This is a genomic window from Luteimonas sp. Soil_C_16, assembly GCF_057657295.1.
The window spans coordinates 169080-226750 of sequence record NZ_JBDGIS010000002.1; the positions used below are offsets into that span (position 1 = coordinate 169080).

At 67.0% G+C, this 57671-nt stretch carries 49 protein-coding genes, 1 other RNA gene, 2 pseudogenes and 1 riboswitch (2 of these 53 cut by a window edge); of the genes and pseudogenes, 17 read left to right on the plus strand and 35 right to left on the minus strand.

The window, feature by feature from the left end; all coding sequences use genetic code 11:
• The 3 genes from AC3A5T_RS04560 to sucC all read right to left on the minus strand — a co-directional run.
• Window positions 1-232, minus strand: the 5' end (the start) of a protein-coding gene (locus tag AC3A5T_RS04560; RefSeq protein ID WP_487627555.1) for an NAD+ synthase. Its footprint begins 1406 nt before the window's first position; the window shows 232 of its 1638 coding nt (coding positions 1-232); its start codon is at window positions 230-232; its stop codon lies off the left edge, out of view.
• Between the two features lie 152 nt (window positions 233-384).
• The gene (gene sucD / locus AC3A5T_RS04565) at window positions 385-1257 is read right to left on the minus strand and encodes a succinate--CoA ligase subunit alpha (protein ID WP_487627556.1); all 873 of its coding nucleotides are present in this window, start codon (window positions 1255-1257) and stop codon (window positions 385-387) included.
• A gap of 133 nt (window positions 1258-1390) precedes the next feature.
• Window positions 1391-2551 carry an ADP-forming succinate--CoA ligase subunit beta gene (sucC, locus tag AC3A5T_RS04570; protein WP_487627557.1) on the minus strand — a complete coding sequence of 387 codons (1161 nt, stop codon included), beginning with the start codon at window positions 2549-2551 and terminating at the stop codon, window positions 1391-1393.
• A gap of 174 nt (window positions 2552-2725) precedes the next feature.
• Here sucC and AC3A5T_RS04575 point away from each other — a divergent pair, with 174 nt between their 5' ends.
• From AC3A5T_RS04575 to coaE, 9 genes and pseudogenes are all read left to right on the plus strand, one after another.
• Window positions 2726-4342, plus strand: coding sequence for a sensor histidine kinase (locus tag AC3A5T_RS04575; RefSeq protein ID WP_487627558.1), 1617 nt, complete (start codon window positions 2726-2728; stop codon window positions 4340-4342).
• Window positions 4343-4837: 495 nt separating this feature from the next.
• Window positions 4838-5980 (plus strand): annotated as a pseudogene (locus AC3A5T_RS04580) (sigma-54-dependent transcriptional regulator); the annotation flags it as partial.
• A 129-nt stretch (window positions 5981-6109) separates the two neighbouring features.
• A pseudogene (locus AC3A5T_RS04585) lies at window positions 6110-6268 on the plus strand (helix-turn-helix domain-containing protein); the annotation flags it as partial.
• A 409-nt stretch (window positions 6269-6677) separates the two neighbouring features.
• Window positions 6678-7094 carry a pilin gene (locus tag AC3A5T_RS04590; RefSeq protein ID WP_487627559.1) on the plus strand — a complete coding sequence of 139 codons (417 nt, stop codon included), beginning with the start codon at window positions 6678-6680 and terminating at the stop codon, window positions 7092-7094.
• Between the two features lie 334 nt (window positions 7095-7428).
• Window positions 7429-9237: a hypothetical protein gene (locus AC3A5T_RS04595; protein ID WP_487627560.1), complete on the plus strand. Its 1809-nt coding sequence runs from the start codon at window positions 7429-7431 to the stop codon at window positions 9235-9237.
• A gap of 176 nt (window positions 9238-9413) precedes the next feature.
• On the plus strand, window positions 9414-11138 hold the full coding sequence (gene pilB, locus AC3A5T_RS04600; protein WP_487627561.1) for a type IV-A pilus assembly ATPase PilB: 1725 nt from the start codon (window positions 9414-9416) through the stop codon (window positions 11136-11138).
• 135 nt (window positions 11139-11273) lie between these two features.
• A complete protein-coding gene (locus AC3A5T_RS04605; protein WP_487627562.1) occupies window positions 11274-12548 on the plus strand; it encodes a type II secretion system F family protein in 1275 nt (424 codons plus the stop codon).
• Window positions 12549-12573: 25 nt separating this feature from the next.
• Window positions 12574-13437 carry a prepilin peptidase gene (locus AC3A5T_RS04610; protein WP_487627563.1) on the plus strand — a complete coding sequence of 288 codons (864 nt, stop codon included), beginning with the start codon at window positions 12574-12576 and terminating at the stop codon, window positions 13435-13437.
• Between the two features lie 13 nt (window positions 13438-13450).
• A complete protein-coding gene (coaE, locus tag AC3A5T_RS04615) occupies window positions 13451-14065 on the plus strand; it encodes a dephospho-CoA kinase (protein ID WP_487627564.1) in 615 nt (204 codons plus the stop codon).
• A 690-nt stretch (window positions 14066-14755) separates the two neighbouring features.
• Here the strand turns inward: coaE and AC3A5T_RS04620 are convergent.
• From AC3A5T_RS04620 to AC3A5T_RS04630, 3 genes are all read right to left on the minus strand, one after another.
• Entirely contained in the window at window positions 14756-15703 is a 948-nt protein-coding gene (locus tag AC3A5T_RS04620) for a Nudix family hydrolase (protein ID WP_487627565.1), read from the minus strand.
• A 237-nt stretch (window positions 15704-15940) separates the two neighbouring features.
• A complete protein-coding gene (gene secA / locus AC3A5T_RS04625; RefSeq protein ID WP_487627566.1) occupies window positions 15941-18694 on the minus strand; it encodes a preprotein translocase subunit SecA in 2754 nt (917 codons plus the stop codon).
• A 394-nt stretch (window positions 18695-19088) separates the two neighbouring features.
• On the minus strand, window positions 19089-20000 hold the full coding sequence (locus AC3A5T_RS04630; protein WP_425497281.1) for a M23 family metallopeptidase: 912 nt from the start codon (window positions 19998-20000) through the stop codon (window positions 19089-19091).
• Window positions 20001-20008: 8 nt separating this feature from the next.
• Between AC3A5T_RS04630 and AC3A5T_RS04635 the strand changes: the two genes are divergently transcribed.
• Window positions 20009-20476, plus strand: a complete 468-nt coding sequence (locus tag AC3A5T_RS04635; RefSeq protein WP_487627567.1) for a DciA family protein — start codon at window positions 20009-20011, stop codon at window positions 20474-20476.
• Window positions 20477-20689: 213 nt separating this feature from the next.
• Here AC3A5T_RS04635 and lpxC read toward each other — a convergent pair whose 3' ends face one another.
• The 17 genes from lpxC to rsmI all read right to left on the minus strand — a co-directional run bounded on the left by lpxC (window position 20690) and on the right by rsmI (window position 39482).
• Window positions 20690-21598, minus strand: a complete 909-nt coding sequence (gene lpxC, locus AC3A5T_RS04640) for a UDP-3-O-acyl-N-acetylglucosamine deacetylase (RefSeq protein WP_487627568.1) — start codon at window positions 21596-21598, stop codon at window positions 20690-20692.
• A 446-nt stretch (window positions 21599-22044) separates the two neighbouring features.
• Window positions 22045-23328, minus strand: a complete 1284-nt coding sequence (gene ftsZ / locus AC3A5T_RS04645; protein WP_487627569.1) for a cell division protein FtsZ — start codon at window positions 23326-23328, stop codon at window positions 22045-22047.
• 136 nt (window positions 23329-23464) lie between these two features.
• The gene (ftsA, locus tag AC3A5T_RS04650; protein ID WP_332079508.1) at window positions 23465-24700 is read right to left on the minus strand and encodes a cell division protein FtsA; all 1236 of its coding nucleotides are present in this window, start codon (window positions 24698-24700) and stop codon (window positions 23465-23467) included.
• Window positions 24697-25524: a cell division protein FtsQ/DivIB gene (locus AC3A5T_RS04655; protein ID WP_487627570.1), complete on the minus strand. Its 828-nt coding sequence runs from the start codon at window positions 25522-25524 to the stop codon at window positions 24697-24699. Before AC3A5T_RS04655 ends, ftsA begins: the two co-directional genes overlap by 4 nt.
• The gene (locus tag AC3A5T_RS04660) at window positions 25521-26495 is read right to left on the minus strand and encodes a D-alanine--D-alanine ligase (protein ID WP_487627571.1); all 975 of its coding nucleotides are present in this window, start codon (window positions 26493-26495) and stop codon (window positions 25521-25523) included. The genes AC3A5T_RS04655 and AC3A5T_RS04660 overlap by 4 nt, the downstream gene beginning before the upstream one ends.
• Entirely contained in the window at window positions 26492-27946 is a 1455-nt protein-coding gene (gene murC, locus AC3A5T_RS04665) for a UDP-N-acetylmuramate--L-alanine ligase (protein ID WP_487627572.1), read from the minus strand. Before murC ends, AC3A5T_RS04660 begins: the two co-directional genes overlap by 4 nt.
• Window positions 27943-29280: a putative lipid II flippase FtsW gene (gene ftsW, locus AC3A5T_RS04670; RefSeq protein WP_487627573.1), complete on the minus strand. Its 1338-nt coding sequence runs from the start codon at window positions 29278-29280 to the stop codon at window positions 27943-27945. The genes murC and ftsW overlap by 4 nt, the downstream gene beginning before the upstream one ends.
• Window positions 29280-30365 (minus strand): phospho-N-acetylmuramoyl-pentapeptide-transferase, encoded by a 1086-nt coding sequence (gene mraY, locus AC3A5T_RS04675; protein ID WP_487627574.1) that lies wholly within the window; start codon window positions 30363-30365, stop codon window positions 29280-29282. Before mraY ends, ftsW begins: the two co-directional genes overlap by 1 nt.
• Entirely contained in the window at window positions 30355-31737 is a 1383-nt protein-coding gene (locus AC3A5T_RS04680; RefSeq protein ID WP_487627575.1) for a UDP-N-acetylmuramoyl-tripeptide--D-alanyl-D-alanine ligase, read from the minus strand. The genes mraY and AC3A5T_RS04680 overlap by 11 nt, the downstream gene beginning before the upstream one ends.
• Window positions 31734-33209, minus strand: coding sequence for a UDP-N-acetylmuramoyl-L-alanyl-D-glutamate--2,6-diaminopimelate ligase (locus AC3A5T_RS04685; protein WP_487627576.1), 1476 nt, complete (start codon window positions 33207-33209; stop codon window positions 31734-31736). Before AC3A5T_RS04685 ends, AC3A5T_RS04680 begins: the two co-directional genes overlap by 4 nt.
• An 8-nt stretch (window positions 33210-33217) precedes the next feature.
• On the minus strand, window positions 33218-35107 hold the full coding sequence (locus AC3A5T_RS04690) for a peptidoglycan D,D-transpeptidase FtsI family protein (RefSeq protein WP_487627577.1): 1890 nt from the start codon (window positions 35105-35107) through the stop codon (window positions 33218-33220).
• Window positions 35104-35373, minus strand: a complete 270-nt coding sequence (ftsL, locus tag AC3A5T_RS04695; RefSeq protein WP_425497280.1) for a cell division protein FtsL — start codon at window positions 35371-35373, stop codon at window positions 35104-35106. Before ftsL ends, AC3A5T_RS04690 begins: the two co-directional genes overlap by 4 nt.
• Window positions 35370-36311: a 16S rRNA (cytosine(1402)-N(4))-methyltransferase RsmH gene (gene rsmH, locus AC3A5T_RS04700; RefSeq protein ID WP_487627578.1), complete on the minus strand. Its 942-nt coding sequence runs from the start codon at window positions 36309-36311 to the stop codon at window positions 35370-35372. The genes ftsL and rsmH overlap by 4 nt, the downstream gene beginning before the upstream one ends.
• Window positions 36312-36331: 20 nt before the next feature.
• Window positions 36332-36781 (minus strand): division/cell wall cluster transcriptional repressor MraZ, encoded by a 450-nt coding sequence (mraZ, locus tag AC3A5T_RS04705; protein WP_487627579.1) that lies wholly within the window; start codon window positions 36779-36781, stop codon window positions 36332-36334.
• 567 nt (window positions 36782-37348) lie between these two features.
• An RNA gene (gene rnpB / locus AC3A5T_RS04710) (RNase P RNA component class A) lies at window positions 37349-37712 on the minus strand.
• A 50-nt stretch (window positions 37713-37762) separates the two neighbouring features.
• Entirely contained in the window at window positions 37763-38596 is an 834-nt protein-coding gene (locus AC3A5T_RS04715) for an alpha/beta hydrolase (protein ID WP_487627580.1), read from the minus strand.
• A 37-nt stretch (window positions 38597-38633) separates the two neighbouring features.
• Window positions 38634-39482, minus strand: coding sequence for a 16S rRNA (cytidine(1402)-2'-O)-methyltransferase (gene rsmI, locus AC3A5T_RS04720; protein WP_487627581.1), 849 nt, complete (start codon window positions 39480-39482; stop codon window positions 38634-38636).
• A gap of 56 nt (window positions 39483-39538) precedes the next feature.
• Between rsmI and AC3A5T_RS04725 the strand changes: the two genes are divergently transcribed.
• The 3 genes from AC3A5T_RS04725 to AC3A5T_RS04735 all read left to right on the plus strand — a co-directional run bounded on the left by AC3A5T_RS04725 (window position 39539) and on the right by AC3A5T_RS04735 (window position 41980).
• On the plus strand, window positions 39539-40780 hold the full coding sequence (locus AC3A5T_RS04725) for a penicillin-binding protein activator (RefSeq protein ID WP_487627582.1): 1242 nt from the start codon (window positions 39539-39541) through the stop codon (window positions 40778-40780).
• Window positions 40777-41157, plus strand: coding sequence for a YraN family protein (locus AC3A5T_RS04730; RefSeq protein ID WP_487627583.1), 381 nt, complete (start codon window positions 40777-40779; stop codon window positions 41155-41157). The genes AC3A5T_RS04725 and AC3A5T_RS04730 overlap by 4 nt, the downstream gene beginning before the upstream one ends.
• Window positions 41158-41422: 265 nt before the next feature.
• Window positions 41423-41980: a TlpA disulfide reductase family protein gene (locus AC3A5T_RS04735; protein ID WP_487627584.1), complete on the plus strand. Its 558-nt coding sequence runs from the start codon at window positions 41423-41425 to the stop codon at window positions 41978-41980.
• Window positions 41981-41984: 4 nt separating this feature from the next.
• On the opposite strand, the gene thiL is transcribed toward AC3A5T_RS04735, so the two are convergent.
• From thiL to AC3A5T_RS04760, 5 genes are read right to left on the minus strand one after another with little or no spacing between them, the layout of a single operon-like run.
• Complete coding sequence (gene thiL, locus AC3A5T_RS04740) at window positions 41985-42938, minus strand: thiamine-phosphate kinase (protein ID WP_487627585.1); 954 nt, start codon at window positions 42936-42938, stop codon at window positions 41985-41987.
• 16 nt (window positions 42939-42954) lie between these two features.
• Complete coding sequence (nusB, locus tag AC3A5T_RS04745) at window positions 42955-43419, minus strand: transcription antitermination factor NusB (protein WP_487627586.1); 465 nt, start codon at window positions 43417-43419, stop codon at window positions 42955-42957.
• The gene (ribH, locus tag AC3A5T_RS04750) at window positions 43416-43883 is read right to left on the minus strand and encodes a 6,7-dimethyl-8-ribityllumazine synthase (protein WP_232134287.1); all 468 of its coding nucleotides are present in this window, start codon (window positions 43881-43883) and stop codon (window positions 43416-43418) included. Before ribH ends, nusB begins: the two co-directional genes overlap by 4 nt.
• A 42-nt stretch (window positions 43884-43925) precedes the next feature.
• The gene (gene ribB / locus AC3A5T_RS04755) at window positions 43926-45026 is read right to left on the minus strand and encodes a 3,4-dihydroxy-2-butanone-4-phosphate synthase (RefSeq protein WP_487627587.1); all 1101 of its coding nucleotides are present in this window, start codon (window positions 45024-45026) and stop codon (window positions 43926-43928) included.
• Complete coding sequence (locus AC3A5T_RS04760; RefSeq protein ID WP_487627588.1) at window positions 45023-45640, minus strand: riboflavin synthase; 618 nt, start codon at window positions 45638-45640, stop codon at window positions 45023-45025. The genes ribB and AC3A5T_RS04760 overlap by 4 nt, the downstream gene beginning before the upstream one ends.
• Before the next feature lie 98 nt (window positions 45641-45738).
• Window positions 45739-45887: riboswitch (FMN riboswitch) on the minus strand.
• A 220-nt stretch (window positions 45888-46107) separates the two neighbouring features.
• On the opposite strand from AC3A5T_RS04760, the gene AC3A5T_RS04765 reads away from it, so the two are divergent.
• A complete protein-coding gene (locus tag AC3A5T_RS04765) occupies window positions 46108-46719 on the plus strand; it encodes an outer membrane beta-barrel protein (RefSeq protein WP_487627589.1) in 612 nt (203 codons plus the stop codon).
• Between the two features lie 107 nt (window positions 46720-46826).
• On the opposite strand, the gene ribD is transcribed toward AC3A5T_RS04765, so the two are convergent.
• From ribD to glyA, 4 genes are all read right to left on the minus strand, one after another.
• Window positions 46827-47927: a bifunctional diaminohydroxyphosphoribosylaminopyrimidine deaminase/5-amino-6-(5-phosphoribosylamino)uracil reductase RibD gene (gene ribD / locus AC3A5T_RS04770; RefSeq protein ID WP_487627590.1), complete on the minus strand. Its 1101-nt coding sequence runs from the start codon at window positions 47925-47927 to the stop codon at window positions 46827-46829.
• A 94-nt stretch (window positions 47928-48021) separates the two neighbouring features.
• Entirely contained in the window at window positions 48022-48546 is a 525-nt protein-coding gene (gene nrdR / locus AC3A5T_RS04775) for a transcriptional regulator NrdR (RefSeq protein ID WP_332079487.1), read from the minus strand.
• Window positions 48547-49131 carry a hypothetical protein gene (locus AC3A5T_RS04780; protein WP_332079486.1) on the minus strand — a complete coding sequence of 195 codons (585 nt, stop codon included), beginning with the start codon at window positions 49129-49131 and terminating at the stop codon, window positions 48547-48549. It lies immediately after the preceding gene.
• Window positions 49132-49135: 4 nt separating this feature from the next.
• Window positions 49136-50404, minus strand: a complete 1269-nt coding sequence (gene glyA, locus AC3A5T_RS04785) for a serine hydroxymethyltransferase (RefSeq protein ID WP_487627591.1) — start codon at window positions 50402-50404, stop codon at window positions 49136-49138.
• 161 nt (window positions 50405-50565) lie between these two features.
• Between glyA and ettA the strand changes: the two genes are divergently transcribed.
• The 3 genes from ettA (at window position 50566) to pyrF (ending at window position 53924) form a co-directional block, all read left to right on the plus strand.
• Window positions 50566-52227 carry an energy-dependent translational throttle protein EttA gene (ettA, locus tag AC3A5T_RS04790; protein ID WP_487627592.1) on the plus strand — a complete coding sequence of 554 codons (1662 nt, stop codon included), beginning with the start codon at window positions 50566-50568 and terminating at the stop codon, window positions 52225-52227.
• Between the two features lie 118 nt (window positions 52228-52345).
• Window positions 52346-53083, plus strand: a complete 738-nt coding sequence (gene map / locus AC3A5T_RS04795) for a type I methionyl aminopeptidase (protein ID WP_332079483.1) — start codon at window positions 52346-52348, stop codon at window positions 53081-53083.
• A gap of 10 nt (window positions 53084-53093) precedes the next feature.
• Window positions 53094-53924, plus strand: coding sequence for an orotidine-5'-phosphate decarboxylase (gene pyrF / locus AC3A5T_RS04800; protein ID WP_487627593.1), 831 nt, complete (start codon window positions 53094-53096; stop codon window positions 53922-53924).
• 201 nt (window positions 53925-54125) lie between these two features.
• Here the strand turns inward: pyrF and AC3A5T_RS04805 are convergent, their stop codons facing one another.
• The 3 genes from AC3A5T_RS04805 to AC3A5T_RS04815 all read right to left on the minus strand — a co-directional run.
• Window positions 54126-55526: a CehA/McbA family metallohydrolase domain-containing protein gene (locus tag AC3A5T_RS04805; RefSeq protein WP_487627594.1), complete on the minus strand. Its 1401-nt coding sequence runs from the start codon at window positions 55524-55526 to the stop codon at window positions 54126-54128.
• A gap of 107 nt (window positions 55527-55633) precedes the next feature.
• A complete protein-coding gene (gene pncB / locus AC3A5T_RS04810) occupies window positions 55634-56821 on the minus strand; it encodes a nicotinate phosphoribosyltransferase (RefSeq protein WP_487627595.1) in 1188 nt (395 codons plus the stop codon).
• Between the two features lie 3 nt (window positions 56822-56824).
• Window positions 56825-57671 carry the 3' portion of a glycosyltransferase family 2 protein gene (locus tag AC3A5T_RS04815; RefSeq protein ID WP_487627596.1) on the minus strand. The gene runs 14 nt beyond the window's last position, so 847 of the gene's 861 nt are visible here — the last part of the coding sequence; its start codon lies beyond the right edge, outside the window — the gene reads right to left on this strand; its stop codon occupies window positions 56825-56827.

Genomic DNA, 57671 nt, shown 5'->3' on the forward strand with positions numbered 1-57671 from the left:
CGTCCTTGGCGATCTGCATCAGCGCCGCTTCGCAGTCGATCAGGAACGCGGGCCGCATCAGCAGGTCTTCGGGCGGATAGCCGCTGATCGCGAGCTCCGGAAACACCACGACGTGCGCGTCGAACTCGTCGCGGGCCGCCGCGATCATCTCTGCGATGCGCTCGGCGTTGCGGCCGACATCGCCGACCGGAAAGTCGAACTGGGCGAGTGCGATACGCAGGGGATCGGTCATGTCGGCAGGCACGCGGTCGGGGGCGTCCATCATAGCGGCCGCGATCACATGGACCGCGGGGCCACGCGCGCACGTGCAGCGCGCAGCGACCGCATCACGCCACAAAAAAGGCCGCCCGAAGGCGGCCTTTTCGAATCACGCGGAAGGCGTGATTACTTCACGAGCGCAGCGATCGCTTCGCCCAGGTCGCCCGGCGAACGGACGGTCTTGACGCCCGCCGCTTCCATCGCCTTGAACTTGCCTTCGGCCGTGCCCGAACCGCCCGAGGCGATTGCACCGGCGTGGCCCATGCGCTTGCCCGGAGGGGCCGACGCGCCGGCGATGAAGCCGACGACCGGCTTCTTGACGTGCGCCTTGATGTACTCGGCGCCGGCTTCCTCGGCGTCACCGCCGATTTCGCCGACCATGATGATGCCCAGCGTCTGCGGATCTTCGTTGAACAGCTTGAGGCAGTCGACGAAGTTCAGGCCGTTGATCGGATCGCCGCCGATACCGATGACGGTCGACTGGCCGAGGCCCGCCGCCGTGGTCTGCTTGACCGCTTCATAGGTTAGCGTGCCCGAACGCGACACGATGCCGATCTTGCCCGGCATGTGGATGTGGCCCGGCATGATGCCGATCTTGCACTCGCCCGGCGTGATCACGCCCGGGCAGTTCGGACCGACCAGGGTCACGTCCGGATGCGACTTCAGCACGTTCTTCACGCGCAGCATGTCGAGCACCGGGATGCCTTCGGTGATGCAGACGATGACCTTGATGCCGGCCGCGGCCGCTTCGAGGATCGCGTCGGCCGCGAACGGCGGCGGCACGTAGATCACCGACGCATCGGCGCCGGTGGCGTCGACCGCTTCGCGCACGGTGTTGAACACCGGCAGGTTGACGTGCGTGGTGCCACCCTTGCCGGGCGTGACGCCGCCGACGACCTGGGTGCCGTATTCCACCATCTGGGTGGCGTGGAAGGTGCCCTGCTGGCCGGTAAAGCCCTGCACGATCACCTTGGTGTTCTTGTTGATCAAAACGCTCATGGAATGGTCCTGTTGAGCCCCTCTCCCCTTGGGAGAGGGGTTGGGGTGAGGGCTGCCTAGATGCAAGCGCCCTCATCCGCCCTTCGGGCACCTTCTCCCGGGGGAGAAGGGAAGGAAATAGATTCGTTCGGAATCAGGCGGCAGCCGCGACGGCCTTCTTGGCACCGTCGTTGATGTCGTCGGCTGCAGTGATCGCCAGGCCCGAGTCGGCCAGCAGCTGCTTGCCCGCTTCGACGTTCGTGCCTTCCAGGCGCACGATCACCGGCACCTTGACGTCCACTTCCTTGACCGCGGCGATGATGCCTTCGGCAATCATGTCGCAGCGGACGATGCCGCCGAAGATGTTGACGAAGATCGCCTTCACCTTGTCGCTCGACAGGATCAGCTTGAACGCTTCGGTCACACGCTCCTTGGTCGCGCCGCCGCCGACGTCGAGGAAGTTCGCCGGCGAACCGCCGTTGAGTGCGATCACGTCCATCGTCGCCATGGCCAGGCCTGCGCCGTTGACCATGCAGCCGATGTTGCCGTCCATGGTCACGTAGTTCAGGTCGTACTGGCTGGCACGCGCCTCGGCCTCGTCTTCCTGCGTGGCGTCACGCATCGCCGCCAGATCCTTGTGACGGAACGCGGCGTTGTCGTCGGAGTCGACCTTGCCGTCCAGGGCGTACAGGTCGCCGTTGTCGAGGATCGCCAGCGGGTTCAGCTCGACCAGCGCCAGGTCCTTCTCGTTGAACAGGGTGTACAGGCCGCCCATGATCTTGGCGAGCTGGTTGGCCTGCTTGGCGGTCAGGCCGATCTTGAAGCCGATGTCACGGCCTTGGTACGGCTGGAAGCCTTCCACGAAGTTGACGTTGAGGCTCTCGATCTTCTCCGGCGTCTCGGCAGCGACCTGCTCGATGTCCACGCCACCCTCGCTCGAGACGATATAGGTGATGGACTGCGTGCCGCGGTCGACCAGCACCGACAGATACAGTTCCTTGGCGATCTCACCGGCTTCGGTGACCAGCACCAGATTGACCGGCAGTTCGACGCCGGCGGTCTGATAGGTCGCCATCTTGGTGCCGAGCATCTTGGCCGCAGCGGCCTTCACGTCGTCGGTGGTCTTGCAGAACTTCACGCCGCCGGCCTTGCCGCGACCGCCCGCATGGATCTGGGCCTTGACCATCCAGGGGCCATTGCCCAGGGAGTTCGCTGCTTCGACTGCTTCGTCGGCGGTGGACGCGACGCGCCCTGCCGGCACGGGGATGCCGTAATCGGCAAACAACTGCTTCGCCTGGTATTCGTGGAAGTTCATGTGGGGTCCGTACGGAGGAGGAAATGACACCGGTCGACGGGCGGCGCTGGGCGCGCGGCGGGCCGACGGGGTCCGCTATTCTCGCCCATGCGGCGGCGGCGGGCAAAACCACCCCACCCGGCCGCCCCGGGCGCCCGCCTATACTCGGCCGTCCGGCTCCGATGGAACGCGCCCGTGCCCCTGCTTGCAGCCTCCACGCTGTCCCCGTCGCTGCTGCAGCGCGAGCTCTCGCTGTTCGCGCTGTACCGGGTGCTGGAAGCCGCCCTGCTGGCGCTGCTGGTGTTCAGCCCCTGGGGCGCGACGCTCGGCGACGTGATCGATACGCCGGTCGCGATTTCGGTCGGCATCGGCTATCTGGTGGCCGCTGTCGGCCTGCTGCTGCACGCCCGGCGCGCCATGGCCGACTTTCCCAGCCATGCGGTCGTGGGCGTGGTCGTCGACATCGTCGTCGCCACGCTGATCACCCATGCGATCCCCGAAGTCGCACCGGGCATCGCGATGCTGCTGCTGTTCAACATCGGCGCCGCCTCGCTGTTCGTGACCCTGCGCACCAGCCTGCTGATCGCCGCCGGCGCCTCGCTGGCGCTACTGATCGAGCGCCTGGTCGGCCTGTTCGGCACCGGCACGTTCGATCGCCCCTTCGCCGAAATGCTGATGTTCGGGCTGGGCTTCTTCGCCGCCGCCTCGATGACCCGTCAGCTGGGCAAGCAGGTCCGTGACTCGCAGGCCCTGGCCGACCGCCGCGGCGCCGAGGCCGCGAACCTGGCCGAGATCAACGAGCTGATCATCCGCCGCATGCAGACCGGCGTGCTGCTGGTCGACGGCACCGGCCACATCCGTTTGACCAACGAAGCGGCGACCCTGCTGATCGGCGACACCGAAACGCCCGGCGAAGACGGCCTGCACGGCCGCACCCTCGGACAGCTCGCCCCGCCGCTGGCGATGCGCTTGGCCGAGTGGCTGCGCAGCGGCAGCGTCGACAGCGCCCCGTTGACCCTGCGCGAACACACCGACGTGATGCCCCGCTTCGTGCGTCTGCTGGCCGAGAGCGACAGCACGCTCGTCTTCCTCGACGACACCTCGCTGGTCTCGCGACGCGCCGAATCGCTGACCCTCGCCACGATGGGCCGCTTCTCCGCGAGCCTCGCGCACGAGATCCGCAATCCGCTCGCCGCGATCAGCTATGCCACCCAGCTGATGGAAGAGTCGAACCAGATCGGCGAGGCCGATCGCCGCCTGCTGCAGATCATCCACCAGCAGTGCGTACGCACGAACGGTATCGTCGAAAGCGTGCTCGGCCTCGCGCGTCGCGAGCGGGCACGACCCGAACACGTCGACCTGGTCGCCGCCGCGCATGCGTTCGTGCAGGACTACCGGATGATCGTCAGCGAGGAGAACGCCGAACTGAAGGTCAGCTGCGACCAGCCCACGCTGCGCGCGATCTTCGACCCGCGTCACCTGCAGCAGGTCCTGACCGCACTGGTCAACAACGCCGTCCGGTATGGCCGCATGCCCGGCGAATCGGCGCGAATCACCTTGCGCCTCGAGCAGGCCGGCGAGTGCCCGACGCTGAGCGTCCTCGACCGCGGCCCCGGCATCCCGGACGCCGTGTCCGCCCAGCTCTTCCGCCCGTTCTTCACCACGTCGGAAAGCGGCACAGGCCTGGGCCTCTACATCGCCCACGAGCTGTGCCGGGCGAACGAAGCGCACCTCGAGTACGTCGCGGTCCCCGGTGGCGGTGCCTGTTTCCGCGTCACACTGGCGGCGCGGCAGACATTGTTGCGGAACTAATCAGGGCATCCCATCACCCGCGACAACGGAATCATCGCCGCCACAGTGACCGTTTCGATTTACTGCCGCTGTAGAGGACACCTCTCCCGTTCGTCATCCCAGCGCACGCTGGGATCCATTTTCGCCGCGACCAAAGAGAAACGCGGCGGCTTGCCAGGGCGGCAGCCTCGCCTTTCACCTCATTCTTTCTAATCGAGAAACGCTTCTGCATTCGTGACCCGGGGCGTCCAACGCCACGCGCGAAATCAGGGTGGACCCCAGCCTGCACGGGGGTGACGGCCTCTCGGCCCGATCCGTTGCATCTAGCGAGCACGCCCCACAGTTATGAGACCTCAGCCTGCTCCGCTGGGGCTCTCCGAACACCCGAATCCCCACCCGAATACCTGCACCCCATCCCTCCACCATCGTGACGCGCGTCACCAGTGTGACCCTCGTCACTTTTGACAGAATCTGTCACTATGCGTCACACCTCAGTTCCGTTTGTGTGGCGAATCGATGAGCGAAACTCGCAGCGTCCTGATCGTCGACGACGAACACGATATTCGTGAACTGCTGGTGCTCACGCTGAGCCGCATGGGGCTGCGCACCGAAACCGCGCCCACCCTCGCCGCCGCCCGCGAACTGCTGGCCTCGGCGGCCTACGATCTCTGCCTGACCGACATGCGTCTGCCGGACGGCTCGGGCCTCGAGCTCGTCAGCGAGATCAGCACCCGCTACCCCGGCATGCCGGTCGCCATGATCACGGCCTACGGCAACGTCGAGGCCGCGGTCGAAGCATTGAAGGTCGGCGCGTTCGATTTCGTCAGCAAGCCGGTCGACATCCACGTGCTGCGTGGCCTCGTCCGCCAGGCGCTGGAACTGGGTGAACGCGCCAAGCGCACCACTGAAGAACAGAGCAGCCGCCTGCTCGGCACCTCCGACGTGATGGTCACGCTGCGCAACACGATCGCCAAGGTCGCTCGCAGCCAGGCCCCTGTCTTCATCCAGGGCGAATCGGGCACGGGCAAGGAACTGGTCGCCCGCACCATCCACGCCCAAGGCGCGCGCGCCAACGGGCCGTTCGTGCCGGTCAACTGCGGCGCCATTCCGACCGAACTGATGGAAAGCGAGTTCTTCGGCCACAAGAAGGGCAGCTTCACCGGCGCGCACAGCGACAAGCCCGGCCTGTTCCAGGCCGCCGACGGCGGCACCCTGTTCCTCGACGAGATCGCCGAGCTGCCGCTGCCGATGCAGGTCAAGCTGCTGCGTGCGATCCAGGAAAAGTCGATCCGCCCCGTCGGCGCCGCCGCCGAGATCCAGGTCGACGTGCGCATCCTCTCGGCCACGCACAAGGACCTGTCGCAACTGGTCAACGACGGCCGCTTCCGTCACGACCTCTACTACCGCATCAACGTCATCGGCCTGAACGTCCCCGCGCTCCGCGAGCGCACCGGCGACCTGCCGCTGCTGTCGGACGCCATCCTGCGCCGCCTTGCCCAGGCCATGCACCGCGCAGCGCCGACGCTGGCGCCGGACGCCGTCGCCGCCCTCGAAACCTACGGCTTCGCCGGCAACGTCCGTGAACTGGAAAACATCCTCGAACGTGCCCTGGCAATGGCGGACGACGATCAGATCACCGCCGCCGACCTGCACCTCCCGGTCGCCCGGAACACCCAGCAGGCCGCGCAGCCCCAGCCCGCCTCGCCCTACGCCACCGGCGTCCACCAGGCACTTCCGCAGAATCACGGCCAGCCTCGCGACCCGCGCACCGTCAGCCCCTACGAGACCGCCGGCACTGCCTTGCCTTCCTTCATCGAAGACATCGAGCGCGCCGCGATCCAGCAGGCTCTGCAGGAAAACCGGTACAACAAAACCAAGACGGCGGCGGCGCTGGGGATCACGTTCCGGGCGCTGCGGTACAAGTTGAAGAAGCTCGGGATCGATTGACCCCCACCTCGACGTGGGTAACGCACAGCGCAACACGCTACCGCGACTCGCCCAGCGCGCTTCAATCGCGCCAACGCAACAGACGCCCCTCTTCCTCCCGTCAGTGCAAGCTGCAAGGGAATCGCGGGAGAGCACCCAGCTCGCATCAGCAGTGAACTCGCTATCGCGCTCGCTGCGCATCGACTGCACCCGGACGCAACACGTCACCAAGTGACGCAACTGGACACCATCCGCTCCCGCACGTGGCTGCACGCGAGAAAACACGTGTATCTCAGCGGCGCTTCGCTTCGAGAATGTTGGCACGCCTCGTGCGTAATCCCCATCGCACGTGCATGTCGCACGGCTGCCCAAGGATCGGTACCAGCCGGCCACGCGGCACGTGAAATCAATCACTCCTAGGGGATACACCATGAAGAAGATGCAGAAGGGCTTCACCCTGATCGAACTGATGATCGTCGTCGCGATCATCGCCATCCTGGCCGCCATCGCGCTGCCGGCGTATCAGGATTACCTGGTCAAGTCGCGCGTGTCGGAGGTGATGCTCGCCGCGTCGTCGGCCCGCACGACCGTCTCGGAAGCAGCAGCGACAGCCACCGGCACCGTCATGCCCACCACCGTCGCAATCGAAACGCAGTCCTCGAAGTACGTGTCGTCGGTTGCCTACTCGAGCGGCACGATCACCGCGACCGGCAAGGACCTTGGCGGCAGCACGCCGACGGGCACGATCATACTGCAGGGCACCAAGCAGGATAACGGCCAGGTCAATTGGATTTGCACCGGCAGCATTGCGGCGAAGTATCGCCCGGCCACCTGCCAAGGCACCTGATCGAGCTTCAGAATATCGTTGTACAAGGGGCTCCGATACTCGGAGCCCTTTTTTTTGACCGGTTCGGCGGCTAGCGCTCAAGTAGGTGATCTTGAAGAACCCAACGCTCCGTTCTCTCATGTGCGGAAGTCGCAACGCCTTTAGCGAGCAAATAGCTGTGCGAAACTCTGACGCAAAGTCCCTCAGCCCGGTCGCATGCCTATTGGCCGCGATGGTCGTCACAGCCTTCATCTATTGGGTAGGATTTCCAGGCCCTTTCTTGATGGACGATGCTCCTGGCCTTCTACCCGTCCGGCACTGGATAGAGGGAAATGCCACCCTGCAAGACGTCCTGATGAGCAACACCGGTTGGCATACTCACAGAGCACTTGCCTATGCGACGCTAGCCTTGAACGCAGAGATCGGCGGGTTTACGCCTTTCAGTTTTAAGTTCGGAAATTTGCTGGTCCACCTTGCCTGTGGTGGCGCAGCGTTTGCTCTTCTGCGGAAGTTTTTGCGCAGAGATGTGCAGCTTGCGCCCAATGCCAGCGTGATCGCTTGCATCATTACTGCGATATGGCTGCTTCATCCATTGAATGTCAGCACTGTTCTGTACCCGATACAGCGGATGGCGCAGGTCGCAATGCTTGTGACACTTGCAGGCCTGCTCTCCTACGCTGTGATCCGCGAGCGAATGATCAATGGTCGACTGGAAGAGCAGCGGGGCATGCGGTTGCTCTGGATCGGCGCCCCGCTTTTCACGTTCCTCGCTGTTCAAGGCAAGCAGAACGCGATTGTCCTGCCCGCTCTCTGCTTGATAGTAGAGCTCTGCTGGTTCCAACAGGTCCAGTGCTGGAGACGCTCTACCAGAATCTTCTATGCCTCGATGGTCGCGCTTCCTGCCAGCGCTGCATTGATCCTTCCATTTTTCATAAGGGATCAGCTGGACACCGCATTCTCCGTTTACGACTTCACTGCTGGGGAGAAAATGCTGTCCGCACCGCGCGTGCTCTGGGACTACATTCGCATGCTGCTCGTTCCCTATTCGCCCTCAATGGGAATCTTCGGCGACGGCTTTGCGCCGTCCCGCAGCCTGACTGCACCCATCAGCACACTGATTGCCTTGGTGGCCTTGGTCGCCGTGACCGCATTGCTTTGGAAAGTTCGCCGATCGGCACCGGCAGCACTCGCGGGGTGGTTGCTCTTTCTCATCGGGCATTCGGTCGAAGCCAGCTACACGCCGATCGAACTGTATTACGAGCATCGTAATTACGCGAATGGAATCTGGCTTTTCTTGAGCGTCTTTTCACTGATCGCGCTTGCACTGTCATATCTGAAAGCGCGGGGTATGCACGTCAGTCGGGTAAGCACACTTCTCGTTGCTGGTGGCCTGCTTGCGTTGAGCGCGCAGACGCTCGGGCGCAATCTCGTATGGCAGGACGTCTACACCCTCACCGCCGCTGCTGCAAAAGGCAACCCGGAATCATTTCGCGCGGTAGTCGCGTTTTCGAGTACATCGGCGAATATGGGCCGGTTCGAAGAGGCCTTCGAAGCCTTCGAACGCTTGGGCCTGTCCGATGATCCGATCAAGAAAACGCAGGCAGCTCTGGGCAGAATCTCCTTGCAGTGCCGCGCATTTCAGTATGCCGACCCTGTTGACTTTCGAGCAGCGGTTGCGAGGATCAGGGACAAGGTCGATCTCGGGACTTTCTACATGTTCCACATCATCAACCAGCAACGCATTCAGTACGGGTGCGGCCCATTGACGGCGGAAGTGTTGGCGGACGGTCTCCGCGAGGCGGCAGACCGAGCGACGTCCCAACCTAACACCACCGAATTCAAAAGCGCCCTGCGCTACCTGGCGTCCCTTTTCTACGCCAACGCCGACCTGCCGAATCAGGCAGCCGACCAAGGAATACTTGCTTGGCAGCCCGGTGCGGATCCAGAAGTAGGTCGGCAATTGGTGGACGCACTCGTCGGTGCAGGTCGACTCGAGGAAGCCCAAATCTATCTGGGGCAGGTTGCGGGCCGGACACGCATCGACCTTCATGCCCGGACCAAGCCCAGTCGGGATGTCTGGGGACTGTGGGATCTTCAACGTACGATCTCCCAGGCCAAGTCGACCCACGACCATTTGGAGGCGGGTTCGGACGCCGCTCACTAGCTGCCCCCTCCGAAAAACGCGACGACGAATGTGCTGCGCGGGACGCCCTGCGCCTGAATCGGTCAATCTCGGATGAGCCGCAACACGCAACCGACAAGCTCCCGGAGCCAAACGCTCCATCTTGCTAGCCGCGCTGGCTGCGGTAGAGTGCCAATCATTCCGCAGGAGTCATCAAGATGAGCGCAGTTCCGACCGTCAATCTAGTCGGCATTACCGGCATCGCGCGCCGTCTTGTCCTGGACGGCGCACTCGATGAGGCGGCCGCGCGGGAGGCTTTGGACAAAGCCACCTCGGCACGTAAGCAGATCGCCGCCTATCTGCGCGAGCAAAAGCTGGTCAGCGCAGCGCAGATGGCCGCTGCCAATTCGGTCGAATTCGGGATGCCGATTTTCGATCCGGCGTCCATGGATGGGCAGGCTAGCGCAGTAAAGCTGGTCAGTGAGGATCTGCTTCAGAAGCACGCGGTTCTGCCGCTGTTCAAGAGAGGAGGTCGGCTTTTTGTTGGCATCGCAGACCCCACCAATACGCATGCGCTTGACGAGATCAAATTCCACACCAACCTCACGGTCGAGCCGCTTCTTGTGGACGAGGAGAGCCTGAAGCGGACGCTGGAGATGTGGCTGCAATCTTCGGACAGCTTCGGCGACGCGCTAGAGAACTCCGAGGGTCTGGAGGGATTGGATGTCGGAACCGACGAAGACCCCGGCAAATTTGAGAACGTGGCCGACGGCAAGGACGACACGCCGATCGTCAAGTTCGTCAACAAGGTGCTTGTTGACGCGATCAAACGCGGCGCATCGGACATCCATTTCGAGCCCTATGAAACAGATTACCGGGTGCGTCTGCGCATCGACGGCATCCTCAAGCAGGTTGCCAAAATGCCGGTCAAGCTCAATGGCCGGATTACTGCGCGTCTCAAGGTCATGGCACAGTTGGACATCGCCGAAAAGCGGGTTCCGCAGGACGGCCGTATCAAGCTGAACCTGTCGAAGACCAAGCAGATCGACTTCCGCGTCAGCACCTTACCCACGCTGTTCGGCGAGAAGGTCGTACTTCGTATTCTGGATGCCAGTGCGGCCAAACTGGGCATCGACAAGCTGGGTTACGAGCCGGAACAGCAAAAGCTGTTCCTCGAAGCGATCCATAAGCCCTACGGCATGGTGCTGGTGACGGGCCCGACGGGCTCGGGCAAGACGGTGTCCCTGTACACCGCGCTGGGCATTCTCAACGATGAGACCCGAAACATCTCGACGGCCGAGGATCCGGTGGAAATCCGCTTACCCGGCGTGAATCAGGTGCAGCAGAACAACAAGCGCGGGATGACCTTCGCTGCGGCATTGCGTTCCTTCCTGCGACAGGACCCGGACATCATCATGGTCGGCGAAATCCGCGACCTTGAAACGGCCGAGATTGCCATCAAGGCGGCGCAGACCGGCCATATGGTGCTGTCCACCCTGCACACCAACGACGCGCCCCAGACCATCGCGCGTCTAATGAACATGGGAATCGCGCCGTACAACATCACCAGTTCAGTTACCTTGGTCATCGCACAGCGGCTGGCGCGGCGCCTGTGCTCACGGTGTAAGAAGAAGGTTGACCTTCCCGACCACGCATTGCTGGCAGAGGGCTACTCCGAAGACCAGGTTCGAGGCGGTATCGAACTCTACGAGGCTGTGGGCTGCGACGAGTGCACCAACGGGTACAAGGGACGGGTGGGTGTCTACCAGGTCATGCCCATGAGCGAGAAGATCCAGGAGATCATTCTTCAAGGCGGAAACGCAATGCAGATTGCAGAGGTCGCTGAGCGGGCAGGCGTCCATGATTTACGCAAGTCCGCATTGGAAAAAGCAAGGCAAGGACTCACGAGCCTCGCGGAGATCAATCGGGTGACGAAGGACTGACCGAACGTAGGCCGTCACTCCATGCATCCTGAATAGAACGGGCGATTCACGGTTCAACTGACACGTCTCGAATGAGCCGCTACCATGCGGCCAACCGTCCGGCTGGGGAAAGCCGGTTTTCTGGGGAACACTTGCATGTCCACCACCCGCACAGCCGCCCGCAAAACCGTTGCGAAGCGACCAGCGCAGCCTGTCCGCCAAGGCGTCACGCTGGACACGTTTGTCTGGGAGGGCCTGGACAAGCGCGGCGTCAAGATGAAGGGCGAGCAGCAGGCGAAGAACGTCAATATGCTTCGCGCAGAGCTTCGCCGCCAAGGAATCCAGCCTGGTGTCATCAAGGCCAAGTCGAAGCCGCTTTTCGGAGCCGCCGGCAAAAAGATTACTGCCAAGGACATCGCTGTTTTTAGCCGACAGTTCGCGACGATGATCAAATCGGGCGTCCCCGTCGTGCAGGCCTTGGAGATCGTGGGAAATGGAAACAAGAATCCTCGGATGGTGAAGATGCTCAACACCATGCGGCTGGATGTCGAAGGCGGCTCCTCTATCACCGAAGCGCTTGCAAAGCACCCTGTGCAATTCGACGAACTGTTCCAGAACCTCGTCAGAGCAGGCGAATCAGCAGGCGTTCTGGAAACCGTGCTCGACACCATTGCGACCTACAAAGAGAACACTGAGAAGCTAAAAGGCAAGATCAAAAAAGCGCTTTTCTATCCGGCGGCGGTCATCGCGGTCGCGATCATCGTCAGCGCAATCTTGTTGATCTTCGTAGTGCCTCAATTCGAGGCTGTGTTCTCCAATTTCGGCGCAGAACTCCCGGCGTTCACACAACTTATCGTCGGGGCGAGTCGTTTCATGGTCTCGTACTGGTGGGTTGCGCTTCTCATCATCGTTGGAAGCATCTGGGGCTTTTTGTTCCTCTACAAGCGGTCGGTTTCCCTGCAGCACGGCATCGACCGAATGCTTCTCAAGATTCCTGTCATCGGCCAGCTTCTTCATAACGCTGCCGTTGCACGCTTCTCTCGAACCCTCGCCACAACGTTCAAGGCAGGCGTTCCGCTGGTGGAAGCTTTGGAAACCGTTGCCGGCGCAACAGGAAACACGGTCTACGAGAAGGCCGTACTGCGCATCCGAGACGATGTGTCCGTGGGTTACCAGGTCAACATGGCAATGAAGCAGGTGAACCTCTTCCCTCATATGGTGGTGCAGATGACCGCAATCGGCGAGGAGGCCGGTGCGCTCGACACCATGTTGTTCAAGGTGGCCGAGTTCTACGAGGAAGAGGTGAACAATGCAGTCGACGCGCTCAGCAGCCTGCTCGAGCCGATGATCATGGTATTCATCGGCACCATCGTCGGTGGCATGGTGGTCGGCATGTATCTGCCGATTTTCAAGCTGGGCGCGGTTGTTTGATGTTCTTTGAAGCGTTGTTTGCGTAATGGCGTTCCTCGACCAGAACCCCGCACTGGGCTTCCCGCTCGCCGCCGGCTTCGGCCTGCTCGTCGGCAGCTTCCTCAATGTCGTGATCCTGCGCCTGCCGCGGCGCATGGAGTGGCAGTGGAAGCGTGATTCTCGGGAAATGCTGGGGGAGCCGGAGCTATACGATCCGCCGCCGCCGGGGATCGTCGTCGAGCGTTCGCACTGCCCGCATTGCGGCCATCAGCTGTCGTGGTACGAGAACATTCCCGTCGTGAGCTGGCTGGCGCTGCGTGGCAAGTGCCGCAGCTGCAAGGCGCCGATTTCGGCGCAGTATCCGGCGGTCGAACTGTTGACGATGCTGCTGTTCGTGGCCTGCGTGTGGCGCTTCGGGTTCGGCTGGCAGGGCTTCGGGGCGCTGGTGCTGACCGGATTCCTGGTCGCGGCGTCCGGTATCGACGTGCGGACGCAGCTGCTGCCCGACTCGCTCACCTTGCCGCTGATGTGGCTGGGACTGATCGCGAGTCTCGACAACCTCTACATGCCCGCGAAACCGGCCCTTCTAGGCGCGGTGGTGGGCTACGCGAGCCTGTGGACGGTCTGGTGGCTGTTCAAGCAGGCCACCGGCAAGGAAGGCATGGGGCACGGCGACTTCAAGTTGCTGGCCGCGCTCGGTGCTTGGTGCGGGTTGAGCGGGCTGCTGCCGATCATCCTGCTGTCGGCCGTGGCCGGCGCGATCATCGGGTCGATCATGCTCGCCGTACAGGGCCGTGATCGGTCGACGCCGATCCCGTTCGGGCCGTATCTGGCCATCGCGGGCTGGGTGACCTTCATGTGGGGTCACGATCTGGTCGACAGCTACAAACAGCTCGCCGGCCTCGGCTGACCGCAGCGTTGCGATGAGTGCGTTGATCATCGGCCTGACCGGCGGGATCGCCTCGGGCAAGACCGCGGCGACCCAGGCGTTCGAGCGACGCGGCATCGTGGTCGCGGATGCGGACCTCGCGGCGCGCGAGGCGGTTGCGCCGGGCAGTCCTGGACTGGCGGCGGTCGTCGATGCGTTCGGGGCGGAGGCGCTCGCAGAGAACGGCAGTCTCGATCGCGCCGCGATGCGGCGCCGGATCTTCGAGAATCCGCAGGCCCGTGTGCGACTGGAAGCCATCATTCATCCGCGTGTGCGCGCTGCGTTGCGGGCCGCTTGCGAGGCGGCGCCAGGGCCCTATGCGGTCGCGGCGATTCCGTTGCTGACCGAGGGCGGCCGCGCGGCGTATCCGTGGTTGCATCGCGTGCTGGTGATCGACGTGCCGCGTGATCTGCAGCTGGCACGACTGCTTGCACGCGACGGGATCGACGAGATTCTGGCTGAGCGGATGGTGGCTGCGCAGGCGTCGCGCGAGGCGCGGCTCGCTATTGCGGATGATGTGATCGTCAATGACGGAACGCTCGCGGTGCTGGATGCAGCGGTTGATCTGCTAGATCGAAAGTATCGCGGGATAACGGCTCCGGGATCGTAAGCCGAAGGGCGATGCGTCTCAGCCCGAACGTTAGTTGCGCCTCAGTTCGAATGTCAGTGTCGCCTCTGCCTGAGCGTCAGTGTCGCCTGCCGACGTTTACAGAATGGGTCGAGCGGAGCGAAACCCATCGTTCGCCGAAAAGCCGCACCTCACACAAAATCGATTGCGCCCTGCTCATTCGCACCGATCGGGGGCACCGGCTAGAGCGTCTCACCGCGGCACGTCGGCAAGCGGACGTCTTTACTGACGTCACTCGATTCCGACGATGGCGTGCCTATGCGATCTGCCTGCGCTCGTGGAAGCAAACCCCTGGTGTCAGGTGCGAGTGCAGCGTCGTTCCGGCCAGGCATTACCGCGAGCATTCGCCTCACCCCAACCCCTCTCCCAGGGGGAGAGGGGCTCTGCATGGCTGCGCTGATTTGTGATGTGCGTCGCTTGCGCGTGGCGCAGCGCGCTTCAATGACTGCCATCGCTAGAAAGCGTTCGCCCGCGCTCTCGTGAGGTGTGCGGGCAGCTGACGCGCTACAGCTCTCTGAGGCTGCTGCGGAGTCACTACCGGGGCAAGACGGACTGGACCGGAACTGTTTTCCAGTGTGCGGTCGGACACCCGCATCGTCTGCATCTGATGCGCGCGATGGGTTTCGCTGTGCTCTACCCATCCTACGAATGCTCACGCAACGCGCTATGCGCTCAGCCGGGCGACCACAGGCTCCGGATCGCGGCGATGCCCTGGGCGCCGTGGCGGCGGGCTTCGGGGATGTCGTCGGGCGTCATGCCGCCGATGGCGTAGATAGGCAAAGCCGTGATCTCGCGCAGGCGGGTGAAGGCCGTCCAGCCGATGCCGGGTGCGCCGGGGTGGGTGGCGGTCTCGGCGACAGGCCCGAGGACGACGAAGTCGCAGCCCAGGCGCGCGGCGTAGGACAGGTCGTCCGCCGTGTGGCAGGAGGCTGCCAGCAACGTACCTTCGGGAACCGGGCGCTTGGCGAGGGTCTGGAGGGCGGATGATTTCAGATGGACGCCCACGCCGGCCGCGAGCGCGGTCTCGACGGAGCCGTTGAACAGGAGTTGTGCATCGCGTCTGCGACAGCGGATGGCAGCCTGCTGCAGGAGCACATTCTGGCGCTCGTCCGGGATGCCCGGCAGGCGCAGCTGGATCCGCCGGATGCCGCGTCGCAGGGCGTCATCGAGGGCCTGCAACCAAGGCGCGTCCGTGTCGCCGGGAGCCGGCGTCACGAGATAGCGGTCGGGGGTCTGCAGCACGGCGACGACGGGCAGATCTGCCGGCGGCATCGAGTAGCGGCCGAGTTTCTCGGGCGCGACCCAGGCCAGCGCCTGCCCTTCGCGCCCGTTGGGCACGCCGTCCCAGTGGGTGACGTGACGGACGTCGAGCCGCAGGCGCTTGGTCGGATACCGCTGCGGCACCGCCATCAGCGGCGGGCCGACGGTGACGCGAATGCCCAGCTCTTCGTCGAGCTCACGGATCAGGGCGGCCTCGGGCGTTTCGCCGGCTTCGCGCTTGCCGCCTGGAAACTCCCACAGACCCGGCATGTCGCGATTGGGCGTGCGGCGCGACAGCAGGATCCGGCCGCGCTTGTCGGTGATGACGCCGGCGACGACCTCGATGACGCGTTCGCTCATGCCGCTCGGAAGTTCGGAGAGGGCGGTCAGGTTAGGCGGGGTGCGGGCGGTTTGCCAGCCATCGCGATGGTCAGGCTCGCATCCGATGCGATGGTCGGTCCCCGGCGCCCTGAGCTCCAGGCAAGACCGGCTTGCAGGGCTCCATGGGCGCCTTGCCCGCAGCCGACGCGTTTTCCGCGTCGACCCTGGCTCAGGTCTCTCCCGGAGGGAGAGATGCCGAGAACCACTACCCGGAACTCAGCTCAACTGCCCGTGGCAGTGCTTGAACTTCTTGCCGCTGCCGCACGGGCACGGATCATTGCGGCCGACCTTGTCGCCGTCGCGGACGATCGGCGCCTGCGCACCCTGCGACGCGGCGGCGGCGCGCACGTCTTCCGCTTCTTCGTCGGCGCCATAGCCGCCGGCGTCGGCGTGCTGGAACTGGGCCTGGTTGAGCTTGGCTTCGACCTGGCGACGCTCTTCGGCTTCCAGCGCGGCGATCTCGTCCTCGCTGCGCACGCGTACGCGCGCCAGCATCGTCACGACGTCGTGCTTGACCTTGTCCAGCATCTCGGAGAACAGCTCGAAGGCTTCGCGCTTGTACTCCTGCTTCGGCTGCTTCTGCGCATAGCCGCGCAGGTGGATGCCCTGGCGCAGGTAGTCCATGCGGCCCAGGTGCTCCTTCCAGCCCTGGTCGAGCACGTTGAGCATGATGTGCTTCTCGAGCATGCGCATCGTCTCGTCACCGAGCGAGGCTTCCTTCTCGGCGAACAGGCGGTCGACTTCCTTCTGCACGTGCTCGGCGATCTGCTCGGAATCGAGTTCCTCGCTGGTCTTGGCCATCTCGGTCAGCGGCAGACGCACGCTGAACTCGCGGTCCATCTCCGACTCCAGACCCGGCAGGTCCCACTGTTCGTCGATCGACTGCGGCGGCACGTAGCGGCCGACGATACCGGCGACCACATCGGCGCGGATGCCGTCGACGTTCTCCTGGATGCTTTCGGCATCCAGCAGTTCGTCGCGCTGGCCGTAGATGACCTTGCGCTGGTCGTTGTTGACGTCATCGAAGTCGAGCAGGTTCTTGCGGATGTCGAAGTTGTGCGCTTCCACCTTGCGCTGCGCGTTCGCGATCTGCTTGGTGACCAGCGGCGACTCGATGATGTCGTCTTCCTGCAGGCCCATGCGCGCCATGACCTTCTGCACCCAGTCGGCGGCGAAGATGCGCATCAGGTTGTCTTCGAGCGACAGGTAGAAGCGGCTTGAACCCGGATCGCCCTGACGGCCGGAACGGCCGCGCAGCTGGTTGTCGATGCGGCGCGATTCGTGGCGTTCGGTGCCGATGATGTGCAGGCCGCCTGCCGCCTTGACCGCGTCGTGGCGCACCTGCCACTCGCTGCGCAGCTTCGCCTTCGTCGCGTCGTCGACCGGCACACCGGTCTCGGCTTCCAGCGTCGCCAGTTCGGTTTCGAGCGAACCGCCGAGCACGATGTCGGTACCGCGGCCGGCCATGTTGGTGGCGATGGTCACTGCGCCCGGACGACCGGCCTGCGCGATGATCGTCGCCTCGCGCTCGTGCTGCTTGGCGTTGAGCACCTCGTGGTGGATGCCTTCCTTGCGCAGATGCTCGGACAGCAGTTCCGACACCTCGATCGACGTCGTGCCGACGAGCACCGGCTGGCCACGCTCGTTGGCGGCCTGGATCTCGCGCGCGACCGCGCGGTACTTGCCGGCACGGTTGAGGAACACCGCATCGGGTGCGTCCTTGCGGATCATCGGGCGGTGCGTCGGGATCACCACGACTTCGAGCGAATAGATGCTTTCGAATTCGAACGCTTCGGTATCCGCGGTACCGGTCATGCCCGACAGCTTGCCGTACATGCGGAACAGGTTCTGGAACGTGATGCTGGCGAGCGTCTGGTTCTCGCGCTGTACGGGCACGCCTTCCTTCGCTTCCACCGCCTGGTGCAGGCCGTCGGACCAGCGGCGGCCCGGCAGCGTACGGCCGGTGAACTCGTCGACGATGATGACTTCGCCGTCGCGGATGATGTAGTGGTCGTCGCGCTGGTAGATCGCATGCGCGCGCAGGCCAGCATTGAGGTGATGCACGACGTGGATGTTCTGCGGCGCGTACAGGCTGTCGTCTTCGCCGAGGATGCCGGCCTTGCGCAGCAGTTCTTCCGCGTGTTCCTGGCCGGCTTCGGACAGGTGGACCTGCTTGGCCTTTTCGTCGACCCAGAAGTCGCCGTCGCCGTCCTCGGCTTCCTGGCGGACCAGCGACGGGACGATGCGGTTGACCTTGATGTAGAGCTCCGGCGAATCGTCGGCCGGGCCGGAGATGATCAGCGGCGTGCGCGCTTCGTCGATCAGGATCGAGTCGACCTCGTCGATGATCGCGTAGTTGAGGCCGCGCTGGTACCGGTCCGCCTTCGACAGCGCCATGTTGTCGCGCAGGTAGTCGAAGCCGAACTCGTTGTTGGTGCCGTAGGTGATGTCAGCACGGTAGGCATCGCGCTTGGCTTCGCCGTGCGGCATGCCGGGCCAGATCACACCGACGGTGAGCCCCAGCCAGTTGTAGAGCTTGCCCATCTGTGCGGCGTCGCGACGCGCCAGATAGTCGTTGACCGTGATGACGTGGACGCCCTTGCCCTCGAGCGCATTGAGGTAGGTCGGCAGCGTGCCGACGAGGGTCTTGCCCTCACCGGTGCGCATCTCGGCGATCTTGCCCATGTGCAACACCATGCCGCCGATCAGCTGCACGTCGTAGGGCCGCATGCCCAGCACGCGCTTGCTGGCCTCGCGGCAGACCGCGAAGGCTTCGGGCAGGATCTTGTCGAGCGTTTCGCCCTTGGCGACGCGGTCCTTGAACTCGGGGGTCTTGGCCTGCAGTTCGGCGTCCGACAGCGCCTCCATCTGCGGCTCGAGCGCGTTGATCTTCACAACGATCTTCTCGAGCTGTTTGACGAAACGGTCGTTGCGGCTACCGAAGACGCTGGTGAGCAGGCGATTGAGCATTGGAAGTCCGGGTTCTGGAGACGGAACGCGGCCCGGGGCGGTTTCCCCCGAATCCGCAAACAAGAAAAAGGGCGCCTGGCGCCCCTCGATGGCAACACGCATTGTAGCTTGGGGAGCGCAGCGGCGTTTTCAAGCGACTCGCCGCTCGTGCGCGACCGACCGTCGACCGCACACGACGTGGCGAGCGGGACGTCATCTGCGTCAGCGGACTGAAGCCCGCCCCGGCGGCGTGGGGGCGGGTTGGATGGTGGCGATCAGCGCGGACCGGAGCGCGTGATCTGGGCACCATCTCGAACGCGATACCCGCACGCTTGCAAGCGAGAGGCTCGGCCCGTCCCGGCCTTTGACCCGTGAAGGGTCCACTGCTCCGCTCGCGGAGGCAGGCAAAAAAAAATTACTGCCGGCTGACGCCCATGTCGCCGAGGAACTTGCGCGGGTTCTGCACGCGACCGTTCTCCCAGACTTCGAAGTGCACGTGTGCACCGGTCGAGCGGCCGGTCGAGCCGGCCTTGGCGATCTCGTCGCCGACGCGGACCAGGTCGCCCACCTTCACCACGTTGCGCGAGTTGTGCGCGTAGCGGGTCACATACCCGTTGCCGTGGTCCACTTCGACCACGTTGCCGTAACCGCTGCGCACGCCCGAGTAGCTGACCACGCCATCGGCGACGGTCATCACGCGGTCGCCGGTGCGGGCGTCGAAGTCGATGCCCTTGTGGAACTGACCACCGCGACCGAACGGGTCGGCGCGATAGCCGTAGGACGAGGTCACGTAGCTGCTCGCCACCGGCGAGCGCGACGGCAGTGCGTTCTGCTCGATCCGGCGATCGAACAGCAGCGCTTCGAGCACGGAGAGCTGCTGGCCGGAGTTGGCGAGATCGCCGTCGAGCGCGTCCATGCCGCCGATCAGCTTGCGGGCCGGCATGTCGCGCGCCGGTTCCGCACCACCCTGGCCAACCGGACGGTCGAAATCGAACTCGCCGTCTTCCAGGCCCGCGCCACGCGCGAGGCGGTCACCGAGGGCATTGAGCCGGTTTGCCTGCGCCTGCAATTCGCCCATGCGGGCAGCGAGTGCGTTGATCTCGCGCTGCGCGTCGCGGCGGGTGTCTTCGATGCCCTGCTCGTTCGCCGAGGCCACGCCGTGCATGCGCGCGACTTCGGCGGCATTGAGCGCGGCGCCGCCGCACAGGCTGGCGACCGCAACGGCGGTCATGACGGTAAGGGGCTTGCGGACCGCGAGTGCGCGGGCCTTGGCGGCCACCTGCGCAGCGCGGCCGCGCATATCATTCAACAACGAATCTAGAGTCATGCGTGCCAATGTCTGATTTCAGGTCCAGGTCCAAGCCACCCCGCATCGGTGCATCCCGTAGCGGGATTCCGACGGCCGCGCTGGACGCGGCACTGGGTGGTGCGTCGGCCGATCCGATCCGCCGGGCCATGTGGCTCGACGCGCTGGACCGCCGCCTCGTTCCCCTGCTCCCCCCGTCGCTGGCGCCGCATGCGCGGCTGGCCAATGTCGATGGCAGCAGGCTGGTCTTCCTCGTCGATTCGCCCATCTGGCACGCCAGGCTGCGCCTGTCGGCCGATGTGCTGCTCGACGCCGCCCGGTCCATCGGGCTGGATGTCAGCGACATCGTGATCAGGACCTCGACCCGACCGCTTCGACCGGAAGTCGATGCAGGCCGCGCACGTCCGACACCGCCGTCCGCCGTGGCCCGCAGGGCCGTGGCAGCCGCGCTGGCCTCGTTGCAATCGCCTGATGACGACGACAACGGGACGCGATGAGTCGGGAGATCCGTCTTCCCCTGGTCACCGACGTCGACGTCGGGTGAAGGGGAGCGGGCATCCTACCGGCGGTGCGTCGTCGGGAAGTTAACTGAAAATTAAAGATTCAGAAATTCAAAGTTAAATTTCTGTTATCTGCGCGGCGAGCCCTGAACCAGTCCGACTTGATGTCGAAGAAGTTCATCGCAGATTGCCGAAGCTGAATGCCGCGGATCAGGCGATCGCGGGCGTGCCGTAGGCGACCGGCGCGGGCGCGGTCTGGTCGAAGCTGACCTTCTCCCACGCATCCGCTTCGGCCAGCAATGCACGCACCAGCTTGTTGTTGAGCGCGTGGCCGGACTTGTAGCCGACGAAACGGCCGAGGATCGGGTGACCGGCGAGATACAGATCGCCCACCGCGTCGAGGATCTTGTGACGCACAAACTCGTTCGCGTAGCGCAGGCCGTCGTCGTTGAGCACGCGGAATTCGTCGAGCACGATCGCGTTGTCCATCGAGCCGCCGAGGCCGAGATTGCGCTCGCGCATGTATTCCAGATCGCGCATGAAGCCGAACGTGCGCGCACGGCTGACTTCGCGGATGTAGGCCTCGGTCGAGAACTCGACCTCGGCGCGCGACTGCGCGACCGGGATCGCCGGGTGATCGAAGGCGATGGTGAAGTCGAGCTTGAAGCCGTCGTAGGGCTCGAAGCGCGCGATCTTGTCGCCTTCGCGCACTTCCACCGGCTTGAGCACGCGGATGAAGCGCTTGGGTGCGTCCTGCTCGACCACACCGGCCGACTGCAGCAGGAACACGAAAGGACCGGACGAGCCGTCCATGATCGGCACTTCGGCCGCGGACAGTTCGATATAGAGGTTGTCGACGCCCAGGCCCGCGAGCGCGGACATCAGGTGTTCGACGGTCTGCACATTGGCCGGGCCGCAACTCAGGCCGGTGCACAACGTGGTTTCGGTGACGAGGTTGCCGTCAGCCGGAATCTCGACCACGGGGTCCAGGTCGACACGGCGGAACACGATGCCGGTGTCGGGGCTCGCCGGGCGCAGCGTCAGGAACACTTTCTCGCCACTGTGCAGGCCGACGCCTGTCGCGCGGATCACGTTCTTGATGGTGCGTTGGCGGGGCATGGGGGAGTCCGCAGGGAGGGAGGATCCGCGTGTCCGTCATAGGACTGTCATCGGAACCGGGGGGCAGATTATCACGGCACCGCCTGAACCTGAACGAAAGCGCGGCGGTGCTTCAGAACGCTGGATGCATGCGGAAATCCGCACGGCAGCGCCGGAAAACGGTCCACCGGGAACCCCGGTGGACCCAAAGGCGCCGCGCGGACAACGCGACGCCGGGCAAAGCTTCATGGCGGGAGGACGATCCGCCATGCGGCGGCACGCCATCGCCGCGCACCGCTCAACGGTGCGCGCACGACGGACTGCCGCGATCGACGCGGATCAGTCAGCCTGGCGGCGCAGGGCGAGACGAAGCGCTTGCGAGGCACTGCCTCGCGCTTCGTCGCGCGCCTGGCCATGGATGGCCGGGCCGGATCTGCCGGAGCCGATGATCTGCGCCATGGATGGCATCAGTCAGCCTGGCGACGCAGAAAAGCAGGAATATCCAGGTAGCTGCTGTCGCTGCCGAATTCGGCCGCCTTCGGCGCGTCCGACGATTCGGCGCGGGTCGCACCACGCAGCGGCGAGGCCGCCGACGCCCCACCACCGTTGCCGCGCAGCGAGGCCGCGATGCTGTGGCCCGGGCTGTACGGGGCCACGGCGTCGGACTCGTCGTCGATCAGCATGCCGGTCGTGCCGTCGCGCAACCCACGCTGGTTGTTGCTGATCAGCTGCACCTGCGGCTTGCCGCGGCCGGCGCTGTCGCCGTTGTAGCCGGTGGCGCGCGCGGGTGCGCGGTTGAGGCCGGTGGCGACCACGGTCACGCGGACTTCGTCCTGCATGTCGGGATCGAGCACGGTGCCGATGACGATGGTCGCGTCTTCGCTGGCGAAGTTCTCGACGGTGCGGCCGACTTCGTCGAACTCGGCCATCGTGAAGTCCGCGCCGGCGGTGATGTTGACCAGGATGCCGTTGGCGCCGGCCAGGTTGACGTCGTCGAGCAGCGGATTCTGGATCGCGGCTTCGGCGGCGGCCTGCGCGCGGTCGTCGCCACGTGCGTTGCCGGTGCCCATCATCGCCAAGCCCATTTCCGACATCACGGTGCGCACGTCGGCGAAGTCGACGTTGATCAGGCCCGGACGGACGATCAGGTCGGCGATGCCCTGCACGGCGCCCAGCAGCACGTCGTTGGCGGCGCGGAAGGCCTGGATCATCGTGGCGTTGCGGCCGAGGACGGTGATCAGCTTCTCGTTGGGAATGGTGATCAGCGAGTCGCAATGCGCCGACATCTCTTCGATGCCCTTGAGCGCGACCTGCATGCGGCGACGGCCTTCGAACGGGAACGGCTTGGTGACCACGGCGACGGTCAGGATGCCCATCTCCTTGGCGAGCTGCGCTACGACCGGCGCTGCGCCGGTGCCCGTGCCGCCGCCCATGCCGGCGGTGATGAACACCATGTCGGCGCCCTGCAGCGCATCCATGATGATCTCGCGGTCTTCGAGTGCGGCCTGACGGCCGACTTCCGGGTTGGCGCCTGCGCCCAGACCCTTGGTGACGCTGCTGCCGAGCTGCAGCTGCAGCTTCGCGCCGCAGTTCTTGATCGCCTGCGAATCGGTGTTGGCGGTGATGAACTCCACGCCGTCGACGCTGTTGTTGACCATGTGGGCGACCGCGTTGCCGCCGCCGCCGCCGACGCCGATGACCTTGATCACCGCGTTTGGAGCCATCTTCTCGACCAGTTCGAAATGTGCCATGTCCGTCGTCCTCTGGGTTTGGGCCGGGTTCGGCGTGGTGTCCACGTCCTTCCCGGCATCTATTGGTTTAGGTACCGCCTGCCGCACTTGCGTCTGTCGCCGTCGCCCTGCCCGCCGCATCCCGCACTGGCGCGAATCAGAATTCGCCGTTGAACCGCGCCCACATCTTTTTCACCCACCCGCCGGCGCGACCGCCGGAAACCACCGGACGCCGCGGGTGCTCGATCTGGCTGCCCATCAGCAGCAGGCCCACGCCGCTGGCGTGCACCGGATTGCCGACCACTTCGCCCAGGCCCGTGACGTGCTGCGGAATGCCCACGCGCACCGGCATCTGCAGCATTTCCTCGGCGAGTTCGACCACGCCTTCCATCTTCGAAGCGCCGCCGGTCAGCACCATGCCGGCGCGGACGTGCTGCTCGAAGCCCGAGCGGCGCAGTTCGGCCTGCACCATCTCGAAGATCTCCTCGTAACGCGCCTGCACCGCCTGCGCCAGCGACTGGCGCGGCAGCCGGCGCGGCGGACGATCGCCGACGCTCGGCACCTGGATCGATTCCTCGCTGGTCGCCAGCTGCGCCAGCGCGCAGGCGTAGCGGACCTTGATCTGCTCGGCTTCCGGCGTCGGCGTGCGCAGCATGTGCGCGATGTCTTCGGTGACCTTGTCGCCGGCGATCGGCAAGCTGGCCGTGTGGCAGATCGCGCCCTGCACGAACACCGCCAGATCCGTCGTGCCCGCGCCCATGTCGACCAGCACCACGCCGAGCTCGCGCTCGTCCGAGGTCAGCACCGCGGTGCTCGAGGCCAGCGACGACAGGATCAGATCGTCGATCGAGAGGCCGCAGCGCTGCACGCACTTGCTGATGTTGGCGGCGGCCGACTGCGCGCAGACCACGAGGTGCGCATGCACTTCCAGACGCACGCCGGTCATCCCGACCGGATTGCGGATGCCTTCCTGCGAATCGTCGAGCACGTACTCGCGCGGGATCGCATGCAGGATCTTCTGGTCGGCGGGAATCGCGACGGCCTTGGCGGCGTCGAGCACGCGATCGAGATCGGCCCAGGTCACTTCGTTGTCGCGGATCGGCACGATGCCCGGCGAGTTGCGGCACTGCACGTGGTTGCCGGAGATCGACGCGTAGACCGAGCGGATCTCGCAGCCGGCCATCAGCTCCGCCTCTTCCACTGCGCGCTGGATCGACTGGACCGTCGATTCGATGTCGACGACCACGCCGCGCTTGAGCCCGCGCGATTCGTGGCTGCCGATGCCGATGACTTCGATCGGATTGCCCGGCGAATACTCGCCGACCAGCGCCACCACTTTCGAGGTGCCGATGTCAAGTCCGACGATGAGCGTCTTGTCGCCTTTGCGGTTCATGTGAGGCCGTGCTTCTGGATGCGGAGTGCGTGGGAGATCGGGGCCACCGCGACGCGGTTGGCAGGTGCGCCGGCCGGCGCCGCGGCGCCGGCAGCGGCAGCGGCTTCGGCCGCTTCGGGCTGCGCCCAGACGAGGGCGAAGCCGTTGGTGTAGCGGAGGTCGGCGCGCGCGAGCGGCTCGGCGCGGCCGGTGGTCAGGCGCGGCAGCATCCGTGCGAACCGCGCCAGGCGCAGGCGCGCTTCCTGGCTGCCGACGATGACTTCGGTGCCGCTCGACAGCGTCAGCTGCCAGCTGCCGCGCGCATCGAGCACAACGCGTTCGACCTGCACGCCGGCGCCGCCGAACAGATCGCGGGATTCGTTGTAGAGCGCGACGATGTCGGCGATGCGGTTCTCCGGACCGTCGAACCGCGGCATCTCCGCCGGCGCCTCGACGCCTTCGGCGGCGAACAGCCGGCCGCGCGTCGACAGCAGGCGCGCGTCGCCCCAGTGCGCGAACGGCACGTGTTCGGCGATGCGCACTTCCAGCACGTCCGGCCACTTCTTGCGCACTTCGACGCCGGCGACCCACGGCACGCGCGCGACGTCGCGCTGCGCATCGCCCAGATCCACGGCGAAGAACCCGCGCTGCGCATGCGGCAGCACCGCAGCGCGCACGCGCGCGGTGTCGACCTGCTCCAGGCCGTCGTTGATGCGCAGCACGCGCAGCGGCCAGCGCTCGGCGCCGATCCAGCCGTTGACGACGGCGACCACCGGCAGGGCCACCAGCGCAATCGCCAGTGCCCAGGCCAGGACCCGCGCCATCGTGCCGAACGCCTGGTTCATCGCGGCGCGACCTCCGAGGGGATGGTCGTTTCGAGCACGCGCCAGCACAGCGCCGGGTAGTCGATACCGATCTTCGCCGCGGCCTTGGGCACCAGCGAGTGGCTGGTCATGCCCGGCGCGGTGTTCACTTCGAGCAGCAGCAGCGCGCCAGTGCGACGGTCGCGCATCACGTCGACGCGGCCCCAGCCGCTGCAGCCGGCGGATACGAACGCATCGACCGCGAGCGCACCGATGCGCGTCTCGTCGTCTCCATCGAGCCCCGGGCACAGGTACTGGGTGTCGTCGGACACGTACTTCGCGTCGTAGTCGTACCAGGCGCCCTTGGGCACGATACGGATCGACGGCAGCGCGCGCGGGCCGTCGACGTCTTCGATCACCGCGACGGTGAGTTCGTCGCCCTCGACCATCTGTTCCATCAGCAGCTCGCCGGGATAGCGCGCGGCGAGTGCGACCGCGGCCTCCAGGTCGGCGTCTTCGAACACGCGGCTGATGCCGACGCTCGAGCCTTCCTTCGACGGCTTGATGATGACCGGCAGGCCGATCTCGCGCGCCGCGGCATGCACGTCGTCGCCCGGCTGCAGACGGCGGTAGCGAGGCGTCGGCAGATCGAGGCTCATCCACACCTGCTTGGTGCGGATCTTGTCCATGGTCAGCGCCGAGCCGAGGACGCGCGAACCGGTGTACGGAATCGCGAACGCATCGCACAGGCCCTGCACCACGCCGTTCTCGCCATCGCCGCCGTGGAGGATGTTGAAGACGCGGTCGAACTCACCGGCGACGATCGCCTTCGCGAGCGCGGGCACGCCATCGACGGCATGCGCATCGACACCGCGCGCGCGCAGCGCATCGAGCACGCCCTGCCCCGACTGCAGCGAGACTTCGCGTTCCGAACCCGGGCCGCCGAGCAGCACGGCGACGCGGCCGAACACGGCCGGATCGGTGAAACGCGGCGGCGACAGCGTCAGGCTCATCGCGCGGCCTCCGTGACCTGGAAACCGGATTGCGCCAGCTGCTGCACGGCCGCGCCGATGTCACCGGCGCCCATCATCAGCAGCAGATCGCCGTCCTGCAGGATGTCGGGCAGCACGCCGGCGAGCTCGTCGGCGCCGTTGACGACGACGGGATCGATGCGGCCGCGCGCCCGGATCGCACGCGCCAGCGCTTTGGCATCCGCGCCGGCGATCGGCGCTTCGCCGGCCGGATAGACCTCGGTCAGTACCAGCGCGTCGACATCCGACAGCACGCCGGCGAAATCGTCGAACAGATCGCGGGTGCGGCTGTAGCGGTGCGGCTGGAACGCGACCACGAGGCGGCGATCACGCCAGCCACCGCGGGCGGCTTCGAACACCGCAGCCAGTTCCTTGGGGTGATGGCCGTAGTCGTCGACCAGCTGCACGCGTGCGCCGGTCGGGGTGACCAGTTCGCCCAGCAGGTTGAAGCGGCGGCCGATGCCTTCGAAGCGGCCGAGCGCGGCGACGATGGCTTCCGGCGCGACGCCGAGCTGCCAGCCCACGGCAGCGGCGGCGAGCGCATTGAGCACGTTGTGGCGACCCGGCAGCGCGAGGCGCGCCCGGATGCGGGTGTTCTCGGGCAGGCACAGCGTGAACGTCATCGCCGCGCCGTCCTGGCCGATGTCTTCGGCGCGCACATCGGCGTCTTCCGACAGGCCGTAGGTCATCACGTGACGCGGCGTTTCGGACGCGAGACGCGCGACCTCGGCGTCATCGATGCACAGCACCGCGAGGCCGTAGAACGGCAGGCGGTGCAGGAACTCGTGGAACGCGGCCTGCACACGGGCGAAGTCGCCGCCGTAGTTTTCCAGATGATCGGCGTCGATGTTGGTGACGATCGCGATCAGCGGATTCAGGCGCAGGAAGCTGCCGTCACTCTCGTCGGCCTCGGCCACCAGCCAGTCGCCACTGCCCAGTCGCGCGTTCGCGCCCGCGGCCAGCAGCTGGCCACCGACGACGAAGGTCGGATCGAGACCGCCTTCGGCGAGCACGCTCGCGGTCAGCGAGGTCGTGGTCGTCTTGCCGTGCGTGCCGGCCACCGCAATGCTGCGACGGAAGCGCATCAGCTCGGCGAGCATTTCGGCGCGCGGCACCACCGGAATGCGCTGCGCGCGCGCTTCCATCAATTCGGGATTGTCGTGACGGATCGCGCTCGACACGACCACGCAATCGGTGCCGAGCACGTTCGCCGCGGCGTGGCCGCGATGCACGGTCGCGCCGAGGCGCGTGAGGCGACGCGTGGTCGCACTGTCGGCGGTGTCGGACCCCGAGACCTTGTAGCCCAGCGTGCACAGCACTTCGGCGATGCCGCTCATGCCGATGCCGCCGATGCCGACGAAATGCACGCGCGAGAACACCTTGGCGAAGTCTTCCTTCGACAGGCCGCGGGTCTGGTGGAGACGACGGATCATGCTTGGCTCCTGCCGCCGAAGCTCGGTTCGACGCGCTGCTGCAGGCGGCTGGTGCCGCGCGACAGCGACGCCGACTGCACGGGCAGCGGCGGCTGGGTGGTGGGAGGCACCGGGCCGGCCGGCGCCGGCGCTGCGGCATCGCCGCGCAACCGGGCGACCTGGCGCTGGGCGCGGTCGAGTTCGTAGGAGACGCGCAGCAGCAGGCCCATCGCCACGCAGGTCATCATCACGCTGGAACCGCCCGAGGACACCAACGGCAGCGTCAGACCCTTGGTCGGCAGCAGACCGAGATTCACGCCGATCGACACCAGGCTCTGCAGGCCGATCATCAGCGCCACGCCGAACGCGCAGTAGCCGGCGAAGTGGCGGCGCATCTCGACGCACTTCAGACCGACCCACAATGCACGGCCGACCAGCGCGACGAACAGGCCGATCACCAGGCACACGCCGATGAAGCCGAGTTCTTCGGCCAGCACCGAGAAGATGAAGTCGGTATGCGCTTCGGGCAGGTACGACAGCTTCTGCACCGAGGCCCCCAGGCCCACGCCGGCGAACTCGCCGCGGCCCACCGCCATCAGCGCATTGCTGAGCTGGTAGCCGGCGCCGAGCTGGTCCTCCCACGGATTCATGAAGGACGTGATGCGGCGCATGCGATAGGGCTCGAGCACGGCGACGCCGATCACCAGCGGCAGCAGACCGATGACCGGCAGCATCATGCGCTGGAGATGTCCGCCGCCGAGCACCAGCATGCCGCCGGTCACGCCCAGCAGCAGCATCGACGAACCGAAGTCGGGCTGCAGCAACAGCAGCGCGACCAGCACCACCGCGACGCCGATGGGCTTGAGCATCGCGCCCCAGGTCGCGTTCACGTCGTCCCGGAAGCGCACCAGATAGCTGGCGAGCCAGACGATGTAGATCACCTTGACGGCTTCGACGACCTGGAAGTTCGACACGCCCAGCCAGATCCAGCGATGCGCGCCGTTGACCGAGCGCCCCAGGCCAGGCACGAACACCAGCAGCAACAGGCCCACGCAGCCGAGCAGCAGGAAGCGGTCGTACTTCTCGACCGTCTTGAGTTCGGTGCGCATCACCGTCACCGCCAGTGCCAGGCCGATGGCCAGGAACATCAGGTGGCGGGTCAGGAAGTGGTAACGGCCGACGTCGAGGTCTTCGCCGATCGCGATCGAGCTCGACGCGACCATGATCACGCCGAGCGTCGCGATCGACACGATGATGCCGACCAGCCACGGATCGAAGCGGCCGACGATGTCGTCGATGCGCGTCGCCTGGCGGGCGGCGCTGTCGTGGGCGTGCTGGTCGTAGGCCCGGGCCATCAGCGCACCTTCAACGTGGCGAGGCCGACCAGCACCAGGATCACCGAGATGATCCAGAAGCGCACGATCACGCGCGGCTCGGGCCAGCCCTTGAGTTCGAAGTGGTGGTGGATCGGCGCCATGCGGAACACGCGCTTGCCGGTCAGCTTGAAGCTGGCGACTTGGATCATCACCGACAGCGTTTCGATGACGAAGATGCCGCCCATGATCACCAGCACCAGTTCCTGACGCACGATCACCGCCATCGTGCCGAGCACGGCGCCGAGCGCCAGCGCACCGATGTCGCCCATGAAGACCATGGCCGGATACGTGTTGAACCACAGGAAGCCGAGCCCGGCCCCGGCAATCGCCGCGCAGATGATCACCAGTTCACCCGCGCCCGGCACCTGCGGGATCTGCAGATAGTTCGAGAACACCGCGTTGCCCGAGGCATACGCGAACACGCCCAGACCGCAGGCGACCAGCACGGTCGGCATGATCGCCAGACCGTCGAGGCCGTCGGTGAGGTTCACCGCGTTCGAGAAGCCGACGATCCAGAAGTAAGCGATCGCGACGAAGCTGATGCCGGCCAGCGGCAGGGCGATCGACTTGAACAGCGGCACGTAGAAGGTCGTGGCCGCGGCGACGTCGGCATAGAGATAGAGGTACAGGCCGGCGGCGAGACCGAAGATCGACTGCAGCAGGTACTTCCAGCGCGATTTCAGGCCATTGGGATCGCGCTTGACGATCTTGATCCAGTCGTCGTACCAGCCGATCGCGCCGAAGGCGAGCATCACGGCCATCACCACCCACACGTACTTGTTGCGCAGGTCGCCCCACATCAGCACCGACAGGAAGATCGTCAGCAGGATCAGTGCGCCGCCCATGGTCGGCGTGCCGGCCTTGGAGAAATGCGTCTGCGGGCCGTCCTGACGGATCGGCTGGCCGCCCTTGAACTGGGCGAGCTTGCGGATCACCGCCGGGCCCAGCCACAGCGACAGCAGCAGCGAGGTCAGCGCCGCGAGAATGCCGCGGAACGTCAGGTACTCGAACAGCTTGAAGAAGTCTTCCAGACCCTGCAGCCAGCGGGCGAGTTCAAGCAGCATGTCCGGTTCCTTCAGTGGTGCGCAGCGCGGTGACCACACGGTCCATCGCACTGCCGCGCGAGCCCTTGACCAGCACGCGCGCGTCGGCGTGCAGGTCGGCCCGCAGCGCTTCGATCAGCGCCTCGTGGGTATCGAATCGGCGCGCACCGTCGCCGAAGGCATCGGCCGCGGCCGCGCTCAGTGCGCCCAGCGCGTACAGCCGCGCGATGCCGGCGGACTTCGCGCGCACGCCGGCCTGGGCGTGCATCGCCGCGCCGTCGCTGCCGAGTTCGCGCATGTCGCCCAGCACCAGCCAGCGGTCCCCGCCGCCGGCGGCGAGCGTGTCGATGGCGGCATTGAGCGAACCGGGATTGGCGTTGTAGCTGTCGTCGATCAGCACCGCGCCGTCGGCCACCGTGTAGCGGACCAGGCGGCCGGACACGGCTTCGGCGCTGCCCAGTGCGGCGACGATGGTGGCCAGCGGCACGCCGGCCGCGAGCGCGACGGCCGTCGCCGCGAGCGCGTTGCGCACGTTGTGACTGCCGGGCAGCGGCAACGCGACGTCGGCCTCGCCCACAGGCGTGAGCAGCCGGAAACGCGCACCGGTCTCGTCGAGGCGCACGTCGCGCGCGGAGATGTCGGCCGTGGCCTCGATTCCGAAGCGCAGCAGGCGACGACCATGCGCGCGCTGCGCGAAGAACGGGGCGAAGGCGTCGTCGGCATTGATGACGGCGGTGCCGTCGGCCGGCAGCGCGTCGTAGATCGCGGCCTTGGTGTCGGCGATGCCGAGCAGGCTGCCCATGCGCTCCATGTGCGCCGGCGCGATGTTATTGACCAGTGCGATGCGCGGCTGCGCGATCGCGGTCAGATACGCGATGTCGCCCGGCTTGCCGGCGCCCATCTCGTAGACGGCGAAGACCGCATCTTCCGGCGCATCGATCACCGCTAGCGGCAGGCCGATCTCGTTGTTGAAATTGCCGGGATTGAAGCTGGTGGGCGCGTGGCGCGACAGGATCGCGGCGACCAGCTGCTTGACGCTGGTCTTGCCGTTGCTGCCGGTGATCGCCACGACGGTCGCGGCGCGCGCACGCTGCACCGCGGTCGCCAGCGCACCGAGCGCCAGCTGCGGATCGGCGACGACGATCTGCGGCAACGCGATGTCGAGCGGACGTGCGACCAGCGCCGCGCGCGCGCCGCGGGCCGCGGCATCGGCGACGTGATCGTGCCCGTCGAAGGTGTCGCCCTTCAGCGCGACGAACAGCAGTGCGTGCACCTCGGCCGCGTCGAGCTTGCGGGTGTCGGTGGCGACGGCGTCGATCGGAAAGTCGCTGTCGACGCCGTGCAGGCGACCGTTGACCAGTTGGGCGATGCGGGCGAGCGACAGCGGATTCATCGCGCGCCCTCCGCGTTGCGTGCATCCAGCGCAGCCTGCGCGACGACGCGGTCGTCGAACGCATGCTGCACGCCGTCGATCTCCTGGTAGGGCTCGTGGCCCTTGCCGGCGATCAGCACGATGTCGCCCGGCTTCGATCCGCCGATCGCACGTTCGATCGCGCGGCGACGGTCGCGCTCGATCGTGACGGCGTCGGGCCGTGCGAAGCCGGCCATGATGTCGGCGACGATCGCGTCACCGTTCTCGCCGCGCGGGTTGTCGTCAGTGACGATGACGCGGTCGGCATTGGCTTCGGCAATGGCTGCCATCTGCGGACGCTTGCCGGTATCGCGCTCGCCGCCGCAGCCGAACACGCAGACCAGCTCGCCGCGCAGATGGCCGCGCAGCGACTGCAGGGCCTGCTGCAGCGGATCGGGCTTGTGCGAGTAGTCGACGACGACCAGCGGCTGCCTGTCGCCACCCAGGCGGTTCATGCGGCCCGCGATCGGCTGCAGACCGGCCAGCACGCGCGCAATGTCCGCGGGAGCATGTTCCAGCGCGCGCAGTACGCCGGCGACGACCAGCAAGTTATCGACATTGAAGCGGCCGAGCAGCGCCGCGCGCACCGGCAGCGACTGGCCGTCGATACGCAGCGAGAACGCGATGCCGCGATCGTCGAGCGCGATGTCGTGCGCGGCGATGTCGGCGGCGGCATCGCCGGCGGCGCTGATGGTGATCGCACGGACGCCGTCGGCGAGTTGCGCGGGCAGCGTCGCGCCGAAGGCATCGTCGATGTTGATCACGGCGGCCTTCAGGCCCTCGCGCACGAACAGCTTGGCCTTCGCCGCGCCGTAGCCGGCCATGTCGCCGTGGTAGTCGAGATGGTCGCGGGTGAGGTTGGTGAACACCGCGACGTCGTAATGCACCGCGTCGACGCGGCCCTGGTCGAGCGCGTGCGAGCTGACTTCCATCGCCACCGCCTGCGCGCCGTCGTCGCGCAACTGCGCGAGCAGCGCATGCGTCTGCAGCACCAGCGGCGTGGTGAACCCGGTCGGCTCGACCGCACCGTGCAGGCCGGCGCCGAGCGTGCCGATGGTGCCGGCGCGCGTGCCGATGGCCTCGAAGGCCTGCGCGAGCAGCTGCACGGTCGAGGTCTTGCCGCTGGTGCCGGTCACGCCGACCATCGTCATCGCGTGCGAGGGCTGGCCGTGGAACGCGTCGGCCATCGCGCCCATGCGTGCACGCAGACCGGAGACGGCGATCGCATCGGTCGGCAGCGACGGAATCTCCGCAGGCACCGGCGGTTCGAACAGGATCGCGCTGGCGCCGGCAGCGCGCGCGACTTCGGTGAAGTGCAGACCGTGCGTGCCGAAGCCGCCGATCGCGACGAAGGCGTCGCCCGGACGGATCGCGCGGCTGTCCTGCACCAGACCGGTGATTACCGTGTCGGCCGGCACCGCGGCCACGTCGGGCAACAATGCGTTGAGGGCCATCGCGCGGCTCATCGCTGGCCTCCGGCGACGCGCGCGGCGACCGGCGCGCCCTGCGCGGCGGAGACGACGGGCGCGACCGGTGCGACAGCAGGCGTCGCGGGCGCAGGTACGGCACGGCCCTGCTCGCGCGCGCGCTTGGCGTCGGCCGTGGCCTGCGCGGCCAGCCAGGTGTCGATATCGTCCGGCGGCACGTCCATCAGGCGCAGCGCGCCGTCCATGACCCGCTGGAACACCGGCGCGGACACGTAGCCGCCGCCGTAGGTGGAACCGCCCTTGGAGGTGTCCGGATCGTCGATGACCACGGCCATCGCGAAGCGCGGATTCTCGACCGGCACCAGGCCGGCGAAGAACGCGAGGTAGCGCCGTGCATACCCGCCGCCGCTGGCCTTGCGCGCCGTGCCGGACTTGCCGGCGACGTGATAGCCGAGGATCGCTGCGCGCGTGCCGGTGCCGCCGGGTTCGGTGACGGTCTGCATCATCCGCACCACTTCATCGGCGACCGCGGCCGAGACGACCTGGCGCGATTCGCCGGCGTGGCCCTTGACGAAGGTCGGCGCGATCGAGCGGCCGTGGTTGCCGAGCGTGGCGTAGGCGTGCGCGATCTGCATCGGTGTGACCGACAGGCCGTAGCCGTAGGACATGCCCTGCTTGCTCGTGCCGCTCCAGCGCGAGGGATCGGGAAACAGGCCAGCGGCTTCGCCGGGGAATCCGCTGCCGGTGCTCTGGCCGTAGCCGAAGCTGCGCACGAAATCGTAGAAGTACTGGTTCTCGAGCTTGTGCACGATCATCGCCGAGCCGACGTTCGAGCTCTTGGTGATGATGCCGGTGGTGTCGAGCACGCCGTAATTGCGGAAATCGCTGGTGCGGAAGCGACCGTTCGGAATCCAGCCGGGGCTGGTGTTGAACGTGCTGGCCGGGGTGATGACGCCCTTCTCCAGCGCCGCGGCCACGGTGATCGGCTTCATCGTCGAGCCGGGCTCGAGCAGATCCGTCACCGCGCGGTTGCGGTGCGCATCGCGGTTCTCGCCGGTGACGCGGTTGTTGTTGTAGGTCGGCAGGTTGGCCATCGCCAGCACCTCGCCGGTGGCCACTTCGAGCACGACGATCGAGCCCGCGCTCGCGCCGGTTTCCTCCAGCGCGCGGCGCAGCTCGCGATGCGCGAGGAACTGGATGCGGCGGTCGATGCTCAGCACCAGGTCCTTGCCCGGCTCGGCGGCGCGCACCAGGCTCACGTGTTCGACGATGCGGCCGTGGCGATCACGGATCACGTTCTGCGCGCCCGGCTTGCCGGCCAGCCACTCGTCGAACGCGAGCTCCACGCCTTCCTGGCCGTTGTCGTCGATGTTGGTGAAGCCCAGCACGTGCGAGACCGCTTCGCCCTGCGGGTAGAAACGGCGGTACTCGCGCTGCGAGAACACGCCCGGCACGCCGAGGTCGAGCACGCGCTTGGCCGCCACCGGGCTGATCCGGCGGTGGCGCGGGAGATACATGAACTCCTTGTCGGCGCGCTGCGACACCGCGCGCGACAGTTCCTCGAGCGGCAGGCCGGTGGCCTGGGCCAGCTCGGGCAGACGATCGGGATGCTTGCTCAGTTCCTGCGGATTGGCCCACAGCGATTCGACCGGCGAGGAGATCGCCAGCGGCTCGCCGTTGCGGTCGGTGATCATGCCGCGCGAGGCCGGGATCGGCACTTCGCGGCGGAAGCGCGCATCGGCCTTCTGCTGGTAGAACGCGTTGTCGATCAGCTGCAGGTCCACCGCGCGGCCCACCAGCGCCACCGCGCCCAGGCCCAGCGCGCCGCCGACCAGCATCAGGCGCAGACGCAGATCGAACTGCGCGCGCTTGCGCGGCTTCTTGGCGTGACCGTCTCCGGCCTTGATGAACTTGCGGAAGTTCATGGGCGCACCACGACGATTTCGGCCGTCTCGGGGAAGCGCATGCCCAGACGCTCACGCGCGACCTGGTCGACGCGGTTGCTCATCGCCCACGTCGCCTGTTCGAGCTGGAGACGGCCGAAGTCGATGTTGAGCTCGTCGCGGGCGCGCTCCAGGCGGGTCAGGGCGATGTAGAGCTGGCGATAGTCGTGGCGCGCGTGGACCACGCCGATCGCGGTGATCACGTTGGCGGCGAGCAGGATCGCGACGACGAGATGGCGCAACTTCATGCGGCCGCCTCCAGCTTCTCGGCCACGCGCAACACCGCACTGCGGGCGCGCGGGTTGGCGTGCAGTTCGGTCTCATCGGCCTTGGTCGCGTCGGCGACGATGCGCAGGCGCGGCACGAACGGCGCGGCCTCGGGCAGGCGGCGATTGCCGGCCGGTGCCTTCGCGTGGCCGGCGATGAAGCGCTTGACGATGCGGTCTTCCAGCGAGTGGAAGCTGATCACCGCGAGACGGCCACCGGGACGCAGCGCCGCGAGCGCGGCGTCGAGACCGGTTTCGAGATCGGCCAGTTCGCGGTTGATGTGGATGCGGATCGCCTGGAACGAACGCGTCGCCGGATTCGTCTCCTTCTGGCCCGGCTTGGACTTGCTGCGCGGCACGTTGGCGCCGATCACCGCGGCGAGATCGGCGGTACGCAGGAACGGCGTCTCGGCCCGACGCGCGACGATCGCACGCGCGATACGGCGGCTCATGCGCTCTTCGCCGTAGGTCCACAGCACATCGGCGATCGCGGCCTCGTCGGCGCGCGCGATCCACTCGGCCGCGCTCTCGTCCGCGTCCGGATCCATGCGCATGTCGAGCGGACCGTCCTTGCCGAAGCTGAAACCACGCTCGGCCACGTCGAGCTGCGGCGAGGACACGCCCAGATCGAACAGCACGCCATCGAGGGGCGCTTCGGTGGCCTCATGCCAGCCGGTCAGTTCGATGAAGCTGCCGCGGTAGATCGACACGCGCGGGTCGTCGCCGAAACGGGCCTGGGCGACGGCGATCGCTTCGGGATCCTTGTCCATCACCAGCAGGCGGCCATCGGCGCCCAGCTGCGCGAGCACACCGGCGGCGTGACCGCCCCGGCCGAAGGTGCCATCGAGATAGCGGCCATCCGGGCGCACGTGCAGGCCGTCGAGCACCTGCGCGTACAACACCGGGAGGTGGCCGGACATCGCATCCGTACCACCGGCGGTCACAACGGCAATCCTTCGAGATCGTCGCCGGCCATGTCCTCGTCGGTCAGGGTCTGGCGGATCTGCGCCTGGTGCGCCTGCTCGCTCCAGAGCTCGAACTTGTCGCCCATGCCCACCAGCACCGCGCGGCGGTCGATGCCGACCGTGTTGCGCTGGCTGGACGGAATGCCGATGCGGCCACTGGCGTCGGGTTCGAGCACCGTGGCGGCGCCGACCAGCTTGAGCTGCAGGGTGCGGTTGCGGGCCAGCGTGCGCGGCAGCGCATTGACCTGGTCGCGCAGCATTTCCCAGGCCTTGAACGGGTAGAGGTACAGCCCGCCGGCATCGAAGGGGTTGTAGGTCAGGACCAGCCGGTTGTCGCATTCACGCGCGACGAAGTCCCGATAGGCGGTGGGAATCGCCAGTCGGCCTTTCTCGTCGATGGTGATGGCGGTCTCGCCCTGCAACACGTCCGTTCCTGCCCGTTGGGTGCCCGTCTGAAGCGGGCTTTGGCGTTCGGAAAACCACGAAATTCCCGGTTTCCCCACGAGTCGCCACCTTAGGACCCGCCATTTGGGTTGTCAACAGCTTTGTCGAGAACTTTTCACCTGTCTGGTCAATGACTTGCAGCACTCTTCAGAGACTTGTTCAAGCTTTATCCACAAGCTTCTGTTTCGTCTCAAATTTTGAGATTTGGGTGAATTTGGCGATGAACGGAACCCTCACAAGGGCTTCACGCAATCGCCTTGCTGCATCGCAGCATTCACGCGTTTCAGGCAGCGTTCGGAGGGGCGTTGCGCAAGCGAGTCGCCGGTCAAGCCGGTTCAGGTCGCATCGCACCTCGAAACAGGCGGGATCGGACGCCCGGTTTTCTCGATTGGACCGACGCCGCCACCGATCGGGCTCCGATGCCAGAGGAGACGGGGCGAGCAGACACCTTTCCCTCAGGGAGAGGTCGAGGCGCACAGCGCGTCGAGTGAGAGCGGACACACCACGCGACACAGCCTCCAATCCTTCGGAGGCTTCAGACAGAAAGGTGGCGGAGCCGGCCGATAAGCCGGGTTCTGTCGTGGACAGTCATTCCTCTAGGCGCACCGTCACCGGTACGCTCGAGCAACCTACCCGGACCCGACGCGGGCAACGTCATGAGGTCCCTATTTGGTCTTGCTCCAGGTGGGGTTTGCCGTGCCGGTCTGTTGCCAGACTCGCGGTGCGCTCTTACCGCACCATTTCACCCTTGCCGTCCTGCTTAAAGCAGTCTTGGGCGGTATCTTTCTGTTGCACTTTCCGTCGGCTCGCGCCGCCCAGGCGTTACCTGGCACCTTGCCCTGTGGAGCCCGGACTTTCCTCGGCATCGCCGGATGCGAGCACCCGGGATGACGCGACTGTCTGGCCGACTCCGCCGCGCGCATTGTCGCACGCCGGTGACACCGCAGACCGGCGCGCTGCGCTCAATCGGCGGATGCCCGTTCCAGCAACGTGGTGAACGCGACGCCGAATTCCGGCGACAGCGTCGCGTCGTTGTGACCACGACCCGGCACGATCACCAGCTGCTTGACGCCCGCCTGCAACGGCGTCGCATCGAACAGCGCCTGCGAGAACTTCGGCGCGGTGGTGACGTCGAGTTCGCCGACCACATACAGCACCGGCTCGTCGAGCCGACGCGCGACGTCGAGGTTGCCGGTCTTCTGCAGGGCAGGCGCGATGTCGAAGCGCCGCACCGCAAGCCGGGTCCAGTCCTCGGCGGTGGTCATCGAGCTCTCCAGCACCAGGCCATCGAGCGGTCGCGCATCGGCCACGTGCCCGGCGAAGAAGCTGCCCAGCGACTGGCCGTGCACGATCAGCGGCCGGCCTGTCGTCTCGGCGCGCACCTGGTCGTAGACCTGCAACGCGTCCGCGCGCAGCCCGTCGATGGTCGGCGTGCCGGTGCTGGCGCCATAGCCACGATGATCGACCAGCACCAGATCCACCGGCAGCCCGGCGTAGGCGTCGAAGATGCGTCGCGCGTGCAGCCCGGTGCGGAAACCGTTGCCGCCGAAATACAGCACCGTCGCGCGGGCGTCGGCGCGCTTGAGGTCGACGCGATAGATCGACACGTCGTCCGGCGTGTCGACCCGCGATTCGGTGGCGGTGTAGCCGGCATGCGTGGCGGCCAGCACGGCGAGATCGGGCGGCGGTGCCGGCATCGGCCGGACCAGATGCGACTCTTTCAGCGAATAGGTGCAACCGGCCATGACGACGCACAGCGCGACGGCCATCAGGCCGCGGGCGATTCGGGACTGCACGCGGTGACCTCCTTCCTTGGGACACCGTTGGACGCGATCAGGTGTCCGGAGTTCCCTGCCCGTACAGCGACTTGCGCGGCGCGCCGGTGATGTCGGCGGCAAGCTTCGCGGCCAGTGACGGCTTCATCTCGCGGGACAGCAGTGCATAGACGCGACGCCCCTCGGCCAGGCGCGCGTCGACGTCGTCGCCCGCGCCTTCGATCAGCACCACGAACTCGCCCTTGCGCTGGTCGGCCTCGCCGGCGACGCGCGCGGCGAGTACCTCCAGCGGGCCGTCGAGCACGGTCTCGAACAGTTTGGTCAGTTCGCGCGCCACCACCGCCGGACGTCCGCCGCCGAAAGCCTGCACCGCGTCGGCCAGCATTTCCTCGATGCGGTGCGACGACTCGTAGAACAGCACCGTGCGCGGCTCGGACGCGAGCGTCTGCAGACGTTCCCGGCGGGCACCGGCCTTGGCCGGCAGGAAGCCTTCGAACACGAAGCGGTCGCTCGGCAGGCCGGCGACGCTCAGCGCGGCGATCAACGCGCTCGGTCCCGGCACCGGCGAGACGCGAAGCCCCGCCTCGCGCGCCGCGCGCACCAGCCGGAAGCCGGGATCGCTGACCAGCGGCGTGCCGGCATCGCTGACCAGCGCCAGCGATTCGCCGGACTGCAGGCGCTCGACCAGACGCGCGGCCAGGCCGTCCTCGTTGTGCTCGTGCAGGGCGATCAGCGGGCGCTCGATGCCGAAGTGACCGAGCAGCTGGCGCGTGTGCCGGGTGTCCTCGGCGCAGATCGCATCGACGCTACGCAGCACTGCCTGCGCGCGCGGCGACAGGTCGCCCAGATTGCCGATGGGCGTCGCCACGACGTGCAGGACGCCGGGGGCGCGGGAAGGGTCGCTCATCGTCTGCACACCGGGAACGCTAGAATGCGCCCATTATCCCGCAGCGGAACCGCGACATGGCAGCAACGGCCCAGCCTTCGAACGCCCGCACGCGCACGACGCGCGCCGTCGGTGCACAGCCCCGCGCTCTGCGCCTGCTCGCCGGCGCCGCACTGGTGGCGGCGCTCGCCAGCTGCGCGACCGTGCAGACCACCGGCAGTGCCGGTCCGGTCGCCGCGCCGTCGGAAGCGCCGGCTGCGCCGGGTCGCTGGACCTTCGACGACACCCGCCCGGCCGCCGAGCGCGATGGCTATCGCCCGCCGCGCAAGCTCGCCGTGCTGCTGCCGATGAGCGGCGCACTCGCGACCGCCGCTGCGCCGGTCCGTGATGGCCTGCTGGCCGGCTACTACGGCGAGCGACGCGAGCGCCCCGAACTCGCGTTCTACGACACCGCCGGCACCGCGGCCGGCACCGCGAACGCCTACAGCCGCGCGATCGCCGAAGGCGCCGACCAGGTCGTCGGCCCACTCGGCCGCGAGGAAGTCGACGCGCTGTTCCACAGCCCCGCGCAGGTGCCGGTGATCGCGCTCAACCGCGGCTCCGTGCAGGCGCCGGACAACGCGGCCGCGTTCTCGCTGGCGCCCGAAGACGAAGGCGACGCCGCCGCGCAGTACCTGCTCAAGCGCAACGCGCGCAACGTGCTGGTGCTGAGCAACGGCGAAGACGCCGCGCGTCGCAGCGTCGATGCGCTGACCGCGCGTCTGGCCCAGAACGGCGGCAGCGTGGTCGCGACGCTCGCGATCATCGGTGACACCCCTGTCGACCAGACGCCGGCGCTGCAGAACGCGCTGGCCGGCGGCGCCGGTGTCGACGCGGTGTATCTCGCGATCCGCGGCAACCAGGCGCGCGTGCTCGCGCCGCAGCTGTCGGTCGCCGGTCTCGCCACGCGCCCGCGGGTCGGCAGCTCGCTGCTGGCGCAAGGCACCGGCAAGGCGGAGGAAGACCAGATTCTCGACGGCATCGTGTTCCCGACCGAAAGCTGGTCGACCGGCGCCAGCGCGCGTTCGCTGCCGCCGCTGACCGAGGTGTCGCGCGAACTGCCCACCGCACGGGGCGGCGCCGCGCGCCTGTTCGCATTCGGCTTCGACGCGTGGCTGCTGAGCGGCTATCTCGAACACCTCGCCCGCACGCCCGATGCCGCCATCGGCGGCGCGACCGGCATGCTGCGCATCGCCGGTGACGGCAACGTCATGCGCCAGCCCGCATGGGCCACGTGGCGCAACGGCTACGTGGTGCCGCAGGCGGACGCCGGCGGTTGAACGACCGGCGGCGCGATGGCGCTGCCGTCGAGCGGGCCGCGGCCGCGCAGCTGCAGGCCGCCGGCCTGCGCCCCCTCGCCGCGAACGTCGGTTTCCGCAGCGGCGAACTCGACCTGGTGATGCTCGACGCACGCGGCGCGTCGCGCGTCGTCGTCTTCGTCGAAGTCCGCCATCGCCGCACCGCGGCGTTCGGCGGTGGCGCGGCCTCGATCGATGCCGGCAAACGCCGGCGACTGGTGCTGGCCGCGCAGCAGTTCCTGATGCGCGAGCGCGGGCTGCGTGATCTGCCCTGCCGGTTCGATGTGGTGGAAGCGAGTGGCGATCCCGATGCGCCGACGCTGCGGTGGATCGAGGATGCGTTTCGCGCGGATGATTGAGGCTGGCTCTTGGATCTCTTTTCTCGCGAGAGTGCTCTAGAGCCCCTCTCCCTGCGGGAGAGGGGTTGGGGTGAGGGCGGACGTCGCGGGGAAGCCCAGCCCTCACCCGACGCGCTACGCGTGTCGACCTCTCCCGGAGGGAGAGGTGCGCATTGCGGTCACCTGATACACCATGCGAATCACGCTGAAGAGCGCAGACCTGAAGACGCTGTCGCAATCGAGATCCCACATGCGAAGATCGCACTCGGGACACGGGGAATCAGGGATGAAGACTTCGATCGCCGCACGCGTACTCGCGTGCCTGTTGCTCTTCTTGCCGATGGCATCGGCCATCGCGAAGGATGCGGCCTCACCGACCGTCGGTAGCCTGCCGCCAGCGCTGCTCGGCAAGGACCGCGCCGGCAACGAGGTCGATCTGGACGCACTGCGCGGCAAGGTCGTGATCGTGACCTTCTGGGCCTCTTGGTGTCCGCCCTGCCGCAAGGAACTGCCGGTGCTCGGGCATTTCCAGCGTGTGGTCGGGCGCGACGCGCTGGAGGTCGTCGCGATCAACTACAAAGAGCCGCGCCGCGCGTTCACCGACCTGGTGCGCCAGAATCGCGACATCGACCTGACCTGGGTGCACGACGCGCGCGGAAACGTCAGTGATCTCTACGGCGTGCAGTCGCTGCCGCACATGTTCATGCTCGATCGCGAAGGCCGTGTCGCCCACGTGCACCGTGGCTACAGCGAGCAGGCCCTGCCAGGAATCATCAACGAAGTGCTGGGCCTGCTGCCCGACGAAGTGAAATCGCGACCTGCGGCGAGTACCGCGGCGCGTTGAACGCTCAGTCGATGAAGTGATCCCAGCCGGCGCGCGCCGGCGTCCAGGGCGCGCCGTTCGCGGTCGCGACGACATCCCGCCCTTTAACGATGCGCCCGATACGGGTCACCGGCACACCTGCTTCCAGCGCAGCGGCCACGATCGCGTCACGCGCACCGACCGGCGCGGTGAAGCACAGCTCGTAATCATCGCCGCCACTCGCCTGCAGCGTGCGACGCGTATCCGGTTCGAGCCCAGCGGCGCGCAACGCATCCGATGCCGGTATGGCGTCGATGTCGATCTCGGCGCGTACGCTGCTGGCGCGGCAGACGTGGGCGAGGTCGGCGAGCAGGCCATCGGAGATATCGATCGCGGCATGCGCCAGCCCGGGCAATCGCAGGCCAAGCGCAACACGTGGCGTCGGCCGGTCGAGCCGCGCGCGCAACGCAGGATCACGCGCACCACCGGCCGACCACTGCGCCAAGGCCGCCGCGGCATCGCCCGGCGTGCCGCTGACCCAGATTTCATCCTCGACGCGCGCAGCATCACGACGCAGCACGCGGCCAGGCGAAACGAAGCCGAACACGCTCACGCAGACCGACAACGGCCCACGCGTGGTGTCGCCGCCGACCAGGGCCACGGCGTGTTGCCGCGCGAGTGCGTCGAAACCATCCAGAAACGCATCGACCCAGGCCGCATCGGGTTCGGGCAGGGACAGCGACAGCGTGCACCACGCCGGCGTGGCGCCCATCGCCGCGAGATCGGACAGGTTCACCGCCAGCGCCTTCCAGCCGATATCGGCCGGCGCGGTGTCGTGCGGGAAATGGATGCCGGTGTTGAGCGTGTCCATCGCGACGACGAGCTGCATGCCGGCGGGCGGCTGCAGCAGTGCGGCATCGTCGCCGATGCCCAGCACCACGTCGTCGCGCGCTACGACGCGCGCGCGGATTCGGTCGATCAGGTCGAACTCGCCGGCCATTGCAGCCGTGCCGGGCTCAACGCCCGCGCAGCGCTCCGACTTCCGGCGCGCGCCATTCGGCGGCGGCACGGTCGAGCACGCCGTTGACGTAGGTGTGACCGTGCTCGGAACCGAAACGCTTGACGGTCTTCAGGGCTTCGTCGATGACGACGCGGTACGGCACGTCGACGCGGTGCTGCAGTTCGTAGGCGGCGATGCGCAACATCGCGCGCTCGATCGGATCGACTTCTTCGATCGTGCGGTCGAGGAACGGTGCCAGGGCCACATCGAGTTCGCGATGACGCGTGCCGACGCCGTGGACCAGATCCTCGAAGTACGCGAGATCGGCCACTTCCTTGGCCTGCTCGTGCGCGAACTGGGCGACGATCTCGCGCGGTTCGGTGCCCGACATCTGCATCGCGTAGATGGCCTGCAGCGCGCGGCGGCGCGCGCGCGAGCGCAGCACCGGGTCGACGCCATGGGGTTTGCGGGTCTGGTTCATCCGATCTTGTCCAACAGGTTGCTCATTTCGATGGCGACCAGCGCCGCTTCTTCGCCCTTGTTGCCGTGGCTGCCGCCGGCACGCTTCTCGGCGTCGACGTAATCCTCGACCGCGAGCACGCCGTTGGCGACCGGGACCCGGCTGTCGAGCGCCACGCGCATCAGCGCGTCGCTGCAACCGTCGGCCACCTGCTCGTAATGGCGGGTGTCACCGCGCACCACACAGCCCAGGCCCAGCAGCGCGGCATGCGCGCCGGCCGCGGCGAGCCGCGCGCAGACCACCGGGATCTCCCAGGCACCGGGCACGCGGATCACGTCGACCGCATCCTCGGCGACGCCGTGATCGGCGAACGCCTTGCGCGCACCGGCGATCAGCGCGTCGGTGATCTTGGGATTCCAGCGGCTGGCGACGATCGCGTAACGCGCGCCGGCCGGGGCGCGCAGGTCGCCTTCGATGTAGCTCATGGGCATGGGAGATTCGCGCAGGGCCGCTCAGTTTAGCGTGGGTCAGGCTGTGACGTATTCGACGACCTCGAGGCCATAGCCGGCGAGGCCCACCTGCTTGCGCGGCGTGCCCAGCACGCGCAGCCGGCCGAGGCCCAGATCGGCAAGAATCTGCGCGCCCGCACCGTTGCGACGCCACTGGCCCACGTCCTTGTCCTTGCCGGGCGGCCGGACCACGGCCTCCTTGCGCAGGCGCGCCAGCAGGGCGTCGGAGTCGCGCGGCGCGGACAGCACCACCATCACGCCCTGCCCCGCGTCGGCGATCGCGCGCAGCGCATCGCTGCCGGCGACGCCGAAATCGTCGCGACGCCAGTGCAGCAGATCGGCAAGCGGGTTCTCCACCTGCACGCGCACCAGCGTCGGTGTATCGGCATCCGGCGTGCCGCGCACCAGCGCGAAATGCAACTCGTGGGCGATGCGGTCGCGATACGTCACCAGACGGAAGGCGCCGAACTCGGTGTCGATCTCGCGCTCGTCGATGCGCTCGACCGTGTGCTCGGTGGCGAGACGATGGGCGATGAGATCGGCGATCGAGCCCATCTTCAGGCCGTGTTCGCGCGCGAAGACTTCCAGCTCCGGGCGGCGCGCCATGCTGCCATCGGGATTGAGGATCTCGACCAGCACGCCGGCCGGCTCGAGACCGGCGAGCATCGCCAGGTCGACGCCGGCTTCGGTGTGACCGGCGCGGGTCAGCACGCCGCCGGGCTGCGCGACCAGCGGAAAGATGTGGCCGGGCTGGTGCAGATCCTCGGGCTTCGCGTTCGCCTTCACCGCGGTGCGGATCGTGTGCGCGCGGTCATGGGCCGAGATGCCGGTGGTCACGCCTTCGGCAGCTTCGATGCTGACGGTGAAGTTGGTCTGGAACTGCGCGGTGTTCGCGCGGACCATCGGCGCCAGACCGAGCTGCGCAGCGCGGCTGGGCGTCACCGGCAGGCACACCAGGCCGCGGCCGTGGGTGACCATGAAATTGATGTCCGACGGCTTGACCAGCTCGGCGGCCATGATCAGGTCGCCTTCGTTTTCCCGGTCCTCGTCGTCGACGATGACGACCATGCGGCCCTGGCGGATCTCTTCCAGCAGTTCGGGAACGGGTGCGAAATTCATGCCGCCGCTTCCGCCGGGACGACGCCCGCGCTCAGCAGGCGCTCGACATAGCGCGCGACCAGATCCACTTCCAGGTTCACCGCCTCGCCGACGGGCGTGCTGCCGAATGCGGTATGCGCAACGGTGTGCGGCACCAGCGCGACCTCGAAGCCGCCCGCATCGACGGCGTTGACCGTCAGGCTGACGCCGTCGACGCAGATCGAACCCTTGTACGCGATGTACTTCAGCAGCGCGGCCGGCGCTTCGAAGCGCCAGCGCTGCGCGCGTGCATCGTCGTGCACCGACGCGACGCTGCCGACGCCGTCGACATGGCCACTGACCATATGGCCGCCGAGGCGATCGGTCGGGCGCATCGCACGCTCCAGATTCACCGCGCGGCCCGGCGCCAGCACGCCGAGCGTGGTCAGCGAGAGGGTTTCGGTCGAGGCGTCGGCCTCGAAATGCACGTCGTCGAACGCGACCACGGTCAGGCAGACGCCATTGACCGCGATGCTTTCGCCCATCGCCACGCCGTCGAAGGGCAGCGTGCCGACCGCGATGCGCAGCCGCGCGTCGCCGCCGCGCGATTCGGTGGAAACCAGGCGTCCGACGCCCTCGATCAGTCCGGTGAACATGTCGCTGCCTCCGTCCGCACGGGGCACGCCCGCACGGTCAAGCCGAATGGGAACGGTCCGGGACGCGACAGCGTGCGCGGCCGATCGGCCACGCATGAGGTCGTCTTCTCGTATCCGGACTCTGACCGTCGGCTCCGGAATTCGACCGGATCTGCTGACCCGCCGGCATGTGCCGGCAGCGCTCGCGGGCTCGCGCGTCGCCGCGCCTACCGCCGGTGGGGACTTCCACCCCGCCCCGAAGACATTCGATTGTGTGTTGCCGGCAATGCCGGCCTGCGCATTCTAGCAGCGCGCCGTTGCACGGCTGCCCGCGAGCCCGAGACGCTTCATTGCACAGATGGGTCAACTTTGCACCATCTGGCGCATCGTGAGGAAAACGTTAGAATCCGCGCCGCGACAAGTACGTCGCCTCTGCCCCGCCGCAATGGCCGGGTGACATGGATTTCATTCACCGGAGACATTTCTCAATGCGGAACATCCTTCTCGCCAGCTTGCTGGCCGCGCTGCCGTGCGCTGCCAGTGCAGCCGACATGCCCAGCTACACCTTCGTTGAAGCCGGCTGGACCCAGCTGCAGATCGAAGACGATTTCCTCGACAAGGGCGATGGCGGTTACATCCGCGGCTCGCTTGCGATCGCTCCGACGGCCTATGTGTTCGGCGGCTACTCGGAGGTCAGCAAGACCTGGCGCGCTTCCACCATCGATGCGGAATTGACCGTCGACGAGGTGGAGATCGGCATCGGCTATCGCATGGACGTCGCCGATCGCCTCGACTTCACCGCCGACATCGCCTACGTACGCCTGGGCGTGGAATCCGATCTGCGTATCGGAACGTCTCGCGAGACCATCCGCGACCACGTCAACCTGTGGCGCGGTACCGCCGGCCTGCGCGGCAAGCCGTCGCCGAAGACCGAAGCGTGGATCAAGGCAGGCTATGCGGATGGCGAGGATCTGGACGACAACTTCTTCGGTGTGCTCGGTGGCCAGATCAACCTGACCCGCATGTGGGGTCTGGTCGGCGAAGTCGAGAAGTACAGCGATACGACCCAGTTCCAGGTGGGTGTGCGCGCGAGCTTCTAATCCAATCCCGCTGTTGTCACGGAACGGGCCCTTCGGGGCCCGTCCTGGTCGATAGCTAAGCCAGAAACGGACGCGTCAGCTCACCCGGCAAGCGGACATTCACCGCATTACAAAGCCGACCTGGGCCGCAGCAACAGACGCAGGTCGTCACCGATCCGCCGCGTCTCGACAGTCTGCAGATGCAGCCGCTGCGCCATCGTGTCGATGCCCAGGCCGTCGAACAGCGGACGGCCCCGCTCGCCCAGCAACACCGGGGCGACGTAGAGCAGCAGTTCGTCGACGAGGCCTGCGCGCAGGAACGCGCCCGACAGCGTGGCGCCCGCTTCGACCTGGACTTCGTTTATGCCGCCCTCGCCCAGCGCCGCCAGCACCGCATGCAGGTCGAGCTGGCCGTCCGCGCCCCGCGGCATCGAAATGCGCGGCGCGTCGAAGCCGTGCGGCACCTTGGTGTCGTGCGCATGCACGTACACCGTGGGCGCCGCGCCGTCGCGGACGTTACCGCGCGCGATCGTCGCCAGGCCTGCGTCGAGCACCACGCGCAGCGGTGTCGCTACCGGCGCGCGCTCTTCGAGACGCACGGTCAACTGCGGATCGTCGGCCAGCACCGTGCCGCTGCCGGTCATCAGCGCGCCTGCGCGCGCGCGCCAGCGCATCACGTCCGCGCGCGAGGCCTCGCCGCTGATCCATTTCGAATCGCCGTTCGCCATCGCCGTGCGTCCGTCGATGCTGCAGGCGAGCTTGATCCGCAGCCACGGCCGACCGCGTTCGATGCGCGACAGGAAGCCGCGATTGAGCGCACGCGCCTGCGCTTCCATCAGCCCGGATTCGACCTCGATGCCCCCCGCGCGCAGGCGATCGAAGCCGGCGCCGTCGACCTGCGGGAACGGATCGCGCATCGCGGCGACCACGCGCGACACCCCGGCCGCGATCAGCGCGTCGGCACACGGCCCGGTGCTGCCGGTATGCGCGCAGGGCTCCAGGGTCACGTACGCCGTCGCGCCGCGCGCACGGTCGCCGGCCGCCTGCAGCGCGACCACTTCCGCGTGCGGGCCGCCCTTCTGCACGTGGAAACCTTCACCGACGACTGCGCCGCCGGCAACGAGCACACAACCGACCATCGGATTGGGACGCGTGGTCCAGGCGCCGCGCTCGGCGAGGCGCAGCGCCTGCGCCATGAAACGGTGGTCGTCGGCGGTGAAATCGGACATAGAATTCTCCAGACAACGTGTTCGATCACGATCGGGAAGGACGCCTGGACAGCGTCCGCGTGCAGCAAGATCACCTCGCGCCCGATGCCGGTACTCAGCGCCTGCGCGGGCCCTTGCCGGCCGGCGCCGTCTCGCCTTCGAGCAACGGCAGCTGGCCATCGCCCGGCAGATCACGTTCGAGCCGGTCGAGCTCTTCGCGAAAATCGGCGACGTCCTCGAACGAGCGGTACACGGACGCGAACCGCACGAAGCCGACGTGGTCGAGCTTGCGCAGTTCCGCGATGACGAACTCGCCGACCCGGCGCGAGGACACCTCGCGTTCGGCGGTCATGCGCAGGTGGTGCACGACCGCGCGCACCGTCGCCTCGATCTGCTCTTCCGACACCGGACGCTTGTGCAGCGCGCGATCCATGCTCAGACGCAGCTTGCGCGCATCGAACGGCTCACGCCGCCCGTCGCCCTTGATGATCGTCGGCAGCTTGAGCTCGATCGTCTCCAGCGTGCTGAAACGTTCCCCGCACGCTTCGCACTCGCGGCGGCGACGGATCGTCGCGCCGTCCTCGGACACGCGCGAATCGATCACGCGGGTGTCGGTGTGCTGGCAGAAAGGGCAATGCATCTATCGGACCGCTTCTCGTTGCATCAGCTCTTGAAGGGTGGCGTCTGCATACCCCGGACCACCTGCACCATCAGGCTGGGGTGCATCGCTATCCAACGCCGGTGCCATCGCTCGCAGGCGAAGGTGTACCAGGAACGCTGATGCGAGCAAAAGGCCATCCAGCGTGGCGATCCGCGCCGCGAGGGATGGCAAAAAAATGAGGGTCGGAGGGCCGATTCGCAACTGCTGGACGAGCCCCGCCCAACTCATGACCGCAAGAGGCGCCACCGCGAGCACACCCAGTGCGAGCCCCACCCACCACAGCCCATGCGCACGCCGCAGATAACTGGAATTCCCCCGCCAGAATCGAAGCGAGAGATATGCCCAGCTGGCGATGCCGACCAAGCCGGCAAGCGGCCAGACTGTCACCAGCGCGGCGAAGAACCATGTATCGAAATCACCGAAATCGTTCAGGGCCAAGACAAAGCTGGCACCGAACGCCAGGAAGCCGAACAGCGCTGTGAGGATGCTCAGGGGCGCGAAGGCCCCGACCACAATGGAAAGGAGCCTGTAGACATCGCCCGTCTTGTCGCCAGACCAACTCATTCGACTAAACGTACACCGGATACTTCGCGCACTGCGCGGCGACCTTGTCGCGCACGGTGGCGATGACGGCTTCGTCCTTCGATGCATCGAGCACGTCGCAGATCCAGTGGGCGAGATCGGTGCAGTCCTGCTCGACGTAACCACGCGTGGTCACCGCCGGCGTGCCCAGGCGCAGGCCCGAGGTCACGAAGGGCTTGCGCGGATCGTTCGGCACGGAGTTCTTGTTGACGGTGATGTGGGCGCGGCCGAGGGCTTCTTCCGCGTCCTTGCCGCTGACGTCCTTGCCGATCATGTCGACCAGCATCAGATGGTTCTCGGTGCCGCCCGAGACGATCTTGTAGCCGCGCTCGATGATGACCTTGGCCATCGCCTGCGCGTTCTTGACCACCTGCTGCTGGTAGGTCTTGAACGCGGGCTCCAGCGCCTCCTTGAACGCGACCGCCTTGCCGGCGATCACGTGCATCAGCGGGCCGCCCTGGATGCCGGGGAACACGATCGACTGCAGCTTCTTGGCGATCTCGTCGAACTGCTCGCCGGCGCCCTGCTGGCTTGCGACGATGATGCCGCCACGCGGACCGCGCAGGGTCTTGTGCGTGGTCGAAGTGACGACGTGCGCGTGCGGCACAGGCGTCGGATAGACGCCCGCGGCGACGAGGCCGGCGACGTGCGCCATGTCGACGAACAGGTACGCGCCCACCTTGTCGGCGATCGCGCGGAAACGCGCCCAGTCGACGATCTGCGAATACGCGGAGAAGCCGGCGACGACCATCTTCGGCTTGTGCTCGACGGCGAGGCGCTCGACCTCGTCGTAATCGATCAGGCCGGCATCGTCGACGCCGTACTGGATCGCGTTGAATAGCTTGCCGGATGCGTTGACCTTGGCGCCGTGGGTCAGATGACCGCCGTGCGCCAGCGACATGCCGAGGATGGTGTCGCCCGGCTGCAGCAGCGCGAAGTAGACGGCCTGGTTGGCCTGCGAGCCCGAGTGCGGCTGCACGTTCGCGTAGTCGGCATCGAAGAGCTGCTTGAGGCGGTCGATCGCGAGCTGCTCGGCGATGTCGACGTACTCGCAGCCGCCGTAATAGCGCTTGCCCGGATAGCCTTCGGCGTACTTGTTGGTCAGCTGGCCGCCCTGCGCCTCCATGACCAGCGCGCTGCAGTAGTTCTCCGAGGCGATCAGCTCGACGTGGTCTTCCTGGCGGCGGACCTCGTTCGCGATGGCCTGGGCGAGTTCGGGGTCAAAGCTTTCGAGACGGGCGTCGCGCTGGAACATCGAGGGCTCCGGAACAGTGAACGGCGAGGCCGGCCATTGTAGCGCCGGCCCGCCCGGCGCGCGGCCCCACCGGGCGCGAGCCGTTATAATCGTCGCCATCCTTTCCTCACCCGACGCCGCCCGACCGGGCCCCGGCGCGGGCCGGCACAACCGGAGCCCCCATGTCGCAATACATCTACACCATGAATCGCGTGTCCAAGGTGGTCCCGCCGAAGCGGCAGATCATCAAGGACATCTCGCTGTCGTTCTTCCCGGGCGCGAAGATCGGCCTGCTGGGCCTCAACGGCGCCGGCAAGTCGACGGTGCTCAAGATCATGGCCGGCGTCGACACCGATTTCGAAGGCGAGGCCCGTCCGCAGGCCGGCACCAAGGTCGGCTACCTGGCGCAGGAGCCGCAGCTCGATCCCGAGATGACGGTCCGCGAGGCGGTCGAGGAAGGCGTGGGCGAAGTGCTGCAGGCCCAGGCCGCACTGGACAAGGTCTACGACGCCTACGCCGAGGAAGGCGCCGATTTCGACGCGCTGGCCAAGGAACAGGAGCGCCTGGAGGCGATCCTCGCCGCGGGCGATGCGCACACGCTGGAAAACCAGCTCGACGTGGCCGCCGATGCGCTGCGCCTGCCGCCGTGGGACGCCAAGGTCGGCAACCTGTCGGGCGGCGAGAAGCGCCGCGTCGCGCTGTGCCGCCTGCTGCTGCAGAAGCCGGACATGCTGCTGCTCGACGAACCGACCAACCATCTCGACGCCGAGTCGGTGGAGTGGCTGGAGCAGTTCCTCGCGCGCTACACCGGCACCGTCGTCGCGGTCACCCATGACCGTTACTTCCTCGACAACGCCGCCGAGTGGATCCTCGAACTCGATCGCGGCCGCGGCATTCCGTGGAAGGGCAACTACACCGAGTGGCTGGTGCAGAAGGACGAGCGCCTGAAGCAGGAAGACAACCAGGAGAAGTCCCGCCAGAAGGCGATCCAGAAGGAACTGGAATGGTCGCGCCAGAACGCCAAGGGCGGCCGGTCCAAGGGCAAGGCGCGCCTGGGCCGTCTGGAAGAGCTGCAGTCGCAGGAATACCAGAAGCGCAACGAGACCAACGAGATCTTCATCCCGCCGGGCGAGCGTCTGGGCAACTCGGTGATGGAGTTCAAGAACGTCAGCAAGAAGTTCGGCGACCGCCTGCTGATCGACGATCTGTCGATGATCATTCCGCCGGGCGCGATCGTCGGCATCATCGGCCCCAACGGCGCCGGCAAGTCCACGCTGTTCAAGATGATCACCGGGCAGGAAAAGCCCGATTCGGGCCAGATCGTCGTCGGCCCGACCGTGCAGCTGTCCTATGTCGACCAGAGCCGCGACGCGCTGGAGGGCAACCACAACGTCTTCCAGGAAATCGCCGGCGGCCTCGACATCCTCAACATCAACGGCATCGAGATCCAGTCGCGCGCCTACATCGGCCGCTTCAACTTCAAGGGCCAGGACCAGCAGAAGCTGGTGGGCACGCTGTCGGGTGGTGAGCGCGGTCGCCTGCACATGGCCAAGACCCTGCTGCAGGGTGGCAACGTGCTGCTGCTCGACGAACCGTCGAACGACCTGGACATTGAAACCCTGCGTGCGCTCGAGGACGCGTTGCTCGAGTTCCCCGGCAACACGTTCGTGATCTCGCACGACCGCTGGTTCCTCGACCGTATCGCCACGCACATCATCGCGTTCGAAGGCGACAGCCACGTCGAGTTCTTCCAGGGCAACTATCGCGAGTACGAGGAAGACAAGCGCCGCCGCATGGGCGACGACGCGGGTCCGAAGCGTCTGCGGTTCAAGGCGCTGAAGTAATCGTCGTGGGTCGGGATCCGCGCAGGTACGCGCGGACCCGATGCCTGGCGGACGTGAGCCCCTCTCCCCCCGGGAGAGGGGTTGGGGTGAGGGCAGCGCAGACAACCGGGAGCCCCGCATGACCATCCAGACCCTGGCAGAACTCGAAGGCCTCAAGCGCGCCGGCGCACTCGTCGCGCGCATCCTGACGACGATGCGCGAGCAGGCACTGGCCGGCACGACGCCGCGCGCACTCGACGCCATCGGCGCCGACATGCTGCGCGACGCCGGTGCACAGTCCGCGCCGGTGCTGACCTACGGCTTCCCGGCCGCGACCTGCATCAGCGTCAACCGCGTCGTCGCCCACGGCATCCCCAATGCGACGCCGCTGCAAGAAGGCGATCTGGTCAACATCGACGTCTCCGCCGAACTCGACGGGTTCTTCGCCGACACCGGCGCGAGCTTCGTCGTCGGCACCGCGAGCGCCGCGCAGCAGCGTCTGCTCGATGCGACGCGCGAAGCGCGCGATGCCGCCATCGCCCAGCTGCGTGCAGGCGAACTGCTCTCCAGCATCGGCCGCACCATCGAGACCGTTGCCGCGCGCCGCGGTTTCCGCATCATCCGCAACCTGCAGAGCCACGGCGTCGGCCGGGCACTGCACGAATCGCCCGGTTCGATTCCCGGCTATTTCGATCCCCGCGACACCCGCCGCCTGCACGACGGCATGGTGATCACGGTCGAACCGTTCCTCGCGACCCACGCCACGCGCACCGAAGACCTGGACGACGGCTGGTCGCTGATCTGCCCCAAGGGCTTCGGGGCGCAGTTCGAACACACGGTCGTCGTCACCCACGGCGCGCCGATCATCGTCACCTGAGAGCCGTTCCATGACGCACACCTTCATGCAGGCGCTGCGTGCGCGCTGGCAGTCCGCCGAGACGCTCGTCTGCGTCGGCCTCGACCCCGAGCCGGCGAAGTTTCCCGCACGATTCGCCGCTGATGCCGACGCGGTATTCGCGTTCTGCCGCGACATCGCCGATGCGACCGCCGAGTACGCCTGCGCGTTCAAGCCGCAGATCGCGCACTTCGCCGCACTGGGCGCCGAAGACGCGCTGCAGCGACTGATCGCGCATCTGCATGCCGCGCACCCGGGCGTGCCGGTGATCCTCGATGCCAAGCGCGGCGACATCGGCAGCACCGCACAGCGCTACGTCGCCGAGGCCTTCGCGCGTTTCGACGCCGATGCGGTGACGGTGAATCCCTACCTCGGTCGCGATTCGGTGCAGCCCTTCCTCGACCGCAGCGACAAGGGCGTCGTGATCCTGTGCCGCACCTCGAATCCGGGCGCCGCCGATCTGCAGGACCTGCCGGTCGCGCACGACGGTGCCACGCGTCCGCTGTACCAGCACGTTGCCGAGACCATCGCGCGCGACTGGAACGGCCATGGCAACGTCTCACTCGTGGTCGGTGCGACCTGGCCCGAACAGCTGCGCGAAGTGCGCGCGATCGTCGGCGACATGCCGTTCCTGGTGCCGGGTGTCGGCGCGCAGGGCGGCGATGTCGAAGCGGTGGTCACGCATGCGAAGACCGCCGACGGCACCGGCCTGATGGTCAGTTCGTCACGCGCGATCCTCTACGCGTCGAACGGCAACGACTACGCGGACGCGGCGGCGCGCGAGGCGCGCACGTTGCGGGATGCGATCAACCGCTGTCGCTGAGCGCGCGCAAGCTCCAGACGAACCTGCAGGTCAGAGCCCCCTCTCCCCCGGGGAAAAGGGTGGGGTGAGGGCGGCTTTATCGCGCGCGTGCCGTGGAAACCACTGTGGTTTCCTGCCCTCACCCGACGCGCTCCGCGCGCCGACCTCTCCCAGAGGGAGAGGTGCCCCATCTTCTGGTTTCGTTGGCTTGCGCCAAAAGCCTCAGCGCGCAACCTCGATAAATACCGGATTCGAGTAGAACCACAGGTCCTGCCACGGATCCTCGCCGGCGGCGTCCGGGGTCGGCTCGATCTGCGCGTTCGACGTGCCGCGCACGCGCACGAACCCACGTGTTTCCGGCGCCGGCAGCGTGAGATCGAAGGCGATGCGGTTGCCGGTCTGCTGCCACTGCGCGGCGCGCACGGTGTGGACGGTCATGTCCGGCGTGCCGTCGGCGGACGCCTGCCCGGCGATCACGTCGATATGGTCGATCGCATTGCGGTCGCCATTGAAATTGGCGCCGTCCGGCACCGTGACCGACACGCGCACCGTCAGCTGCGCACCGGCAGCGACGTGCAGCGTGCCGCCCATCGTGGCCGGCGCCGTGCCATCGGTGTCGACCTGCAGGTCGAGCGTGTCGATCAGGTCACCGGTCACCGCGAACATGCGGCCCTGGCGCAGGCCGTCAAAGATGTCCGCGCCGTCGTGGCGCGCCAGCACATAGGTCTTGCTGTACTGGCCCGGCCAGAAGTCCGCGCCGCCCATGTCGATGTTGCGATGCGAGTCCGACGTCGAGGTGATCCAGAAGCGCCGGCCCTCGGCGAGCAGCGTGTCCCACACGCCGCCGAGCTGCGCGGTCATCTGGTCGAAGCCGCCCCAGGTCTTCGCGGCATCGTTGCGGTACAGCCCGCGATGGCGGCGGTCGGCCTGATGGCCGGGCGCGCCTTCCATGCCGACGAGGACGTCCGGCGCGGCGTCCTGCCAGTTGCGCAGTTCCTGCGGGTCGACCTTGCTCCAGACGCCGATCCCGGTCGCGGTGCGCGCCGGATGATTGACGAACATCAACGGCTGCGGCTGCTGCGCCTGCATGTGGCGCAGCGCGGCGAGCATCGCCTCCGGCGTGTCGCGCGCGTCGTCGTCCACTTCGCGGCGGCTGAAGCGCCGCTCCAGATCGACCAGCATCGCGTTCTCGTGCGCGCCCGGCGCCATGATCAGCGAGGCGTGTTCGCCGGCCGGCACGTCGAACTCCATGCCGTGGAACTGCAGCACCTCCGGCACATCGTTGCGCGCCTGCTGCAGCGCCGGCCACGCCGAATCGTGCGTCACCGCCGAATGGTTCGGGCCGCCGTGATCGGTGTGCACCATCCACACCAGACCGTGTCGACGTGCTTCCTCGGCATTGCGCGTGCGCGAGTACGGCGAATCGCCGCCTCGGATCGGTGTCGGCGGCGAGGTGGACGTATCCCACTCGACACTCCACTCGCTGTGGACGTGATGATCGCCGGCGCGCCAGGCGCGGCCATCGTCGCGATCGGTGGCCGAGGCGCTGCCCATCAGGGCCAGCAACAGGACGGAACAGGACGCGCGGCGCGCGTGCCGGGAAGAAGCAAGGTGGAGGGTCATGCGGAATCCGGACGATGGAGGAACACGGCGCGACACGCCGCAACCGCGTATTCCACCGCAGCCCCATGTCATCCCGATGAAACCCGCGCGGGTTTCGTGCGCGGCGATCAGGCCGCGGTGTCGGCCGGCAGCCCGAACACCTGGCGCAGATAGGTCAGATAGCCGGGGTCGTCGCACATGCTCTTGCCGGGCGAATCGCTGAGCTTGGCCACGGGCTGGCCGTTGCAGCGGACCATCTTGATGACGATGCTCAGCGGCGTCGGCCCCAGATCGTTGGTCAGGTGCGTACCGACGCCGAAGGCCAGCTTGCAGCGCCCGCGGAAGTAGGCATGCAGGCGTTTGACCTTGTCGATATCCAGGCCATCGCTGAAGACCAGGATCTTGCTCGACGGATCGACGCGGTTGTCGGCGAAGTGCGCGAGCATCCGGTCGCCCCAGACGAAGGGATCGCCCGAATCGTGGCGCACGCCGTCGAAGAGCTTGCAGAAGTACATGTCGAAATCGCGCAGGAATGCATCCAGCCCGACGACATCCGACAACGCGATGCCGAGATCGCCGCGGTACTCGTGCGCCCACGAATCCAGTGCCACGACCTGCGAATCACGCAGCCGCGGTCCCAGCGCCTGGAACGCCTGCAGGTACTCGTGCGCCATCGTGCCGTGCGGCGTCATACCGTGGATGCGCGCGAAGTGCACGTTGCTGGTGCCGACGAACTGGTCGCCCAGCGCATCGCGCAGCAGCGGCAGCATGTGCCCGTGCCAATGCCGCGAATAGCGGCGGCGCGTGCCGTAGTCGGCGATCCGGCAATCCTCGTAACCGGCGACATCGCGCAGCAGCGCGGCCTTGGCCTGCAGACGCCGCTCGCCCTCGGCGAAATCGGCTTGCGTGGTGTTGCGGAACCAGACCTCGTTGATGATCGCCAGCAGCGGCACTTCGAACAGGATCGTGTGCAGCCATGGGCCGGTGATGTCGAGCGCGATCTCGCCCGGCACATCGGTGGAGGCGCGCAGATCGATGTACTTGCGGTCGAGATGGAACAGGCCGAGGAAGTCGGCGAAGTCCGGTTTCACGAACCGCAGCGCGCGCACGTAGGCCAGCTCGTCGGCGGTGAAACGCAGCGCACACAGCGCATCGATCTCCGCATCGATTTCGTCGATGCACTGCGCCAGATCGATGCCGGGCGTGCGGCACTTGAAGCGGTACTGCACGACCGCGCCGGGGTGCTGGTGCAGCACCGCCTGCATCATCGTGAACTTGTAGAGATCGGTGTCGAGCAGGGAGGCGATCGCGGCCATCGGTCAGCCTGCCGCCTGCGCGGCGCGGCGCAGCACCGCGATCGGGAAGCGCGCCCAGATCATCGCCCACACCGCGACGCGCTGCGGCCAACTGCGATGCGCGGCTTCGAAACGCCGGAAATACCGCCACAACCCGCGATGCTTGTGCCATTCGACGAACACCGGCCGCGAGCGGCTGGACACGCCGCGCACGTGCAGCACGGCGATGTCGTTGGCGACCGCGACCACCGCGCCCGCCTCGCGCGCGCGCCGGCACAGGTCCAGGTCTTCGGCATGCAGCCGGTAGCCGGTATCGAAACCGTCGATGCAGTCGAACAGCGTGCGCGGCAGCAGCATCAGCGCGCCGGAGACCGCCTGTACGCGCTGCAGCGGCTGCGTGGCATCGCGTGGCACGGCGAGCACGCGGGCCTGCGGGTCGCGCAGCATCGCGGCGAAGTCCGGATCGCGACGCCGCGCGGCGGGATCGCGCGCGCCGTCTTCGCCGACGAGTTCGGTGCCCAGCAGGCATGGCGCAGCCAGCGCCCCGGCGTGCGCCCGCAGACGCGCGAGCGTCTCGACATCGACAAGACAATCCGGATTGACGAACGCGATCCACGGCGCGTCACCGTCACGCGCGCCCTGGTTGCAGGCCACGGCGAAGCCGGGATTGTCGGGATTGCCGATGAAGTGCACGCGCGGGTCGAGCGAGGCGTGCCGCTGCACGATGGCCAGCGTGGTGTCGTCGGATGCGTTGTCGACGACGCGGATCTGCGCGACGCCGTCGGCCGCGCGCAGGCGTGTCAGACAGGCGTCGATCGTGCTGCCGCTGCGATGGGTGACGACGACGGCAACGATGTCGGACGTGGTGGAA

Coding starts and splice junctions, on each gene's coding strand:
- sucD (WP_487627556.1), bottom strand. CDS start 1,257: ATGAGCGTTTTGATCAACAAGAACACCAAGGTGATCGTGCAGGGCTTT.
- sucC (WP_487627557.1), bottom strand. CDS start 2,551: ATGAACTTCCACGAATACCAGGCGAAGCAGTTGTTTGCCGATTACGGC.
- AC3A5T_RS04590 (WP_487627559.1), top strand. CDS start 6,678: ATGAAGAAGATGCAGAAGGGCTTCACCCTGATCGAACTGATGATCGTC.
- AC3A5T_RS04595 (WP_487627560.1), top strand. CDS start 7,429: ATGAGCAACACCGGTTGGCATACTCACAGAGCACTTGCCTATGCGACG.
- pilB (WP_487627561.1), top strand. CDS start 9,414: ATGAGCGCAGTTCCGACCGTCAATCTAGTCGGCATTACCGGCATCGCG.
- AC3A5T_RS04605 (WP_487627562.1), top strand. CDS start 11,274: ATGTCCACCACCCGCACAGCCGCCCGCAAAACCGTTGCGAAGCGACCA.
- AC3A5T_RS04610 (WP_487627563.1), top strand. CDS start 12,574: ATGGCGTTCCTCGACCAGAACCCCGCACTGGGCTTCCCGCTCGCCGCC.
- coaE (WP_487627564.1), top strand. CDS start 13,451: ATGAGTGCGTTGATCATCGGCCTGACCGGCGGGATCGCCTCGGGCAAG.
- AC3A5T_RS04620 (WP_487627565.1), bottom strand. CDS start 15,703: ATGAGCGAACGCGTCATCGAGGTCGTCGCCGGCGTCATCACCGACAAG.
- secA (WP_487627566.1), bottom strand. CDS start 18,694: ATGCTCAATCGCCTGCTCACCAGCGTCTTCGGTAGCCGCAACGACCGT.
- AC3A5T_RS04630 (WP_425497281.1), bottom strand. CDS start 20,000: ATGACTCTAGATTCGTTGTTGAATGATATGCGCGGCCGCGCTGCGCAG.
- AC3A5T_RS04635 (WP_487627567.1), top strand. CDS start 20,009: ATGTCTGATTTCAGGTCCAGGTCCAAGCCACCCCGCATCGGTGCATCC.
- lpxC (WP_487627568.1), bottom strand. CDS start 21,598: ATGCCCCGCCAACGCACCATCAAGAACGTGATCCGCGCGACAGGCGTC.
- ftsZ (WP_487627569.1), bottom strand. CDS start 23,328: ATGGCACATTTCGAACTGGTCGAGAAGATGGCTCCAAACGCGGTGATC.
- ftsA (WP_332079508.1), bottom strand. CDS start 24,700: ATGAACCGCAAAGGCGACAAGACGCTCATCGTCGGACTTGACATCGGC.
- AC3A5T_RS04655 (WP_487627570.1), bottom strand. CDS start 25,524: ATGAACCAGGCGTTCGGCACGATGGCGCGGGTCCTGGCCTGGGCACTG.
- AC3A5T_RS04660 (WP_487627571.1), bottom strand. CDS start 26,495: ATGAGCCTGACGCTGTCGCCGCCGCGTTTCACCGATCCGGCCGTGTTC.
- murC (WP_487627572.1), bottom strand. CDS start 27,946: ATGATCCGTCGTCTCCACCAGACCCGCGGCCTGTCGAAGGAAGACTTC.
- ftsW (WP_487627573.1), bottom strand. CDS start 29,280: ATGGCCCGGGCCTACGACCAGCACGCCCACGACAGCGCCGCCCGCCAG.
- mraY (WP_487627574.1), bottom strand. CDS start 30,365: ATGCTGCTTGAACTCGCCCGCTGGCTGCAGGGTCTGGAAGACTTCTTC.
- AC3A5T_RS04680 (WP_487627575.1), bottom strand. CDS start 31,737: ATGAATCCGCTGTCGCTCGCCCGCATCGCCCAACTGGTCAACGGTCGC.
- AC3A5T_RS04685 (WP_487627576.1), bottom strand. CDS start 33,209: ATGGCCCTCAACGCATTGTTGCCCGACGTGGCCGCGGTGCCGGCCGAC.
- AC3A5T_RS04690 (WP_487627577.1), bottom strand. CDS start 35,107: ATGAACTTCCGCAAGTTCATCAAGGCCGGAGACGGTCACGCCAAGAAG.
- ftsL (WP_425497280.1), bottom strand. CDS start 35,373: ATGAAGTTGCGCCATCTCGTCGTCGCGATCCTGCTCGCCGCCAACGTG.
- rsmH (WP_487627578.1), bottom strand. CDS start 36,311: ATGTCCGGCCACCTCCCGGTGTTGTACGCGCAGGTGCTCGACGGCCTG.
- rsmI (WP_487627581.1), bottom strand. CDS start 39,482: ATGAGCGACCCTTCCCGCGCCCCCGGCGTCCTGCACGTCGTGGCGACG.
- AC3A5T_RS04725 (WP_487627582.1), top strand. CDS start 39,539: ATGGCAGCAACGGCCCAGCCTTCGAACGCCCGCACGCGCACGACGCGC.
- AC3A5T_RS04735 (WP_487627584.1), top strand. CDS start 41,423: ATGAAGACTTCGATCGCCGCACGCGTACTCGCGTGCCTGTTGCTCTTC.
- thiL (WP_487627585.1), bottom strand. CDS start 42,938: ATGGCCGGCGAGTTCGACCTGATCGACCGAATCCGCGCGCGCGTCGTA.
- nusB (WP_487627586.1), bottom strand. CDS start 43,419: ATGAACCAGACCCGCAAACCCCATGGCGTCGACCCGGTGCTGCGCTCG.
- ribH (WP_232134287.1), bottom strand. CDS start 43,883: ATGAGCTACATCGAAGGCGACCTGCGCGCCCCGGCCGGCGCGCGTTAC.
- ribB (WP_487627587.1), bottom strand. CDS start 45,026: ATGAATTTCGCACCCGTTCCCGAACTGCTGGAAGAGATCCGCCAGGGC.
- AC3A5T_RS04760 (WP_487627588.1), bottom strand. CDS start 45,640: ATGTTCACCGGACTGATCGAGGGCGTCGGACGCCTGGTTTCCACCGAA.
- AC3A5T_RS04765 (WP_487627589.1), top strand. CDS start 46,108: ATGCGGAACATCCTTCTCGCCAGCTTGCTGGCCGCGCTGCCGTGCGCT.
- ribD (WP_487627590.1), bottom strand. CDS start 47,927: ATGTCCGATTTCACCGCCGACGACCACCGTTTCATGGCGCAGGCGCTG.
- nrdR (WP_332079487.1), bottom strand. CDS start 48,546: ATGCATTGCCCTTTCTGCCAGCACACCGACACCCGCGTGATCGATTCG.
- AC3A5T_RS04780 (WP_332079486.1), bottom strand. CDS start 49,131: ATGAGTTGGTCTGGCGACAAGACGGGCGATGTCTACAGGCTCCTTTCC.
- glyA (WP_487627591.1), bottom strand. CDS start 50,404: ATGTTCCAGCGCGACGCCCGTCTCGAAAGCTTTGACCCCGAACTCGCC.
- ettA (WP_487627592.1), top strand. CDS start 50,566: ATGTCGCAATACATCTACACCATGAATCGCGTGTCCAAGGTGGTCCCG.
- map (WP_332079483.1), top strand. CDS start 52,346: ATGACCATCCAGACCCTGGCAGAACTCGAAGGCCTCAAGCGCGCCGGC.
- pyrF (WP_487627593.1), top strand. CDS start 53,094: ATGACGCACACCTTCATGCAGGCGCTGCGTGCGCGCTGGCAGTCCGCC.
- AC3A5T_RS04805 (WP_487627594.1), bottom strand. CDS start 55,526: ATGACCCTCCACCTTGCTTCTTCCCGGCACGCGCGCCGCGCGTCCTGT.
- pncB (WP_487627595.1), bottom strand. CDS start 56,821: ATGGCCGCGATCGCCTCCCTGCTCGACACCGATCTCTACAAGTTCACG.